This window comes from Janibacter sp. LM, from assembly GCF_039631275.1.
Classification (GTDB): domain Bacteria; phylum Actinomycetota; class Actinomycetes; order Actinomycetales; family Dermatophilaceae; genus Janibacter; species Janibacter terrae.
The window spans coordinates 1-56,887 of sequence record NZ_JBDIVG010000033.1 but is presented as its reverse complement, the minus strand read 5'-3'; the positions used below and the strand labels follow the sequence as shown (position 1 = coordinate 56,887).

General features: G+C 72.7%; 48 protein-coding genes (1 of these 48 cut by a window edge). 15 read left to right on the top strand and 33 right to left on the bottom strand.

Annotated elements, in window-relative coordinates:
* Positions 1–2,009 carry the 5' portion of an ATP-dependent DNA helicase UvrD2 gene (locus tag ABC138_RS15540; RefSeq protein ID WP_345914246.1) on the bottom strand. It extends 139 nt beyond the left edge of the window, so 2,009 of the gene's 2,148 nt are visible here — the first part of the coding sequence; it begins with the start codon at positions 2,007–2,009; its stop codon lies off the left edge, out of view.
* A 34-nt stretch (positions 2,010–2,043) separates the two neighbouring features.
* On the bottom strand, positions 2,044–2,967 hold the full coding sequence (gene nudC / locus ABC138_RS15535; RefSeq protein WP_068328990.1) for an NAD(+) diphosphatase: 924 nt from the start codon (positions 2,965–2,967) through the stop codon (positions 2,044–2,046).
* A gap of 86 nt (positions 2,968–3,053) precedes the next feature.
* On the opposite strand from nudC, the gene ABC138_RS15530 reads away from it, so the two are divergent.
* The gene (locus ABC138_RS15530; protein ID WP_345914245.1) at positions 3,054–4,343 is read left to right on the top strand and encodes a phosphotransferase; all 1,290 of its coding nucleotides are present in this window, start codon (positions 3,054–3,056) and stop codon (positions 4,341–4,343) included.
* A gap of 10 nt (positions 4,344–4,353) precedes the next feature.
* Here the strand turns inward: ABC138_RS15530 and ABC138_RS15525 are convergent, their stop codons facing one another.
* Both ABC138_RS15525 and ABC138_RS15520 read right to left on the bottom strand, forming a co-directional pair.
* Positions 4,354–7,596 carry an ATP-dependent DNA helicase gene (locus ABC138_RS15525; protein ID WP_068422816.1) on the bottom strand — a complete coding sequence of 1,081 codons (3,243 nt, stop codon included), beginning with the start codon at positions 7,594–7,596 and terminating at the stop codon, positions 4,354–4,356.
* Complete coding sequence (locus tag ABC138_RS15520) at positions 7,593–10,766, bottom strand: ATP-dependent DNA helicase (RefSeq protein ID WP_345914244.1); 3,174 nt, start codon at positions 10,764–10,766, stop codon at positions 7,593–7,595. Before ABC138_RS15520 ends, ABC138_RS15525 begins: the two co-directional genes overlap by 4 nt.
* Before the next feature lie 122 nt (positions 10,767–10,888).
* On the opposite strand from ABC138_RS15520, the gene ABC138_RS15515 reads away from it, so the two are divergent.
* From ABC138_RS15515 to ABC138_RS15505, 3 genes are all read left to right on the top strand, one after another.
* Entirely contained in the window at positions 10,889–11,542 is a 654-nt protein-coding gene (locus ABC138_RS15515; protein WP_068325630.1) for a TetR/AcrR family transcriptional regulator, read from the top strand.
* A gap of 40 nt (positions 11,543–11,582) precedes the next feature.
* Positions 11,583–11,801, top strand: a complete 219-nt coding sequence (locus ABC138_RS15510) for a DUF3107 domain-containing protein (protein ID WP_068325632.1) — start codon at positions 11,583–11,585, stop codon at positions 11,799–11,801.
* 154 nt (positions 11,802–11,955) lie between these two features.
* Positions 11,956–12,225: a GlsB/YeaQ/YmgE family stress response membrane protein gene (locus ABC138_RS15505; RefSeq protein ID WP_068325634.1), complete on the top strand. Its 270-nt coding sequence runs from the start codon at positions 11,956–11,958 to the stop codon at positions 12,223–12,225.
* Positions 12,226–12,330: 105 nt separating this feature from the next.
* Here the strand turns inward: ABC138_RS15505 and ABC138_RS15500 are convergent, their stop codons facing one another.
* On the bottom strand, positions 12,331–13,032 hold the full coding sequence (locus ABC138_RS15500; RefSeq protein ID WP_082817069.1) for a ferritin-like fold-containing protein: 702 nt from the start codon (positions 13,030–13,032) through the stop codon (positions 12,331–12,333).
* Between the two features lie 218 nt (positions 13,033–13,250).
* On the opposite strand from ABC138_RS15500, the gene ABC138_RS15495 reads away from it, so the two are divergent.
* Complete coding sequence (locus ABC138_RS15495) at positions 13,251–14,768, top strand: DEAD/DEAH box helicase (protein WP_068422824.1); 1,518 nt, start codon at positions 13,251–13,253, stop codon at positions 14,766–14,768.
* Positions 14,769–14,824: 56 nt separating this feature from the next.
* A complete protein-coding gene (locus tag ABC138_RS15490; RefSeq protein WP_345914243.1) occupies positions 14,825–16,498 on the top strand; it encodes a glycosyltransferase family 4 protein in 1,674 nt (557 codons plus the stop codon).
* 72 nt (positions 16,499–16,570) lie between these two features.
* On the opposite strand, the gene ABC138_RS15485 is transcribed toward ABC138_RS15490, so the two are convergent.
* From ABC138_RS15485 to ABC138_RS15465, 5 genes are all read right to left on the bottom strand, one after another.
* Positions 16,571–18,274: a hypothetical protein gene (locus tag ABC138_RS15485; RefSeq protein WP_345914242.1), complete on the bottom strand. Its 1,704-nt coding sequence runs from the start codon at positions 18,272–18,274 to the stop codon at positions 16,571–16,573.
* Positions 18,271–20,355, bottom strand: a complete 2,085-nt coding sequence (locus tag ABC138_RS15480) for a glycosyltransferase family A protein (RefSeq protein ID WP_345914241.1) — start codon at positions 20,353–20,355, stop codon at positions 18,271–18,273. The genes ABC138_RS15485 and ABC138_RS15480 overlap by 4 nt, the downstream gene beginning before the upstream one ends.
* A 7-nt stretch (positions 20,356–20,362) precedes the next feature.
* Entirely contained in the window at positions 20,363–21,136 is a 774-nt protein-coding gene (locus tag ABC138_RS15475) for a ParA family protein (protein ID WP_068325645.1), read from the bottom strand.
* Between the two features lie 88 nt (positions 21,137–21,224).
* Complete coding sequence (locus ABC138_RS15470) at positions 21,225–22,538, bottom strand: DUF2252 domain-containing protein (RefSeq protein WP_068325647.1); 1,314 nt, start codon at positions 22,536–22,538, stop codon at positions 21,225–21,227.
* Positions 22,539–22,576: 38 nt separating this feature from the next.
* Positions 22,577–23,422 (bottom strand): PHP domain-containing protein, encoded by an 846-nt coding sequence (locus ABC138_RS15465; protein ID WP_338538556.1) that lies wholly within the window; start codon positions 23,420–23,422, stop codon positions 22,577–22,579.
* A gap of 75 nt (positions 23,423–23,497) precedes the next feature.
* Here ABC138_RS15465 and ABC138_RS15460 point away from each other — a divergent pair, with 75 nt between their 5' ends.
* Positions 23,498–24,301 (top strand): GNAT family N-acetyltransferase, encoded by an 804-nt coding sequence (locus tag ABC138_RS15460; RefSeq protein ID WP_345914240.1) that lies wholly within the window; start codon positions 23,498–23,500, stop codon positions 24,299–24,301.
* Positions 24,302–24,319: 18 nt separating this feature from the next.
* On the opposite strand, the gene ABC138_RS15455 is transcribed toward ABC138_RS15460, so the two are convergent.
* From ABC138_RS15455 to ABC138_RS15390, 14 genes are all read right to left on the bottom strand, one after another.
* Positions 24,320–25,105 carry an enoyl-CoA hydratase-related protein gene (locus tag ABC138_RS15455; RefSeq protein WP_345914239.1) on the bottom strand — a complete coding sequence of 262 codons (786 nt, stop codon included), beginning with the start codon at positions 25,103–25,105 and terminating at the stop codon, positions 24,320–24,322.
* 19 nt (positions 25,106–25,124) lie between these two features.
* Positions 25,125–26,333: a 3-oxoadipyl-CoA thiolase gene (gene pcaF / locus ABC138_RS15450; protein ID WP_345914238.1), complete on the bottom strand. Its 1,209-nt coding sequence runs from the start codon at positions 26,331–26,333 to the stop codon at positions 25,125–25,127.
* Positions 26,330–26,866 carry a DUF6158 family protein gene (locus ABC138_RS15445; RefSeq protein ID WP_068422848.1) on the bottom strand — a complete coding sequence of 179 codons (537 nt, stop codon included), beginning with the start codon at positions 26,864–26,866 and terminating at the stop codon, positions 26,330–26,332. Before ABC138_RS15445 ends, pcaF begins: the two co-directional genes overlap by 4 nt.
* A gap of 37 nt (positions 26,867–26,903) precedes the next feature.
* Complete coding sequence (locus tag ABC138_RS15440) at positions 26,904–27,425, bottom strand: gamma carbonic anhydrase family protein (RefSeq protein ID WP_338538561.1); 522 nt, start codon at positions 27,423–27,425, stop codon at positions 26,904–26,906.
* A 1-nt stretch (position 27,426) separates the two neighbouring features.
* Positions 27,427–28,284 (bottom strand): amidohydrolase family protein, encoded by an 858-nt coding sequence (locus tag ABC138_RS15435; RefSeq protein ID WP_068422855.1) that lies wholly within the window; start codon positions 28,282–28,284, stop codon positions 27,427–27,429.
* An 8-nt stretch (positions 28,285–28,292) separates the two neighbouring features.
* Positions 28,293–28,622, bottom strand: coding sequence for a ferredoxin (gene fdxA, locus ABC138_RS15430; RefSeq protein WP_068325660.1), 330 nt, complete (start codon positions 28,620–28,622; stop codon positions 28,293–28,295).
* Positions 28,623–28,645: 23 nt separating this feature from the next.
* Positions 28,646–29,659, bottom strand: coding sequence for an NAD(P)/FAD-dependent oxidoreductase (locus tag ABC138_RS15425; protein WP_068325662.1), 1,014 nt, complete (start codon positions 29,657–29,659; stop codon positions 28,646–28,648).
* Entirely contained in the window at positions 29,656–31,239 is a 1,584-nt protein-coding gene (locus tag ABC138_RS15420) for a benzoate-CoA ligase family protein (RefSeq protein ID WP_338538562.1), read from the bottom strand. Before ABC138_RS15420 ends, ABC138_RS15425 begins: the two co-directional genes overlap by 4 nt.
* Before the next feature lie 5 nt (positions 31,240–31,244).
* Positions 31,245–32,972, bottom strand: coding sequence for a 2,3-epoxybenzoyl-CoA dihydrolase (boxC, locus tag ABC138_RS15415; RefSeq protein WP_082817071.1), 1,728 nt, complete (start codon positions 32,970–32,972; stop codon positions 31,245–31,247).
* Positions 32,973–33,086: 114 nt separating this feature from the next.
* A complete protein-coding gene (locus ABC138_RS15410) occupies positions 33,087–33,800 on the bottom strand; it encodes an ABC transporter ATP-binding protein (protein ID WP_068325665.1) in 714 nt (237 codons plus the stop codon).
* Positions 33,797–34,612 carry an ABC transporter ATP-binding protein gene (locus ABC138_RS15405; RefSeq protein WP_338538564.1) on the bottom strand — a complete coding sequence of 272 codons (816 nt, stop codon included), beginning with the start codon at positions 34,610–34,612 and terminating at the stop codon, positions 33,797–33,799. The genes ABC138_RS15410 and ABC138_RS15405 overlap by 4 nt, the downstream gene beginning before the upstream one ends.
* Positions 34,609–35,571, bottom strand: a complete 963-nt coding sequence (locus tag ABC138_RS15400; protein WP_068325670.1) for a branched-chain amino acid ABC transporter permease — start codon at positions 35,569–35,571, stop codon at positions 34,609–34,611. Before ABC138_RS15400 ends, ABC138_RS15405 begins: the two co-directional genes overlap by 4 nt.
* On the bottom strand, positions 35,568–36,473 hold the full coding sequence (locus ABC138_RS15395) for a branched-chain amino acid ABC transporter permease (protein WP_068325672.1): 906 nt from the start codon (positions 36,471–36,473) through the stop codon (positions 35,568–35,570). Before ABC138_RS15395 ends, ABC138_RS15400 begins: the two co-directional genes overlap by 4 nt.
* 33 nt (positions 36,474–36,506) lie before the next feature.
* The gene (locus ABC138_RS15390; protein WP_068325674.1) at positions 36,507–37,691 is read right to left on the bottom strand and encodes an ABC transporter substrate-binding protein; all 1,185 of its coding nucleotides are present in this window, start codon (positions 37,689–37,691) and stop codon (positions 36,507–36,509) included.
* Positions 37,692–37,861: 170 nt separating this feature from the next.
* Here ABC138_RS15390 and ABC138_RS15385 point away from each other — a divergent pair, with 170 nt between their 5' ends.
* The gene (locus ABC138_RS15385) at positions 37,862–38,719 is read left to right on the top strand and encodes a PaaX family transcriptional regulator C-terminal domain-containing protein (protein ID WP_211596776.1); all 858 of its coding nucleotides are present in this window, start codon (positions 37,862–37,864) and stop codon (positions 38,717–38,719) included.
* Positions 38,720–38,770: 51 nt separating this feature from the next.
* Here the strand turns inward: ABC138_RS15385 and ABC138_RS15380 are convergent, their stop codons facing one another.
* The gene (locus ABC138_RS15380; protein WP_345914237.1) at positions 38,771–40,114 is read right to left on the bottom strand and encodes an AMP-binding protein; all 1,344 of its coding nucleotides are present in this window, start codon (positions 40,112–40,114) and stop codon (positions 38,771–38,773) included.
* A 351-nt stretch (positions 40,115–40,465) separates the two neighbouring features.
* On the bottom strand, positions 40,466–42,832 hold the full coding sequence (locus ABC138_RS15375; RefSeq protein ID WP_345914236.1) for a bifunctional salicylyl-CoA 5-hydroxylase/oxidoreductase: 2,367 nt from the start codon (positions 42,830–42,832) through the stop codon (positions 40,466–40,468).
* A gap of 78 nt (positions 42,833–42,910) precedes the next feature.
* Here ABC138_RS15375 and ABC138_RS15370 point away from each other — a divergent pair, with 78 nt between their 5' ends.
* The 5 genes from ABC138_RS15370 to ABC138_RS15350 are packed head-to-tail and all read left to right on the top strand — an operon-like array spanning position 42,911 to position 47,001.
* Positions 42,911–44,101: an acyl-CoA dehydrogenase family protein gene (locus ABC138_RS15370; RefSeq protein WP_068325680.1), complete on the top strand. Its 1,191-nt coding sequence runs from the start codon at positions 42,911–42,913 to the stop codon at positions 44,099–44,101.
* Positions 44,102–44,111: 10 nt separating this feature from the next.
* Positions 44,112–44,939 carry an enoyl-CoA hydratase family protein gene (locus ABC138_RS15365; RefSeq protein ID WP_345914235.1) on the top strand — a complete coding sequence of 276 codons (828 nt, stop codon included), beginning with the start codon at positions 44,112–44,114 and terminating at the stop codon, positions 44,937–44,939.
* Entirely contained in the window at positions 44,939–45,730 is a 792-nt protein-coding gene (locus ABC138_RS15360) for an SDR family NAD(P)-dependent oxidoreductase (protein WP_345914234.1), read from the top strand. Before ABC138_RS15365 ends, ABC138_RS15360 begins: the two co-directional genes overlap by 1 nt.
* Complete coding sequence (locus tag ABC138_RS15355) at positions 45,727–46,140, top strand: RidA family protein (protein ID WP_068325684.1); 414 nt, start codon at positions 45,727–45,729, stop codon at positions 46,138–46,140. The genes ABC138_RS15360 and ABC138_RS15355 overlap by 4 nt, the downstream gene beginning before the upstream one ends.
* 12 nt (positions 46,141–46,152) lie before the next feature.
* Positions 46,153–47,001: a PaaX family transcriptional regulator C-terminal domain-containing protein gene (locus tag ABC138_RS15350; protein WP_338538569.1), complete on the top strand. Its 849-nt coding sequence runs from the start codon at positions 46,153–46,155 to the stop codon at positions 46,999–47,001.
* A gap of 28 nt (positions 47,002–47,029) precedes the next feature.
* On the opposite strand, the gene ABC138_RS15345 is transcribed toward ABC138_RS15350, so the two are convergent.
* The 5 genes from ABC138_RS15345 to ABC138_RS15325 form a co-directional block, all read right to left on the bottom strand.
* Positions 47,030–47,575, bottom strand: a complete 546-nt coding sequence (locus ABC138_RS15345) for a GNAT family N-acetyltransferase (RefSeq protein ID WP_068325688.1) — start codon at positions 47,573–47,575, stop codon at positions 47,030–47,032.
* The gene (gene boxB / locus ABC138_RS15340; RefSeq protein ID WP_345914233.1) at positions 47,572–49,068 is read right to left on the bottom strand and encodes a benzoyl-CoA 2,3-epoxidase subunit BoxB; all 1,497 of its coding nucleotides are present in this window, start codon (positions 49,066–49,068) and stop codon (positions 47,572–47,574) included. The genes ABC138_RS15345 and boxB overlap by 4 nt, the downstream gene beginning before the upstream one ends.
* Before the next feature lie 120 nt (positions 49,069–49,188).
* Positions 49,189–50,736 (bottom strand): phenylacetic acid degradation bifunctional protein PaaZ, encoded by a 1,548-nt coding sequence (gene paaZ, locus ABC138_RS15335; protein WP_345914232.1) that lies wholly within the window; start codon positions 50,734–50,736, stop codon positions 49,189–49,191.
* On the bottom strand, positions 50,733–51,611 hold the full coding sequence (locus ABC138_RS15330; RefSeq protein ID WP_068325694.1) for a 3-hydroxyacyl-CoA dehydrogenase family protein: 879 nt from the start codon (positions 51,609–51,611) through the stop codon (positions 50,733–50,735). The genes paaZ and ABC138_RS15330 overlap by 4 nt, the downstream gene beginning before the upstream one ends.
* Positions 51,608–52,318, bottom strand: coding sequence for an SDR family oxidoreductase (locus tag ABC138_RS15325; RefSeq protein ID WP_338538572.1), 711 nt, complete (start codon positions 52,316–52,318; stop codon positions 51,608–51,610). The genes ABC138_RS15330 and ABC138_RS15325 overlap by 4 nt, the downstream gene beginning before the upstream one ends.
* Positions 52,319–52,455: 137 nt before the next feature.
* Here ABC138_RS15325 and ABC138_RS15320 point away from each other — a divergent pair, with 137 nt between their 5' ends.
* Together ABC138_RS15320 and ABC138_RS15315 are read left to right on the top strand one after the other, a co-directional pair.
* Complete coding sequence (locus tag ABC138_RS15320; RefSeq protein ID WP_345914231.1) at positions 52,456–53,958, top strand: aminopeptidase P family protein; 1,503 nt, start codon at positions 52,456–52,458, stop codon at positions 53,956–53,958.
* A 58-nt stretch (positions 53,959–54,016) separates the two neighbouring features.
* Positions 54,017–55,114, top strand: a complete 1,098-nt coding sequence (locus tag ABC138_RS15315) for a MaoC family dehydratase (protein ID WP_345914230.1) — start codon at positions 54,017–54,019, stop codon at positions 55,112–55,114.
* 8 nt (positions 55,115–55,122) lie between these two features.
* On the opposite strand, the gene ABC138_RS15310 is transcribed toward ABC138_RS15315, so the two are convergent.
* Together ABC138_RS15310 and ABC138_RS15305 are read right to left on the bottom strand one after the other, a co-directional pair.
* The gene (locus tag ABC138_RS15310; RefSeq protein ID WP_345914229.1) at positions 55,123–56,181 is read right to left on the bottom strand and encodes a hypothetical protein; all 1,059 of its coding nucleotides are present in this window, start codon (positions 56,179–56,181) and stop codon (positions 55,123–55,125) included.
* A complete protein-coding gene (locus tag ABC138_RS15305; protein WP_345914228.1) occupies positions 56,178–56,693 on the bottom strand; it encodes a SigE family RNA polymerase sigma factor in 516 nt (171 codons plus the stop codon). Before ABC138_RS15305 ends, ABC138_RS15310 begins: the two co-directional genes overlap by 4 nt.
* Positions 56,694–56,887: the final 194 nt, after the last annotated feature.

Sequence of the window (56,887 nt, the reverse complement as noted above, 5' to 3'; positions counted from 1 at the left end):
GTCGGCGCCGCCTCGGCGATCGCCTCGAGCGTGGCATCGGTGAAGACGACGAAGGCTGGCACCGACGCCGCCCGCGAGACCGCGAGGCGCCACGACCGCAGCCGCTCGAAGGTCGCCTCGTCGTACGACGGCGGGCAGTCGGGGCAGCGGCCGGAGGCCCGCTCGGTCGCGGTGCCGAGCTCGGTGCCGCACACCTTGCACACCTTCGGGCACGCCGCCTTGAGCTTGCTCCCGCGGGGCGCCGACGACTTCTTCGGCGTCGACCGCGCGCCCTCGCCGAGGATGCCGGCCGTCTGGTCGAGGAAGCGGCTGACCCGCCGTGTCCCCCGGGCCCCTGGCGTCCGGGCGCGCGCCCACGACAGGTGCAGCACCTCGCGGGCGCGGGTGACGCCGACGTACATGAGGCGTCGCTCCTCCTCGATCTCGTCCGCGCCCTCCGCCATCATGATCGGCAGCAGCCCGTCGGAGCAGCCGACGAGGAAGACGACGTCCCACTCCAGGCCCTTGGCGGCGTGCAGCGACGCCAGCGTCACGCCCTCGACGTCCGGGGCGTGCTGCGCGGCGATCCGCTCGTCGAGGTCGCGGACGAGCTCGGGCAGCCGCGCCTGCGGGCTGGTGGCGGCCAGTCGCGCGGACAGGTCGACGAGCGCCTTGAGCGACTCCCACCGCGAGCGCACGGCCCCGGTGCTCGCGGGCGCGTCCTCGTGCCAGCCCATGCCGCCGAGCACGTCCCCGACGAGCGAAGGGAGTGGCTTGCTGCCGTCGTCGGTGCGGGCGGCCCCGCGCAGGAGCAGGATCGCCTCGCGGACCTCCTTGCGGGAGAAGAAGCGCTCCCCGCCCTTCACGAGGTAGGGGATCTCGGCGTCGGCGAGGGCGGACTCGAAGGCCTCGGACTGCCCGTTGGTCCGGAAGAGCACCGCGATCTCCCGCAGCGGCCGCCCGGCGGCGACGAGCTCCTTGACCCGGTCGGCGACCCACGCGGCCTCGGCCGGGTCGTCGTCGAGCGCGGTCAGGCGCGGTGGATCTCCCCCTTCGCGCTGGGCCACGAGCTCGACGGCCCCACCGCGACGCTGGCCGCTCGGGTCCGTCAGGAGCTTGTTGGCGAGCGCGAGGACCGGCGGCGTGGAGCGGTAGTTGCGCACGAGGCGCACGGTCGACGCCTGGGGGTGGGTGTCGGTGAAGCGCAGCAGGTGCTGCGGCGTGGCGCCGGTGAAGGAGTAGATCGTCTGCGCGGGGTCGCCGACGACGCAGATGTCGCCACGCCCGCCGAGCCACAGGTCGAGCAGCCGCTGCTGCAGGGCGTTGACGTCCTGGTACTCGTCGACGACGAAGTGCCGGTACTGGTCGCGAACCGTGCGCGCGATGTCCTCGCGCTCCTCGAGGATGCCGACGGTGAGGAGCAGCACGTCCTCGAAGTCGATGACGCCCCGCTCCCCCTTGACGTCCTCGTAGGTCGAGATGAGGCGGGCCATCGCGGTGAGGTCCATGCCCGGAGGCTCGCGGCGGGCCCGTCGGGCCGCTGCGGCGTAGGTCTCCGGGGTGAGGAGCGAGACCTTGGACCACTCCACCTCGGCGGCGACGTCCCGCAGCTCGCTGCGGTCGAGCCGCATGCCCATCCGCGACGCGGCCTCGGCGACCGCCGGCGCCTTGTGGGCCATGACCTCGGGCGCCGCCCCGCCGATCGCCTGCGGCCAGAAGTAGTGGAGCTGGCGCAGCGCCGCCGCGTGGAAGGTCCGCGCCTGCACACCGATCACACCCAGGTCGCGCAGCCGGGTGCGCATCTCGCCGGCCGCCCGGGCGGTGAAGGTCACCGCGAGCACCCGCTGCGGCTGGTACGCGCCGGCGCTCACGCCGTAGGCGATGCGGTGGGTGATCGCCCGCGTCTTGCCGGTCCCGGCACCCGCGAGCACGGCCATCGGGCCGCTCGGGTTGGCGGCGACCTCGCGCTGCTCGGGGTCGAGCGCGGCGAGGACGTCGTCGGCGGACTGCGGGCCGGTCACGTCGATCACCCCGGCACTCTCTCACCCGGGCCTGACGACCCGCTCAGCCGACCTCGTCGAGCCGCCCGCCGAGCCAGCCCTCGATGAGCCGCCCGGAGATCGACAGCCGCCCCGCCGCCCTGACGTACCCGGCGAGCAGCTCCTCGCGGAACTCCTCGCGGGTGAACCACCGCGCCTCGGCGATCTCGTCGGGCTGGCAGGTCAGCTCGCTCGTCGTGGCCCGCGCGGTGCAGCCGATCATCAGCGACGCCGGGAAGGGCCACGGCTGGTCACCGACGAACCGCACGTCGGTCACCGTCACCCCCACCTCCTCGCCGACCTCGCGGACGACCGCGCCGGCGATGGTCTCCCCCGGCTCGACGAACCCGGCGAGCACCGAGAACCTGCCCTCGGGCCAGCCGATGTTGCGCGCGAGGAGCAGGCGGTCGTCCGCGTCGGTCACGGCCATGATCACGGCCGGGTCGGTGCGCGGGTAGTGCTCGGATCCGTCGCGCGTGCAGCGGCGCACCCACCCGGCCTGCACGACCTCGGTCGGCTCGCCGCAGCGCGGGCAGCGCGGGTGGCGCACGTGCCAGTTGGCCAGGCCGAGCGCGGTGGCGAAGAGCGAGGCCTGCGCCGGGCTCAGGTCGACCGCGACCTCGCGCAGACCGGCGAAGGGGGCGGCGTCCAGCCGCTCCTCGCGCGGCACCGGGTTGCCGGGCGGGGTGGGCCGGCACGCGGCGAGGTGCGCGACGCCCTCGTGCCGGCCGAGGTAGAGCAGGAGGGTGTCGGCGTCCTCCGGGGCCGGCGGGCGCAGCGCCAACGAGCGGTCCGGGCGAAGGGGGACCCGGTCACCGACGAGCTCCACGACCCGGGTGGCCGGGTCCTCCAGGAGTCCGCGGAGGAGTCCCGGCTCGCTGCGCGCGGGCCCGTCGCGGTCGAGGATCGGATCCGTCATGGGCAGGTCGCGCATCGGGTCGTGGTCCACGTCGCCCACCCTAGGCCCGGGCCCGATTCGTGGTCCGGAGGGCGTCGCTCCCGGCATCCGGGCCGCCCGACTCGTACGGTGGGCGGGTGACCTCACGTGGACCGCTGCAACTCGCCGCCCTGGCCAGCGCCGCCGTGCCGGGCCTCGACCCCGACTCCGTCGAGGGGGTCGTCACCGACGCGTCGCACCCCTTCGAGGTCGCCTTCGTCCAGGACGACGAGCACCGGCGGTGGGTCATCCGCTCGCCGCGCACGCCCGCCGCGTCGGCGCAGCTCGAGCAGTCCGCGGCGCTCCTCGCGCTGCTGGCCCGTCGCCTGACGATGCCGGTCCCGGCCGTCAAGGGCTGGGTCGCGCTGCCCGAAGGGGGACGCGCCGCCGTCACGACGTACCTCACCGGGCGCATGGTCGACCTGGAGTCGATCGCCCCGGGCACCAAGCTCGCCGCCGGCCTCGGCCGGGCGCTCGCCCACCTGCACAGCCTCGACCGGCGCATCTACGAGGAGGCCGGCGTCCCCGTCTACGACGCGGACGCCTACCGCGCCCGCCAGCTCGCCGAGCTCGACCGCGCGGCAGCCACCGGTCGGGTGCCGACGGGCCTGCTCACCCGGTGGGAGCGCACCCTCGAGGACGTCTCGCTGTGGCGCTTCACGACGACCCCGACGCACGGCGCGATCGGGCCGAGCACGATCCTCGCGACCCCCGACGACGGCGAAGAGCCGGACGTCAAGGGCTTCCTCGGCTGGGAGCACGCCCAGGTCGCCGACCCCGCCGACGACCTGGCCGCCCTCGTCGGCGCGCTGCACCCCGAGACCCTCGACACCGTCCTGGAGGCCTACGCCCACGCCCGCGTCGAGCGCCCCGACCGCCACCTGCAGCGCCGCGCGCGGCTCGTCCACGAGATGCAGCTCGTGCGCTCGATGATGCACGCGGTCGCCGCGGGGGACGACGTCGCCGCCGAGGGCCACGCCTCCCGCCTGCGCCGGCTCGACGACGAGCTGGCCGCCGAGGAGGAGCGCGCTGCCGCCGCGGCACCGACCGTGCCGCCCCAGCCGGCCGAGACCCAGCCGACCGAGACCCAGCCGACCGAGACCCAGCCGACCGAGACCCAGCCGGCCGAGACCCAGCCGGCCGAGACCCAGCCGATCGAGATGCAGCCCACCGGGGCCCGACCTGAGCCGGAGGACGCCTCCGCCGACTCCGAGGAGGACGCGGTCGTCGTCGAGGGGGCCGGCGCCCCGACCCCGGTCACCCTGCCGGTGGCGGACGCCGAGCGACCCCCTTCGCCCGAGGACGGCGAGCACGAGACCGCGGAGATCACCCCGCTCGGCCACGACGACGAGGACGACGTCGTCTCCCCGGACACCCAGCGGTCCTGAGCCGCGCTCCTCAGGCAGAGGCGGTGAGCAGGGCCGCCACGCGGTCCTCGTCGAGCAGCTCGGGGCGCGTCGTCTCGCCGGTCGCGGCGTGGAAGAAGGCTCCGCGCACCCGCTCCGGGTCGATCCCGCGCCAGCGCGCGTAGGCGATCCGGTAGGCCGACAGCTGCACCGCACGCACGGCCATCTCCTCGCCCCGCGGCGGGCGACCGGTCTTCCAGTCCACGACCGTCACCCCGCCGTCGTCGTCGGCGAAGACCGCGTCGACGCGACCACGGATCGCGTGGTCCCCGATCACGGTCTCGAGCGACAGCTCGACGTCGAGGGGCACGCGCTCGGCCCACTCGCTGGCGAGGAAGTGCTCCTGCATGAGCGCGAGGTCCTCGTCGCCGAGTGACTCGTCCGCGCTGCCGGGCAGCTCGAGGATGTCGACCAGCCCGGCCCGCGAGTAGTGCTCCTCGACCCACGCGTGGAAGGCCGTCCCCCGCCGCCCCGCGACCTGCGGTGCCTGGGGCATCGGCCGGCGCAGGTCCAGCGCGAAGGCCTGCGCGTCCCGCGCCAGCCCGACCAGCTGCGAGGTCGACAGGTGCGCCGGCAGCTCGACCGCGACATCGGCCCCACGCGCCCGCCGCCGTCGCTCGCGCTCCTCGAGCAGGATGCGCAGCTCGTCGTCGAGGGGGTCGGCACCCAGGTCGGTGCCGGGGTCGCTCCCGTCGACCATCGCGACGGCAGCGGCGGCCAGTCCCGGCCGCTCGGGCGCGACGTCGTCCCCGGGCCACACGACCTGGCGGCCGACGGCGAGCGCGGGGTTGGGCTCGTCCTTGGTCTGCGGCATGGCCGCCCACTCGATCGTGCGGACCACGCCCGTCGCCCGGGCCTCCTCGATGAACCGCGAGGGCAGCCGCGGCGTCGCGCCCGTCGGCCCCCAGACCCAGGACCCGAGCAGCAGCTGGCTGCGCGCGCGGGTGCACGCGACGTACGCCAGCCGGCGCTCCTCGAGCAGCGCGTGCTCGCCGCCCTCGGCCCGGTAGCGCTTGAGCTCGTCCTGCAGCGCCTTGGCCTGACCGAGCGAGAGGTCGAGGACGGGCAGCCCGCCGCGGTCGCCGCGCAGCGGGTAGGGCACGCCGTCGAGGCCCGAGATCCACCCGGACTCGTTGACCTGGCCGAGGACCCAGTCCCCGTCCCGGTACGAGGCCCGCGACGCGTGCGCCGGGAAGCCGCCCTCGACGAGCCCGGGCACCGCGACGACGTCCCACTCCAGCCCCTTGGCCGCGTGGCACGTGAGGACCTGGACGGCGTCCTTGGTCGGCTCGACGACGGGCTTCTCCAGGCCGCGCTCCTCGGCGACGGCGGCCTCGATCCAGTCGATGAACCCGCCGAGCGTCGGCCGGTCCGCGCTCGAGGAGAACTGCGCCGCCACGTCGGCGAAGGCGTCGAGGTGGGCGCGCGCCGCACCCGGCGACCAGCCGGGCCGCGCGAGCACCTCGACGTCGACGCCCAGCTCGCGCTCGGCCTCGCCGACGAGGTCGGGCAGCGGCATGCCGGCGTGCCGCCGCAGCCGCGCCACCATCCCGGCAAGACGGTGCAGCCGGGCCAGCCCCTCCGCGGAGATGGACTGGCCGCCCTCGCCCGCCCACCCCGGCTCCGGCAGCTGGTCGAGCGCGTCGATGATCGTCACCGCGTCCTCGGGACCGGGCGTCGGCGCCCCGTCGGCGACCTCGGCCGCGGCCTGCCGACCGAGGTGGCGTGCCCACGCGCCGAGACCGTCGAGGTCGGCCGGGCCGAGCAGGCCAGGCGGTCCGGTGAGCAGACGCATCAGCCGGTCGCCGCGGGCGGGGTCCTGCACGACGGTGAGCAGCGCGATGACGTCGGCGACCTCGGCGGTGAGGAGCAGGCCGCCGAGACCGACGACCTCGTAGGGGATCCCGGCGAGCGCGAGGGCGTCGACGACGGCCGTGAACTGCGAGCGCTTGCGGCACAGGACCGCGGCGGTCCGCAGACCCCCTTCGTGCCGGGGCTTGATCCACGCGGCGATGGCCGCCGCCTCGTCGTGCGCGGTGAGCGAGCGCAACGCCTCCACCTGGCCGCGCCCCGCCCCCGGCCGAGGACGAAGGGGGGCGACCGGCACCGTGGTCGTCGCGGCCAGCTCACCGGCCACGGCGTTGGCGACCTCCAGGATGGTCTCGTCGTTGCGCCAGCTGATCGACAGGTGCTCGACGGGCGCAGGTCGCCCCTCGGTGGCGAAGTACTCGGGGAAGGTCGACAGGGTGGTCGAGCTCGCGCCGCGCCAGGCGTAGATCGACTGGTGCGGGTCGCCGACCGCCGTCACCGCAGCCGGGACCTGCCCGTCCGGTGCGAACAGCCGGCGCATGAGGACCATCTGTGCCTCGGAGGTGTCCTGGAACTCGTCGAGCAGGACGACACGGAACCGCTCCCGCTCCGCGCGACCGAGGTCGGGGAAGCGGGTCGCCAGCGCCGCCGCGAGCGCCATCTGGTCCGAGAAGTCCATGACCGAGCGCTCCCGCTTGACCTCGAGGTAGCGCTCGACGATCGGCAGGATGAGCCGCTGCTCGCTCATCGGCGTGATGACCTGCTTGCGGTAGTCCTTGGTCAGCGCCTTGTCGCTCGCCTCGACCGCCTCGAGGTGGGCGAGGGTCCGCGCGGTGAGCGACTCGATGTCGCCGGGGGTGCGCAGGTGCTCGGCGAGCTCACCGGCGAGCGACACGACGGCGCTGGTCACCGTCGACTCGACCTTGTCGAGGTCCTCCATCGGCCCGTCCCAGGCCATGACGACCTCGTGGGCGAGCTGCCAGGTGGCCGCTTCGGAGAGCATCCGCGAGTCCTTCTCGTAGCCCAGGCGCAGCGCGCCCTCGCGCACGAGCCGACCCGCGTACGCATGGTACGTCGAGACGGTGGGCGTGCCGCCGAGCCCGTCGGCGTCGGCGTCCTGCGCCGGGCTCCAGAGGCCGACCCGCTCGAGCGTCGCGAGCCGTCGCGCGACCCGCTCCGCGAGCTCCCCGGCTGCCTTGCGGGTGAAGGTCAGACCGAGCACCTGCTCGGGCGTCACGAGGTCGTTGGCGACGAGCCAGACCACGCGGGCGGTCATCGTCTCGGTCTTGCCGGACCCGGCGCCGGCGACGACGAGCAACGGGGCGAGCGGCGCCTCGATGATCCGGCGCTGCTCGTCGGTCGGCGGGTGCTCCTGACCGAGCGCACGGGCGAGGTCGACGGCGGAGATCTTCGGCGGTGGCGTCATCGCAGCCGCCCCCCTTCCTCGTGGGCCGGGCAGGAGGAGCGGACCGGGCAGATCCGGCACTGCTTCTCGCTCGGCGTCGCGACGAAGGTGGCCGCGGCCATTCCCTCCGCGGTGTCGGTGACGAGGTCGTGGAAGCGGCGCGGCTCCGCCGACCCCGTGATGGCGTCCTGCTGCTGCACGGCCTTGCCCGAGGAGTGCCCGCGACCGAGCTGGACGAGCGCAGCCCCGGCCACCTCGCTGCCGTGCTGCCCGAAGCCGCCCTCGGCCACGGCGACCTGGTAGGCCCCGAGCTGTGGGTGCTCGGCGACCTCCGCCGCCGTCGGCGCAGAGCTGCCGGTCTTGTAGTCGATGACGCGCAGGCGCCCGTCGGCATCGGCCTCGAGCCGGTCGACGCTGCCGCTCAGCACGGCCCGACCGAGCTCCACGCGGAAGCGCTCCTCCGTCGCCACCGGCCGCCACCCCTCGGCGGCGGAGCGCCGGTGGTACTCGGCCAACCAGTGGATCATCTGCTGCGCGCGCTCGTACTTCTGCTCGGTGACCCACCCCGGAGCCATGCCCAGCTGGGGCCACCGACGCTCGAGCTCCGCGCGGAAGGCCTCCTCGCCCGCGTCGCCGAGCTCGTGGGCGATGTCGTGGACGAGGGTGCCCACCTCCATCGAGGTGCTGCTCGGCCCTTGCCCACCGGCCGACTGCAGCAGCCACCGCAGGCCGCACTCGGAGAACTGGGCGACCTTGGACGGGCTCACGCCGACCGGCACGCCCTCCGCCCGCACGGGGCGGGCGTCGGTGAGGTCGCGCAGCGCCCACCACGAGGACGGGTCCGCGCCGGGGACACCCGCCGCCGCGAGGTAGGAGAGCCGGGCGACGGCACGGGCCACCTCCTCGGGCGAGCGCGGGTGGCCCTCGGTGCCCACGAGCTGCTGGCGCAGCCGGGCGACCAGACCGGTGAGGTCGAGCGGCGGGGGCACGTCGGTCGGCTCACGACGACGTCCGTCGTCGGGCAGGGGGTCGACGAGGTCGAGGTAGACCGAGGGCTGCTCGTCCTCGGCGGCCACGGCGGTGACGAGCACCCGTTCGCTCGCCCGCGTGAGGGCGACGTGGAAGAGCCGCGTCTCGTCGTGCCGCACCGCGGCGGCCGCCCCGGCTCCGGCGCGGTCGCGCCCGGTGACGACGTCGACGAGGCGCTCCGAGCCGAGCAGGGAGCCGCGCAGGCGCAGGTCGGGCCACACGCCCTCCTGGACGCCGGCGAGGACGACGGTGTGCCACTGGTTGCCGGCCGCCGTCTGCGGGGTGACGAGCGCGACCGCGTCCGGGTCGGGGCTGCGCGCGGCGAGCGAGTCCGCCGCGACCGACCGACCGGCCACGGCGTCGAGGAAGGCGTCCGGGCCGGAGGCCGGCAGGGCGTCCTGGTGCGCGGCTGCCGCGTCGAAGAGCGCCACGACCGCGTCGAGCGAGCGGTCGGCGCGCGCGCCCGCGGGTCCCCCGCCGAGCGCGGTGGCGCGCCAGGGCTCGGCGAGGCCGGTGGCCTGCCACAGCTGCCACAGGACGGACTCGGCGGTCACCCCCTTCGCCCACCCGCGGCCGTCATCGGAGGTCGGCGCCGCGGCCCGCCCGGCCGCGAGGACGGTGGCGAGCCGCAGGAGCGGAGCCGCATCCTCACCGAGGTGGGCCAACCGTTCGGGGTCGAGGACCAGCTCCCCGAGCAGCTCGTCGCTCGTGCGGGTGCCCTCGACAGCGAGCTCCTCCCGCCGCAGCACGCGACGCAGTCGACGGATGGCGACGGTGTCCGCGGCGACGAGCGGGCTGGCGAGCAGGTCGACGACGTCGGTCGCCGGGAGCGCGTCGAGGCGCCCCCGGGCGAGGTCGACGACGAGGGAGAGCAGGTGGAGCAGCGGGCGTGCCGCTGGCTCGTCGCGCACCGGCACCCGGTGCGCGTCGGCCAGGACCGGCACCCCGCGGGCGGCGAGCACCCGGCGCAGCGTCGCCTGGCGCGCGGAGCCGCGCACGACGACCGCCAGCTCGGACCACGGCACGCCGTGGAGCAGGTGGGCCCGGCGCAGCTCGTGGGCGATGAAGGCCGCCTCCTGCGCGCTGGAGTGGAGCACGTGGGCCTCGACGCTGCCGCCGGGCCGGGCAGCGGCCGCTGCGCGCTGCCGGCCTCCGCCGAGCGCCGCGATCTTGGGCGTGACGCGGGCCGCGGCCGCGTGCACCGCCTCGGGCATCCGGTACCCCCGGCGCAGGACGAGGTCGATGACCGTCCGCCCGCCCCAATCGCCGACGAGGTGGTGCGGGTCGGCGCCGCGGAAGCCCTGCACGGTCGCGTCCGGGTCACCGACGAGGACGAGGTCGACGCCGTCCCCGGTGAGCACCCGCAGCAGTCGAGCCGCAGGCGCGGTGAGCTCGTGGGCGTCGTCGACGACGACGAGCCGCAGGCCCGAGCGCACCCGTTCGCGCGCCTCCGGGTCGTCCTCGAGGAGCTCGGCAGACGCGGTGAGCACCCAGGCCGGGTCGAAGGCGCCCGGCCTGGACAGCGCCGTGACCTCGTCGTACTCCCGGGCGACCTGCGCGGCGGCGACCCACTCGGGGCGGTCGTGCTCGACGCCGAGCCGCGCGAGGTCGTGCGGGGAGACGCCGTGCTCGATCGCGCGCATGAGCAGGTCGCGCAGCTCCTCGCGGAACCCGCGCGTCGTAAGTGCCTCGGCGAGGTCCTCCGGCCACCGTGGACCGGCGCCGGACTCGCGGTGCCCGTCGAGCAGCTCGCCGAGCACGAGGTCCTGGTCCGCGCCGGAGAGGAGCCGCGGCGTCGGGGCACCGGCGAGGACCGCGTGCTGGCGCAGCACCGCGAAGCCGAGCGACTGCATCGTGCGCGCCATCGGCTCGGTCGTCGCCCCGGAGAGGCCCGCCGTCACGGCGTCACGGGCCTCGGCCGCGGCCAGCCGGGTCGCGGCGACGAGGAGGACCTCGTCGGGGGCGCAATCCCCCTGCGCGACCCGGTCGAGCACGGCGGCGACGGCGACGCTCGTCTTGCCCGTCCCGGGCGCACCGAGGACCCGCACGACGTCACCGCGCGCGCCGACCGCGGACGTCTGGTCGGCGTCGAGCGACGGGGCGACGGCACCGCCCTTCGTCGTCGGCGGTCGCAGGTGCACGGTGGGGAGCTGCTCGGTCACGCCCCCATCCCACCACCCCGGGCCGACAACGACCGGTGGCGCATCCGGGGCCGGGGTCGGCACTACCCGCAGGTAGGCTGGTGAGCCCCGCCACGTGGCGGTCATCGACACCCGGAGGACCCATGAGCTCCCACGCGCCCGGCACGCGAGTGCAGCGCATGCCCCGAGCGCAGCGCCGTGCCCAGCTGCTCGAGGCCGCGCTCACCGTCTTCGTCTCGCGGGGCTACCACGCGGCTGCGATGGAGGACATCGCCGACCAGGCGGGCGTCTCCAAGCCGGTGCTCTACCAGCACTTCCCCGGCAAGCTCGAGCTCTACCTGGCCCTCCTCGACGTCCAGTGCGACACGCTCGAGGCGCTGGTGCTCGAGGCCCTGGGCTCCAGCACCGACCACGAGGAGCGCGTCTACGCGACCGTCGCCGCCTTCTTCAGCTTCGTCGCCGACCAGGGCGGCGCCTTCCGCCTCATCTACGAGTCGGACCTGACCAACGAGCCCCAGGTGCGGCACCGCATCGACGCCCTCGAGGCCCAGCTCGGCGAGGCGATCGCCGAGCGCATCACCGAGGACACCCCGCTGCCGCAGGAGCTCGCCGAGATGCTCGGTCTGGCGATGGCCGGTGCCGCGCAGGTCATGGCCCGCACGTGGCTGGCGCACGGCAGCCAGTTCCCGAGGGAGGTCGCCCAGCAGGCCGCGGGCCACCTCGCGTGGCGCGGCATGGGGTCCTTCCCGATCAACCGCATGGGCGACCCCGACAGGGCCGCTGACACCCCCGGGTGACACGATGTCACCGTCATCCCCCGACACCGAAGGAGTGACCGTGGAGGTCAAGATCGGCATCCAGAACGTGGCCCGTGAGGTCGTCATCGAGGCCGAGGGCTCCGAGACCGAGATCGAGACCGCCGTGCGCGCCGCGCTCGACGGCGGACCGCTCGTGCTCACCGACGACAAGGGCCGTCGCGTCATGGTCCCCGCCGGTGCCCTCGGGTACGTCGACGTCGGTGAGCCCACCCGTGGCCGGGTCGGTTTCGGGGCCTGATTGTCACGCGGTGAGCATCCACCGCAGCGAGATCGTCACTTCCTGACAGTCGCCCCAGCAGCCTCAGGAGTCTATGTTGGTCACGGAGAGCCCACACAGGGCTACCTGAGCGCGCCCGCTCACCCCTGTCGGGCGCAAGAAGGAGCTGATCAGCATGTTGTGGACCATCATCGTCACGATCATCGTCGGTGCCATCATCGGCGCCTTGGCCCGTCTCGTCCTGCCGGGCCGGCAGAACATCTCCACCCTCGTCACCGTGATCCTCGGCATCGTGGGTGCCCTGATCGGCTCGTGGGCCTACACCGCGCTGTCGGGCAACGACAACACGAGTGGCATCGACTGGATCGCGTTCATCCTCGGCATCATCGCCGCCGCGATCCTGATCGTCATCTACGGCATGCTCGTCGGCCGCAAGCAGGTCTGACGCGCCGTCCTGAGGAGGTTGCTCGGCAACCGTCTCGAAGGACGCCGGCACCGAAGGGGCCCCGCCATCTAGGCGGGGCCCCTTCGCGTGCTCCGGGCGCGCGCCTCAGGACGCGAGGCCGAGCCGCCCCATGCGCAGCTGGTGGCGGTCGGTGAGCCGCTGCATCAGGCGCCCGACCTCCTCGAGGGAGGCGCCCGGGCGATCGGGGCCCAGACCGAGCACGAGGTCGCTGAGCGACTCGTGCTGGGCGGCGACGACCTGCCCCTGGGTGAGTGCCTCGCCGACGAGACGGCGCCCCCACAGCGCGAGCGGCCCGCCCCGCCTCGGGTCCTGCGCGATGCCGCGGCGCACGGCCGAGACGATGACGTCGACGTCCCGGTGGCTGCCGCCCGCCTGCTCGACGATCGCGCGCGACGTCGGGTCGACGTAGCGGGCCACCTCGAGGAAGAAGTCCGAGGCGATCCCGTCACCGATGTAGGCCTTGACCAGGCCCTCGAGCAGGTCCCGCGGGCGGGTGCGCTCGTGGTAGGCGTCGAAGGCCTCGCGGAAGGGCTCCATCGCCGCGATCGGGTCGCCGCCGAGCGCGACGATGTGGTCGCTGAGCAGCTCGTGGTTGCGGAACTCCTTGACCGCGATGCCGGCCAGCGCACGCTTGAGGGCGAGGTCGTCGGCCATCTCGGAGTCGGCGGCGATGCGGGTGAAACCGGAGATCGCGCCGTAGGCGATCACGCCGAGGAGGTCGATCGTCCCCGCCCCCTCACGGTGCGACGGCGCGGCGGAGGAGGAAGGGAGGACCGGCTCGCTCATCCGGCCAGCCTAGTGCGCGGCCGGGTGCTTTTCGGCTCCGCGGCCCACCGGCGGGTAGCATGATCGGGACCAGCGGTGCCCGGTCGGCATCCACCTCTTGCCCGGACGAGACGTCCGGCGCGGTCGCCCCCTTCGTGGCGGATCGCACTGAAGACCTCCGATCGGCCCGTGCCACCTGAGCGGCGCATCTCGCCGTCCCACGCTGATCGAGAGACCCCATGTCCGAGACCACCACGCCCGAGGACGTCCAGGCGACGCCCGACATCGAGGGCACGGCCCCCGAGGCCGCGCAGCAGACCTTCGGCGACTTCGACGTCCACCCCGACATCGTCGCCTCGCTGGCCGACGCGGGGATCATCCACCCCTTCCCGATCCAGGCGATGACCCTCCCGGTCGCGCTCGGCGGGCACGACATCATCGGTCAGGCCAAGACGGGTACCGGCAAGACGCTCGGCTTCGGCGTCCCGATGCTCGACCGCGTCGACACCGAGACCGACGACCCCCGCCCGCAGGCCCTGGCGGTCGCGCCGACCCGTGAGCTCGCCAGCCAGGTCGCCGCCGACCTCGAGCGCGCCGGCAAGCGCCGCGGCATCAAGGTCCTCACCGTCTACGGCGGCCGCGCGTACGAGCCGCAGATCGAGGCGCTCAAGAAGGGTGTCCACGTCGTCGTCGGCACCCCCGGTCGCCTCATCGACCTGGCCCAGCAGAAGCACCTCGACCTGTCCAACACCAAGACGGTCGTGCTCGACGAGGCCGACGAGATGCTCGACCTCGGCTTCCTGCCCGACGTCGAGAAGATCATGGCGATGACCTCGCCGGCCCGGCACACGATGCTCTTCTCCGCGACGATGCCCGGCGCGATCGTCGCGCTCGCCCGCCGCTACATGACCCAGCCGACGCACATCCGCGCGATGAGCGAGGACGGCGAGGCCGACAGCCACACCGTCAAGGCGACCGAGCAGTTCGTCTACCGCGCGCACGCGATGGACAAGGTCGAGATGATCGCCCGCATCCTGCAGGCGAGGGACCGCGGCCTGACGATCATCTTCTCCCGCACCAAGCGCACCGCCGCCAAGGTCGCCGACGAGCTCACCGACCGCGGTTTCGCGGCCGCCTCGATCCACGGTGACCTCGGGCAGGGTGCCCGCGAGCAGGCGCTGCGCGCCTTCCGCAACGGCAAGGTCGACGTCCTCGTCGCCACCGACGTCGCCGCCCGCGGCATCGACGTCACCGACGTCACCCACGTCATCAACTACCAGTGCCCCGACGACGAGAAGACCTACGTCCACCGCATCGGCCGCACCGGCCGCGCCGGCAACACCGGCATCGCAGTGACCTTCGTCGACTGGGACGACGAGACCAAGTGGGCGGTCATCAACCGCCAGCTCGACCTCGGCATCCCCGAGGCCGTCGAGACCTACTCCTCGAGCCCGCACCTCTTCAGCGACCTCGACATCCCCGAGGGCACCAAGGGCCGCCTGCCGCGCGCCCAGCGCACCCGAGAGGGCCTGGACGCGGAGCGCATCGAGGACCTCGGCGAGACCGGCAAGTCCGGCGGGCGCCGCTCCGGTGGCGGTCGCGGTGGCTCTGGCGGTGGCCGCAGCGGCTCCCGTGACGGCTCCCGTGACGGCGGCCGCAGCGAGGCCAAGGCCGACGGCGAGGGCGGTCCGCGCCGTCGCCGCAACCGTCGTCGCACGCACGGCGGCCAGTCGGGCCAGGCCCAGGACGCAGGCTGATGGCGAAGGGGGACGGCCTCCCGTCCCCCTTCGCCCCGGCGAACTAGGCTGCCCGGGTGCGTGACCCCAAGACACTCGCCCGAGGCGCCGCCCGCCGTGCCTACTCGACCCTGCAGCGCCTGCGGCCCCGGCCGACGGCGTCCGACGGGTCGAGCGCCGCTGACGTCACGGCGCGCGTCGCGACGCTGACCGAGGCCCGCGACCACGCGGCGGCCGTCGAGCTCGTCCGCAGCGAGCTGCCGGCACTCGGCACGGACCCCGCCTTCCTCGACCAGGCCCGCCGCAGTGCCTCGCGCGCCGGCGAGCCGAGCCTGCAGCAGACGATCACGCGGCAGCAGCTCGCGGTGACCCCGCGCTTCGCGGGGCCGGCGCGCACCCGGCTCGAGGCCGCCCTGGCCCAGGTGACCGGTCGCCTCCGGGAGACCGACCCCGACTGGTCACCGCACCTCGACCCCACCGCCGTGCGCGCCGCGCGCACCGTGCAGGAGCGCGAAGGGAGGGAACCCTCCCTCCGCGTCGCCCACCTGCTGAAGATCGCTCTGCCCCACCGGCAGTCGGGGTACTCCGTGCGTACCCGGTACAACCTCGCCGCGCAGGTCGCGTCCGGGGTCGAGCCGGTGGCGATCACCGCGCTCGACTTCCCCGGCGACGCCGGCACGCCCGCGGCCGAGGAGGTCCACGGGATCCGGCACCGCCACCTGCTGCGGGCCGACGTCCCGGGCGCGGAGACCGTCGACGCCCACCTCGAGGCCTACGCGGCACACCTGCTGCCGGTCGTCGCCGAGGAGGCCCCCGACCTGCTGCACGTGCACTCCGGCTCGCGCGGCTACGACGCGGCCCTCGTCGGCGGGGCCGTCGCCGACGCGCTCGACATCCCCTGGGTCTACGAGGTGCGCGGGTTCTTCGAGGCGATCTGGAGCCAAGATCTCGACCGGGCGGAGTCGGCCGAGACCTACCGTCGCCGGCGCGACACCGACACCCGCTGCATGGCAGCGGCCGACGCGGTCATCACGCTCAGCGAGTCGATGCGCTCGGACATCGTCGGCCGCGGGATCCCCGCCGAGCGGGTGCACGTCGTGCCCAACGGCGTCGACGCGAGCGCCTTCGCCCCCCGGCCGCGTCGTGACGACCTCGTCGAGCAGTACGGCCTCGCAGGGCGGTTCGTCTTCGGCTACGTCTCCAACCTCGACCACTACCGAGAGGGGCAGGAGCTGCTCGTCGACGCCGCCGTCGCGCTGCGCGAGCGGGGCGTCGACGCGGTCGCGCTCATCGTCGGCGACGGCACCCGCCGGGCCGAGATCGAGGCGCACGCCGCGGCGGTCGGCGCGGGCGACGCGGTCGTCCTCACCGGCCGCGTCCCCCACGAGGAGGTCCTCGACCACTACGCCCTCGTCGACGTCTTCGTCGTCCCCCGCGTGGACGAGCGGGCGGCGCGGCTGGTCACGCCGCTCAAGCCCTTCGAGGCCATGGCCGCCGGCCTGCCGGTGCTCGTGTCCGACCTGCCGGCCCTGACCGAGATCACCGGTGACGGCGAGCGCGGCGAGTCCTTCGCCGTCGGGGACGCCGAGGCGCTCACCGAGGCCCTCGTGCGCCTGGCCGGGGACCCGGCGCGCCGGGCCGAGCTGGCCGCGGCCGGGCGGGCCTGGGTCGAGACCGAGCGCTCCTGGGAGGCCAACGGCGCCCGCTACCGCGAGATCTACGAGCAGGTGCTGGGCTCCCACCGGGGCTGAGCCCGCCGAGACTCGGGCGATGGCGCCTATCGAGCCCCTGTTGGAGCCATCACCCGAGTGTCGCGGGCGGGCTCAGACGTCGACGTGCTCGCGCGGGTCGCCGTAGAAGACGACTGTGCTCGACTTGTTCATGAAGGACGCGTCCTCGACCGTCCACGTGTGCGCGTGCCGATCGGTGCCGCGAATGCTGACATAGCCGAAGCGGTCCGAGGAGTAGGTCCGCACGCCGGCGGCCTGTGCCCGGTCGAGCAGGTCGGTGTCGACCGCCCGTGGCAGGTCCGAGAAGCGCAGGTCGCGGGCCACGTCGCCGCGCATGAGGATCGACCCGCCCTGGACCAGCCGCTCGAAGCGGTGCTCGCTCGCCGGGAACCGCAGGATCACCGCACCCGTGCTGCGCAGCCACGTGTAGTGCGCCCACTTGCCCGCGATCCCCGCGCCGGAGTACTCGAGCGCGTCGACGAGGTCGACCAGGTAGTGCCGGCCGTAGAAGTTGTCGTCGTCGATCTTGGCGACGTGGGCACCGTCGGAGGCGTCGATGCCGAGGTTGAGGCAGGCGCCGAGGGTGAGCGAGGCATCCGCGGCCACGACCGTCATCTCGTCGATCCCCTTGTCGCGGAAGCGTGCGCGCACCTCGGCCTCGTCGACGTCGAGCCCGTGCAGGACGAGGACGACCTGGACCTCGCCGGAGTGCAGGAGCGACTGGCGGGCCATGTTGTCGGCGACGGTGCCGAGTTCGTGGGCGCGGTTGGTCGAGATCACGGCGCTCACGCTGCGGTCGAAGGGGGTCCCCCGCACCCCGCGCAGGGGGCGAGGCCGCCCGAGCAGGGCCTCCAGGTCGGCAGCGCGGTGGACGAAGCCGTGCGCGGCCCGCACCTCGCGACCGGCCCGCAGGCCGGCCCGGTCGACGAGCTCGTCCTGCCACAGGTGGGCGCGGGCGTGCAGGGCCAGCTGGGTGTCGTCCTCGACGCGGGCGGTCTCGGCCGCCACGGCGTCCGGCAACCGGTCGAGCACCGCGGGGGTCGCGATGGGGGCGGTGCCCGCGGCTGCGGCCTCGAGCACCTGCCACGGCGTCGCGGGACGGTCGGCGACGAAGGCCGCCGCCCGGTACCGGCCGAGCACCGGACGGTCCCCGGGGATCTCGGTGGCGGCGTCGTCCCCGCCGAGCAGGTCGAGCCGCTGCGGCTGCACCGGGGCCAGCCGCCCCCGGTCGTAGCCGGCGTCGCCGACCAGCGCGACGACCTGCTCGCGACGTCGGGTCGCGCCGACGGCTGCCGGCGAGTGGATGCGCGTGGCGGCGGCGGGCGGCAGGAGGTGGACCTCGCGACCGAGCCGGGCCGCCCAGTCCGGGAGGCTCCCTTCGTCGTCCACGCAGACGTGCACGGGGACGGTGGCACCGGCGACGAGCCGCTCGACCGCGTCGGCCGCGACCCGCGCGCTCCCGGTGACCCACACGAGCACCGGGACGGTGGCCGCGAGGACGGCGGCGCGCTGCCCGGCGAAGGGGGCCTCGAGGGTCACCGCCGACCGCGCGTCCACCTCGACGAGCACGGCGTCGGGGTCGACGGCGGTGAGGGTCCACTCGTCCGCGAGGCCCGCACGCACCCGCTCGGAGGCGTGCACGTCGACGCGCAGGGTGGCCCGGCTCGGTGCCGTCCCGGCAGCAGGGGCGTTGACCCGGGACAGGCGCCGGACCGCCTCGCGACGGGCCCGCGGCCCGGCCGTGGCGTCCCGGACGGCGGCGCGCACAGCCTTGGCGGAGCCGCCGAGCGCGCTCATCGCCGCTCCCGCAGCAGGTGGTGCACCCGGGCCTCGCCCGCGTGCTCGGGCAGCCACGTCGCCGCGCCCTCCGGCACACCCCACGTCGCGAGCTCGGTCTCGACGGCCACCCGGGTCCACGCCGGGTCCACGCGGTGCGTCCGCGTGCCGACGGGCTCGGTGACGACCACGTCACCGGTCACGACGTCGGGCGCCGGGCGCCCCACGGACAGCGACTCGGCGCGGCGCACCCAGGTCACCGCCGCCTCGACGCGCTCCTCGGGGTGCACCTGCAGCACGTCGTCGCACGTGTCGAGCAGCCGGCGGACCGGGGCGAGCAGCGGCTTGCGGTACAGGCGCAGGCGCGCCGGGTTCTCGCGGTGCAGCAGGGCGATCCGCACGTCGAGCTCGCGCAGGCGCTCGATCGCGCCCACGAGGTCGCCGGCGTCGGCCATCGGGTCCGCCGCGTCGTCGACGACGAGGACGTCGAAGGGGGCGTGGGGCCTCGTCGACACCCACACGTGGGGCGCCGCGAAGGGACGCCCCTCGGCGCGCTCCCGCGCCGGGTCGGACTCGCCGTGCCGGGTCGCCCAGTCGAGGTCGGTGAGGGGCCTGCCGCGCTCGCGCTCCACCGCGAGGCGGCGGTGCCAGACCTTGTAGGCCGAGCGGTAGGCCATGCGTGCGCCGACCCCCCACCCGACGCCGAAGTCGCTGCGGGACAAGGACCCTGCACGCAGCCTGGTCAGCTGCAGCGGGGGCTCGACGAGGAGCGGCTCGATACCGGTCACGGCGGCGATGCGCGCGTCGTACTCGCTGTCGGCGCTCTTGCGCACGTCGTCGAAGGAGCCGACCCGGTCGATCGTCGCACGCGGCAGGACGAGCCCCGAGGCGTTGAGCCGCGTCGACGGGTAGCCGAGCCACACGAGCGTCAGGTCGTCGCTCGGCCGGATGGTCATGCCGTGCGTCGCGGGCAGGTCCGGGTCGGCGAGCAGCGGCGTCACCTGGCGCTCGATGCGCTCGGGGTGGCTCCAGTCGTCGGCGTCGAGGAAGGCGAGGTACTCCCCCTTCGCCTCCCGGATGCCGAGGTTGCGGGCACGGTAGGCGCCACCGTTGCGCTCGCGGGTGATGATGCGCGACGTCGGGTGCAGGCCGGCGATGCGGGCGATCTCGGCCGTGTGCTCGGGGCCGGAGGCGTCGTCGACGACGACGACGTCGAGGTGCGGCCAGGTCTGGTCGCGCAGGGCGCGGATCGCGGTCGCGAGCCACGGGCCCGGCCGGTGCGCCGTGACGATGACGCTGACGGTCGGCAGCTCGTCCTCGGTGACCGTGCGGCCCACCGCTGCCGAGACCCGCTGTGCGACACCGGCCCTCAGCGTCGCGAGCTCGTCCGGGTCGGCCCCGACACGGTCGTAGGCAGGAGCGCCGCCGGGGAACTGCGCGGCCGTCTCCTCGCCGATGACCGCAGCGAGCTCGGCCTGGCCCAGCAGGCGCGGCACGAGCGCACCGGCGTCCCGCCAGCGGCGGGTGAGCAGGCGCCACCACGCGGCCTCGTCGCCGGTGATCGACGGGTGCGCGAGGTCGGTCTCGAGGTCCAGCCGCTCGTCCTCGGAGAGCTGGGTGAGCAGCGGCAGGTGGGCGCGCAGCACGTCGGCCCCCTCACCGGCAGCGTTCTGGCGCAGCAGGAGGGTGTGGGCGTGCAGGAGCGCCTGGCGGGTCGTGAGGCTCGCAGCGTGCCCCTGCTCGATCAGCTCGCGGAGGATCGCCGAGCCCTCCCGCACGAGCTCCTCGTCCCCGCTCGTCGTCAGCAGCTCCGCGTAGCCTGCACGCCAGGTCGGCGCTCCGGTCCGCTCCGCGAGGGTCCGTGCGACCTCACGCAGCAGGGTCGAGCGGGTGCGCAGCCCGGTGGCGACGAGGTCGTCGACGCCGATCTGCTCGGCGCCGCGGGCGTAGCCGGCGACGAGCGGGTCGAGCCCGCGCAGCGGGGTCGGTCGGACGCGTGCGCGAAGGGGGTCGATCACCCGCCGGCGGGCGGCGGGGTCCCCGGTGAGGACGGCGCGGAGGCCACCGACGGCGAGGCTACGGGCGCGTTGCAGGGTGGGCACGGGCGGCTCAGATCGCGGCGAGGATCGCTTCGGTGACCTCGCGGTAGGCGGCGGCGCCCTTGCTGCTGCGCGCAGTGTCGAGGATGGACCGACCGGCGGCGGGGGCTTCGGCGAAACGGACGGTGCGCGGGATCGGCGGCGACAGGACCGGCAGCTTGTACCGCGTCCCGAGGTCGTCGAGGACCTCGCGGGCGTGGTTGGAGCGCCCGTCGTACATCGTCGGCAGGATCCCGATGGTCTTGAGCTTCTTGTTGAGCAGCTTCTTGACGTCCTTGACGGTATCGAGCAGCTGGCCGACGCCGCGGTGGCTGAGCATCTCGGCCTGCATGGGGATGATCAGGCCGGTCGCGGCGGTCAGCGCCGAGAGGGTGAGGACACCCAGGCTCGGGCTGCAGTCGAGCAGGATGACGTCGTAGTCCCCGCGCACGTCCTCGAGCACGGACTGGAGGACGAACTCGCGCCCGGGGCGGGTCAGCAGCTGGGCCTCGGAGCCGGCGAGCTCGATCGTCGAGGGCAGCAGGTCGATGCCCTCCCCCGCCTCGAGGATCGCGTCGCCGATCTCGGCCTGGCCGAGGACGACCTCGTTGACGGACAGCTCCACGGCGTCCGGATCGACCCCGAGGCTGAAGGTCAGGCTCGCCTGCGGGTCGAGGTCGACGAGCAGGACCCGCTGACCGAGCTCGGCCATCGCGGCACCGATGGACGCGACCGACGTCGTCTTGGCGACGCCGCCCTTCTGGTTCGCGACAGCGATGATGGCTGCCTTCTTCGCCCGTGCCACGTGTGACGCCTTTCGATGGGAGTCGATGCCGCGCTCATCCTCTCACCCGGGCTCCGCCGCGGCGCCACCGCGACGCGCCAATGGGGCCTCAGACGGCCTGCACCGAGCCGATCCGTCCCTCCCGGAAGGCCTCGACGAAGAGGGCGTGGTCGGAGCGCACCCGCGCCGCGTAGTCGATGCCGAAGTCCACGAGGTCCCGGACCAGATCCTCCTCGCGGCCCTCGATGACCCGGGCTATCGCCTCCTCCGTCTGGAAGTCGACGACGGTGTGGTCGCTGTCGGCGTCCGAGACGCAGTGGATCTTGGCCGTGGCCCGGCCGAGGTCGGCGACGACCATCGCGATGTCGTCGGGCTCGTGCAGGTCGGACCAGGACAGGTCGAGCTCGTAGGGCGAGACCTCGTCGACGACGTAGCCCACACCCCGCACGCTCGTGAACCCCAGGAGCGGGTCGGCGTGGACCTGCAGCGCCCGCTGGCTGACCACGGTGCGTTCACCCTCGTGGGCGAAGAGGTCACGCATGCGCGGCTCGTCGACCACGTCGGCCAGCGCCGGGTGGTTGGCCTGCTTCATCGACAGGACGATGTCGTTCTCGTGGGCCTCGTTGAACCCCTCGATCAGCACGCTGTAGGCGGGCAGACCCGCGCTGCCGATGCCGAACCCGGAGCGGCCCACGACGTCCTTGACGGCGTAGAAGTTCTCCCGCTCCATCCTCTTGGCCTCGGGGATGGTGCCGAGGTAGCCCGCGAAGGCCTCGAGGACCAGCTCGCGCTCGTCCTCCTCGAGGCGGCGCACGCCGGGCCCGTCGAGGAACCGCCGGCCGGCGTCGTGCACCTCGGTCATCGAGTCGAGCATCCCGACGCGGCTGCTGCGGCGGGCCAGCTGCAGGGTGGCGTGGATCGCGCCCTGCGTGTTGCCCAGCCGCAGGGCGAACTCGGAGTCGTCGCTCTTGCCGACGAACTGGTGGACGCGCTCGATGTAGCTGGTGAGGTAGGTGGTGGCCAGGTCACGCACCGCCTGCTCGGGCAGCGCCTTGCGCCACCCCATGACGGCCAGCCCGGCGACGAAGCGGCGCAGGTCCCAGGTGAAGGGGCCGATGTAGGCCTCGTCGAAGTCGTTGACGTCGAAGACCAGCTCGCCGTGAGAGTTGATGTACGTCCCGAAGTTCTCGACGTGCAGGTCACCGTGGATCCACACCCGTCCGGTCCGCTCGTCGGCCCAGGGCTCCTCCGTGCCGGCGAGGTCGCGGTGGAAGAGGCAGGCGGTCCCCCGGTAGAAGGCGAAGGGGTGGTCGGCCATCTTGCGGAACTTCACCCGGAACGCGGCGGGAGAGGCCTCCATGAGGTCGGCGAAGGCCGCCTCGAGGGTGTCGATGACGAGCTGCTGACGCTGCTGATCGGTCATGCCGCGACGCTATGCCCTCCTGCTGGGGATCTGCTGCCTCAGGCGAGGACGGGGACGGTGCCGGAGGACGCCGCCACGATGCGCTCGAGGGACTCGGGCGCGGTGGTGTTCTCCCCCAGGCGGTTGTCCTTGCCGTCACCGTGGAAGTCGCTGCTCCCCGTGACGACGAGCTCGTGGCGCCGGGCGAGCTCGTGCGCGAGCGCCCGACCGGCGTCGTCGTGGTCGCGGTGGTCGGCCTCGATGCCCACGAGCCCGGCCGCGGCCAGCCCGGCGACGTCGTCGGCGTCGAGCGAGCGCTGCCGCTTGGTGGCGAAGGGGTGCGCCACCACGGGCACCCCACCGGCGGCCAGGACCAGCCGCACGGCCTCGGCGGTCTCGACGGCGTAGTGCGGCTCGTAGTAGACCGAGCCGTTGTGCAGCCAACGGGTGAAGACCTCGTTGCGGTCGGCCGCGACCCCGTTGGCGACGAGCGCGTCGGCCAGGTGCGGTCGCCCGAGCGCCGCGCCCGGCTCGACCTGCTCGAGGACGTCCTCCCAGGTGACGCCGAAGCCGTCGTCGGCCATGTGCTCGACGATCCGCCGCAGCCGCGGCACGCGGTCCTCGCGCATCCGGCGCATCTCCTCGGACAAGGGCTCGTCGGCCGGGTCGAAGAGGTACGCGAGCAGGTGCACGGACTTGCCCCGGTGCCGGGTCGAGAGCTCGGCCCCGCGCACCAGCGCGACCCCGTGGCGAGCGGCGGCAGCAGCCGCCTCGTCCCACCCGGCGGTGGTGTCGTGGTCGGTGATGGCGAGGGTCGTCAGACCCGCCTCTGCAGCCTGCGCGAGCAGGTCGGCGGGCGCGTCGGTGCCGTCGCTGCGGGAGGAGTGCGTGTGGAGGTCGATCACGCCGTCAGCCTATGCCCGGGCACCGACACCCGGTTCGGCTGCGGCGCCGGTCGTAGACTGCTCGCAGGAGGAGCCATGGCGCAGGACGAGCTCGTGATCCGGTCGGCCACACCCCGGGACGAAGGGGGCATCGCGCGTCTCCTCGCGGGGCTCTCGCCCACGTCTGCCCGGCTGCGTTTCTCCCACGCCGTCGCACCCGACGAGATCGCCGACCTCGCGGTGCTGCGCCCGGGCACCACCTCCGTCGTCGCGCTGCGCGCGGGGGTCGTCGTCGCCGAGGCCCGGTACGAGCGGACGAGCGAGGACGAGCCGCCGGAGCTCGCGATGGCCGTGGCCGACGGCCAGCAGGGCCGCGGTCTGGGCACCCGGATGCTCGGCGCGCTGCGGGAGCGGGCGGCCGCCGACGGCCTCCTCACGCTCCGGGCCGTCGTGCGCACGGACAACCGCGGGATGCTGCGCCTGCTGCGGACGACGAGCGCGGCGATCGCCGCGCCGGTGGAGCAGGGCGAGGTCGTCTTCGACCTCGCGACCGACGACCTCATGCCCCCGTGGCCCACCGGGCGCGCCGCGCGCAAGGTGCTCATCGAGACCCGCACCCTGCTCGACACCCCCGAGGTCGAGGCGCTGTGGGAGGCGGGCGTGGAGGTGCGCAAGTGCCAGGGCCCGGTCAACGACGCCGGACGCACCTGCCCGGCCCTCGAGCACGGCGAGTGCCGGCTGGCCGACACGGCCGACGCCGTGGTCAGCCTGCTGCCGCAGGACGACCCGACCTGCCGGCTCATCGCCGACGACCACGCGACCCACCGGGGCGAGGCGCTCGTGGCGCGCACCCACGCCCAGTGGCGCGAGGCCGCCCCGGGGCTCACCGAGCAGGACTGAGCGGACCGACCCCTGCGGTCAGCCGAGGCCGGGCCAGCGCGGCCTGCGCTTCTCGGCGAAGGCGCGCACTCCCTCGGCCCGGTCGGCGCTGAAGGCGGTGTCGTGCCAGCGGGCGTCCTCGAGGTCGAGGCCCTCGTCGAGGGTGAGGTCGAGCCCGCCGCGCATCGCCGCCTTCGCGTTGCGCACGCCCACCGGCGAGTGCTCGGCGATCGTGGCGGCCAGGGCGAGCGCCTCAGCGCGCGCGTCGTCGACGCACCGGTCCGCCAGGCCCAGGCGCAGCGCCTCGTGGCCGTCGACCCGGCGTGCGGTGAAGATCAGGTCCGCGGCGCGCGACCAGCCGATGCGACGGGTCAGCAGCTGCGTCCCGCCGCCACCCGGGATGACCCCGACGCCCACCTCGGGCAACGCGAAGCTCGCCCGCGGACCGGCGACGACGAGGTCGCACGCGAGCGCGATCTCGCAGCCGCCGCCGAGGGCGTGACCATCGACGGCTGCGATCGTCGGCACCGGCAGGTCGAGCAGGGCACGGTAGGCCAGGCGGTTGCCGGGGCGCTGGGCCCGCAGGTCGTCGTCGCTGAACCCGTTGCGCTCCTTCAGGTCCGCGCCGACGCAGAAGGCCTTGGGGTGGCTCGACGTCACGACGACCGCGCGCACCGAGGTGTCGTCGCGCAGCACGGCGCCGGTCGTCGTCAGCGCACCGGCCATCGCGGTGGAGACGGCGTTCATCGCCTCCGGACGGTCGAGGACGACCTCGACGACGCCGGCGTCGTGGCGGACGGTGGTGATGAGCGGTGAGTCGGTCATGGGGTCATCCAATCAGGGGTCACGGGCGGGAGATGAGCGCCGCGATCCCCTGGCCCACCCCGATGCACATCGTCGCGATCGCGTGGTCGAGGTCGTCGTCGGCCAGCGAGATCGCCGCCGAGAGCGCGATCCGCGCGCCGCTCATGCCGAGCGGGTGGCCGAGGGCGATCGCGCCGCCGTGCGGGTTGACCCGCGGGTCGTCATCGGCGATCCCGAGCTCGCGCAGGACCGCCAGGCCCTGCGACGCGAAGGCCTCGTTGAGCTCGATGACACCCACGTCCTCGAGCGCGACACCGGTGCGCGCCAGCAGGCGCTGCACGGCCGGGGCCGGACCGATGCCCATGACCCTCGGCTCGACGCCGATCGCCGTCACCGCGTCGACGCGGGCGAGCGGCGTGAGCCCGTGCTCCTCGACGGCGGCCTCCGAGGCGACGAGGAGGGCGGCGGCGCCGTCGTTGACCCCCGACGAGTTGCCGGCGGTGACGGTGCCGCCCTCGAAGAGGGGGCGCAACCCGCCGAGGGCCTCCAGCGACGTGGAGCGCGGGTGCTCGTCGGTGTCGACGAGGACCGGGTCGGCCTTGCGCCGCGGGACGCTCACCGGCGCGATCTCGCGCGCCAGCCGGCCCGAGGCGATCGCGGCCGCGGCCCGCTCCTGCGAGCGCAGCGCGAAGGCGTCCTGGTCCTCGCGGGAGATCTTGTGGTCGACCGCGACGTTCTCCGCCGTCCGCGGCATCGGGTCGGTGCCGTACATCCGCTCCATGTGCGGGTTGACGAAGCGCCAGCCGATCGTCGTGTCCTCCACCGTCATGCCGCGGGCGAAGGGGGTCTCGGCCTTGGGCAGGACGAAGGGGGCCCGGCTCATGCTCTCGACACCGCCGGCGACGACGAGGTCGGCGTCACCGGCGACGACGGCCCGGGCGGCGTAGCCCACGGCGTCGAGGCCCGAGCCGCACAACCGGTTGATCGTCGTCCCCGGCACGCTGACGGGCAGACCGGCGAGCAGCGCGGCCATGCGCGCGATGTTGCGGTTGTCCTCGCCCGCCTGGTTGGCGTTGCCGAGGACCACGTCGTCGATACGGGCGGGGTCGAGGCCCACGTGCCGGTCCAGCAGCTCGGCCACGACGTGCGCCGCGAGGTCGTCGGGGCGCACGCCCGACAGCGCGCCGCCGTAGCGTCCGATCGGCGTGCGGACCCCGTCGACGAGGTAGGCGTGCCGGGTCCGGCTCATGCCTCCCCCGCCAGCCGGGCACGGCCGGCGTCGGTGAGGACGCGGTCGGTGCCCTCGGTGGCGACGAGCTGGGGGTCGGCCTTGTAGAGGTCGGCGCGCACGGCGGGGTCGAGCCCGACCTCGCGGGCGGCCTGGTGCGCCTCGAGCTTGTTGAGCCGACCGCCGTTGTCGGCGAGCCGCTGCAGGAAGGCCCGGACCGGGTCGCCGTCGCCGGACCCCGCGGGGGTCTGCGGGTCGGGCAGCTCGACGAGCGCCTCGAGCTGGGCGATGACGCCGCGCACCGTCTCGCGCCACGACGCGGCGGTCTGGGCGAGGTCGGTCGGCGCGCCGCCGCTGCCCTGCCAGGTGCGCTTGGGGAAACGGCGCACGTACTCGCGCTCGAGCTCGAGCATGCGGGCCGTGTGATGGGCGAACTGCTCGGCGCTGCCGTGCAGGAAGACCCAGTTGCGGGTCTCGTGGGCTCGGGTGCCCTGGGCCTCGAGCTCCTCGTCGCTCAGCTCGGCGGCAGGGACACCCTGGGTTGCGTCGTTCATGATCGATCCCTTCGTGGTGTGTCGGTCGGGCGGTGCGTCAGTCGAGCCGGCGCAGCTGGTCGCGGTAGCGGGCGGAGTTGGTCAGGTACTCGCCGACCCCGAAGCGGACCCACTCGGTGGCCTCGGCGGGGACGGGTCGGGTCCGGGCCGGGACGCCGACGGCCATCGACCCGGCCGGGACGACCGTGTGCTGGGTGACGACGGCACCGGCCCCGATGACCGACCCGTCGCCGACGCTCGCGTGGTTGAGCACCACGGACCCGGAGCCGACGAGGCACCGGTCGCCGACGGTGCAGCCCTCGAGGTGGACGTTGTGCCCGACGACGCAGTCGGCGCCGATGGAGGTGGCCTGCTCCTCGATGCAGTGCACGACGGTGCCGTCCTGCACCGAGGTCCGGTCGCCGACGACGATCCGGCCGAAGTCGGCCCGCAGCACCGCGGTCGGCCACACGGAGGCCTGCTCGCCGAGCGTCACCGCGCCGATGACGACGGCGTCCGGGTGGATGAAGGCGGAGTCGGGGATGTGCGGGGTGAGCTCACCGAGCGCGTAGACCGCCACCTCACTGCACCTCCAGCCCACGGTAGAGACGAAGGGCGTTGCCCCCGAGGACCGCAGCGACGTCTGCCTCGGGCACCAGGTCCGCGACGGCGCGGGCGTTGACGTCGGCGCCGGGCACGCCGGGCCAGTCGGTCGCGAAGATCATCTTCTTGGCGAGCCGCTCCAGTCCCGCCGCGGCGTAGTACTGCGGCAGCCGCTTGGGCGGCAGCCCGGACAGCTCGATCCACACGCGGGGGTTGCTCATCGCCATGAAGGCGGCCTGCTCGTACCACCAGCCTCGACCGCCGTGGGCGAGCACGATGTCCAGCTCCGGGAAGTCCCGGGTCACGGCGAGCAGATGGCTCGGGTCCGCGTACTGGTTGGACGACCCGGCGAAGGTCGAGGTGCCGCAGTGGACGACGAGCGGCGCCCCCTCCTCGACGAGGACCTGGTAGGCGGGGTAGAGCATCGGGTCGTCGCAGGTGAAGCCGCCGTGCACGGGGTGCAGCTTCAGGCCCGCCGCACCGTGGCCGAGCTGGCGCCGCACCTCGTCGCCGATCGGGTGGTGCAGGTGCGGGTTGACATTGGCCATCGGCCGGAAGCGCGCCGGGTTGTGCTCGACGACCGGCAGCAGGTCGTCGAAGAGCTGCATCCCGGTGGCCTTGGGGCTGTACTCGCAGAAGAGGATCGCGATGTCGACCCCCTGCTCGGCGAAGAGCTCGTCGACGGCGGCGGGACGGGGTATCCCTTCGCCGTCCCAGGCCCGCTCGAGCACCCCGTCGGGGCCGAACTGGCGGGCCCAGTCGATCCACGACGACGACAGCGTCGAGAGCACGGGCAGGTGGACGTGGGCGTCCACGAGGACGTGACCGTCGAGCACGGCGCGCTCTACAGGTCGGCGACCATCGGGGTGTCGACCCCGATGGCACCGGTCTTGTGCGAGCCACCGGGGGCGCCGAGCGGCTCGTCACGGCCCGGCAGGACCTCGGTGAAGAAGCGTCGGTTGTCCTCGATGTGCTCGGCCATGTCCTCGGGCACCCGACGGTCCTGGCTGATCGCCTCGACCGGGCACACGGGCTCGCAGGCGCCGCAGTCGATGCACTCCTTGGGGTTGATGTAGAGCTTGCGCTCCCCTTCGTAGATGCAGTCGACGGGGCACTCCTCGGTGCACGAGGTGTCCATGACGTCGAGGCAGTGGCCGGCGATGACGTACGGCATGTCGATGTCCTCTCTGCGGTGTGTCAGGCGGGCTGCGGGACCGCGGGCTGGTTGTCGGTCGAGTGACCGGGGAAGAGCTGCGCGTCGGGGTCGATGTGCACGGCCGCGTTGTTGACCGCCGTGGCCACCTCGCCGAAGCCGACGGCGATGAGCCGCACCTTGCCGTCGTAGTCGGTGATGTCACCGGCGGCGAAGACGCCCGCGACGTTGGTGCGCATGGCCGGGTCGACGACGAGGTGCCGGTTGTCGTGCAGCTCGACTCCCCACTCGCGCAGCGGGCCGAGGTTCGCGGTGAACCCGAGGGCCGCGACGAGGCGGGTGCACGGGAGGGACCGGGGCTCCTCCCCCTTCGGCGTGATCGTCACCGACTGGAGCGTCCCGTCGCCGACGGTCTCGGTGACCTGGGCGTTGAGCACGACCTCGACCGGCGCGGCCTGCATCTGCTCGACCGACGCGTGGTGGGCACGGAACTGGTCCCGGCGGTGCACGAGGGTCACGCTACGCGCGATCGGGTGCAGCATGTTGGCCCAGTCGACCGCGGAGTCGCCGCCGCCGACGATGACGACGTCCTGGCCGGCGTACTCCGCCGAGCTCGGCACGAAGTACTCGAGGCCACGGCCGAGGAAGTCCTCGCCCGCGGGCAGCGTGCGCGGCGTGAAGGTGCCGATGCCGCCGGTGACGACGACCGCACCCGCGTCGATGCGGTCCCCGGTGCTCGTCGTGACGACGAGACGCTCGCGGCCGTCCTCGCCCGGCACGTGCTCGAGCTGCTGGGCCTCCTGCCCCAGCAGGTACGTCGGGGCGTACGGCGCGGCCTGCTCGACGAGGTTGGTGATGAGCTGGCGTCCGGACACGGCCGGGAAGCCGGCGATGTCGAAGATCTGCTTCTCCGGGTACATCGCGCTCACCTGCCCACCGACCTGGCTCAGGCTGTCGATGACGGCGGTGCTCAGGCCGCGGACGCCCGCGTAGTAGGCCCCGAAGAGCCCGACGGGTCCCGCGCCCACGATGAGCAGGTCGACGGTCGTGGTGGTCATGAGACGGCCTCCTTGGCCTGCAGCTCCTTGACGAGGGCACGCACCTTGAACCGCTGCATCTTGCCGGTCGCGGTCTTGGGCAGCTCGTCGACGAAGTAGACGTGACGGGGCCGCTTGAAGGGCGCCAGCCCCTCGCGGCACCAGGCGTCGAGGTCCTCCGCGCTCACCGCGGAGCGCGTGACGACCGCGGCGACCGGCTTGACGAGACCGTCGGCGTCCTCCTGGCCGACGACGGCGCACTCGAGCACGGCGTCGTGGGCGAGCAGTCGGTCCTCGACCTCGGTCGGGCTGACCCAGATGCCACCGGCCTTGAGCAGGTCGGTGGCCCGGCCCATGCACGTGTAGTAGCCGTCGGCGTCGCGCACGTAGGTGTCACCCGTGTTGACCCACTCGCCCTGGAAGACGGTGCGCGTGGCCTCCGCCCGGCGCCAGTACCCCAGCGCCGAGGAGGCGCCGCGCACGAAGAGCGTGCCCGGCTCGCCGTCCTCGACGAGCGTGCCGTCGAGGTCACGGATCTCGAGGTCGTAGCCCGGCACGGCCCGGCCGGTCGTGCCCATGCGGATCTCTCCCGGGCGGTTGGACAGGAAGATGTGCAGGCACTCGGTCGAGCCGATCCCGTCGAGGATCTCGAGACCGAAGCGCGCGAGCATCCGCTCCTGCACCCCGGGCGGCAGCGGCTCGCCCGCCGAGGCCCCGAGGCGGACACCGGCGAAGGTGTCGTCGGGGATGTCGCTGGCCAGCAGCCCGGCGTAGAAGGTCGGCACCCCGAAGAAGAGCGTCGCCCGGCCCTGCACGACCCGCTCGGCCATGCCGGTCGGGGTGGGGCGCTCGGGGTTGAGGACGGCGGTCGCCCCCACCGAGAGCGGGAAGAACATCGAGTTGCCGATGCCGTAGGCGAAGAACAGCTTGGCCACGGACAGGCAGCGGTCGTCCTCGGTGATGCCCAGGACCTGGGTCCCGTAGGTCTGCGTGACGATGCGGATGTTGTCGTGCCGGTGCATCGCGCCCTTGGGCTTGCCCGTCGTGCCGGATGTGTAGAGCCACAGGGCCCAGGCGTCCGGTCCGGCGGGCACGGGCTCGCGCCCGGCCGCGTCGGCGGCCGCCCCGCGCTCGAGCAGCTGATCGAACGAGAGCTGCTCGACGCCCTGGGCCGCAGCGGCGGCCTCGCCGGGGTCGCCGTCCCAGATGACCTGGCGCAGCTCCGGGCACGCGGCCGCGGCCCGGGCCGCCGGCTCGGCGAAGGTGTCGCTCGCGACGAGGGCGACGGCGCCCGAGTCGCCGATGATCTCGGCCAGCTCGGCGGGGCCGTACATCGTCGAGACCGGGACCGCGACGAATCCGCCGCGGATGGCCCCGAGGATGCCCGTGAAGAGGGCGATGTCGTCGTTGGCGACGAAGACGACCCGGTCGTCCCGGCGCAAGCCGAGGGACCGCAGTCCCGCGGCCACGCGGCCGGTGAGCTCGACGAGCTCGGTGTACGTCACCGTCTGCGAGGGCGTCTCGACGGCCGGGTGGTCACCGCGTTCCACGGCGACCCGGTCGACGAGCCAGGCTGCAGCGTTGAAGCCGGCGTCCGACATGTGCCTCAGACCCTCTCCAGGTTGTACTCGCCCTTTTGGCCGGACCCGTAGCGCCGCAGGGCGCCTTCCGGGCCGGAGGCGTTGGGGCGGATGAAGATCCAGTTCTGCCAGGCGGTGAGCCGACCGAAGATCTTGGTCTCCATCGTCTCGGGGCCGACGAAGCGGTGGTTGGCCTCCATGCCGGTCAGGGCGTCGGGGCTGAGGGCGGCCCGCTCCTCGAGGACGATGCGCAGCTCGTCCTCGAAGTCGATGTCGTCGAGGGCGGTGGTGACGAGCCCGGCGGCGTCGGCGGCGGCGGCGTCGAGGTCGGTGCCCTTGGCGGCGCGCGCGGTCTCGAGGTCCTGCTCGCGACCGAAGAAGCGCGACTCGAGGCGGGTGAGCCCGTTGCCCATCGGGTAGCGGCCGTCGTTGACGTCGGTCAGGCGGATGGTCGCCGGGGTCGCGTCGGGGTCGACGTCCTCGTAGACACCCTCGAGCATGTACTGGCGGTCCGCGGCGAGCGCGAGCTCCAGGAGCGTGCCGACGAAGGCCGAGCCGGGCTCGATGACCGCGATGAGGCTGCGCGAGGTGACGTCGAGACGCTTCAGCGTGCGCTTGAGGTAGTGCACCACCTCGTTGACGAACCAGTGCTCGGACCACTCGTCGAGCTTGGCGTCGTGGGCGAGGACGAGCTCCTGGTCACCGCTCGTGCGCAGGACCCAGGTGCCCAGCTGCAGCTCGTTGGTGCGCAGGTGCAGGATGAGGTCGTCGAGCTCGCGGGCCAGGGCGAGCGGGTAGTAGTCGACCCCCTGCGCCCGGGCGGCCTCGGCGTCCGCCGGCGGCGCCTCGGTCGGTGCGGAGACGGTGATGTCGACCCGTCGGCCGGCGCGGTCCAGGGTCGCGGCGACGTGGCTGTAGGAGATGACGTCGCCGTCGATCGTGCGCTCCAGCTCGGGGAGCTCGACACCCTCGCCCGCCTGCCCACCACGGGTGGACTCGGCGGCCGCGGCGTGGGCCCGCTTGCTGATCTCCTCGTCCCAGGCACCGCGCGGGATCGTCGCGTCGATGAGGCCCCACTCGACGGCGGTGCTGCCGCGGTAGCCCTCGGACTTCGTCGCGAAGAGGTCGGCGCGGTCCTTGCGCACGTGCCGCTTGTCCACGACCCGGGTCAAGCCGCCGGTGCCGGGGAGGACGCCCAGGAGCGGGACCTCGGGCAGGGAGACCGTCGAGCTGTTGTCGTCGACGAGGACGATGTCGTCGCAGGCCAGGGCGAGCTCGTAGCCGCCACCGGCCGCGGTGCCGTTGAGGGCCGCGATCCACTTCTGGCCGGAGCTGGCGGTCGCGTCCTCGATGCCGTTGCGGGTCTCGTTGGTGAACTTGCAGAAGTTCACCTTCCAGCTGTGCGGCGAGGCCGCGAGCATCCGGATGTTGGCGCCGGCGCAGAACATCCGCTCCAGGCCACCGGTCATGACGACCGCCTTGACCTCCGGGTGCTCGAAGCGCATCCGCTGGACGACGTCGTAGAGCTCGATGTCGACGCCCAGGTCGTAGCTGTTCATCTTCAGCTCGTAGCCGGGGACGAGGCCGCCCTGCTCGTCGACGGCCAGCTTCACCGTGGCGACGTCGCCGTCGTACTCCACGGTGAAGTGGCGGTAGCGCTCCGGGGAGGTGCGGAACTCGACGACCGGCGGGGCGGACGCGGGCTCCGCGCTCGTCCCGGGGGCCGCGGCCTGGTCGATGGTGGTCTCGCTCACGGTCAAACCTTCCGTCGGTGCCGATCGGACGTCGCGGAAGGAACCACGACGTCGGGGTACGTCCCTATCTTCTACATCGCACCCACGCTACGTCAAGAGCGTGTAGCACTTTTTTCACCCGACGCCGAGCAGCCGCCGCGCCCGCGCCGCGTCCCCGCGGAACTCGTGGGTGGTGCTGTCGTGGACGATGCGGCCCTTCTCCATGACGACGACGCGGTCGGCGACGGAGAAGGCCGCACGCAGGTCCTGCTCGACGACGAGGACCGTGATGCCCTCCTGGGCGAGCTCGGAGACGATGCCCATGACCTGCTGCACGATGGCCGGCGCGAGCCCGTCGGAGGGCTCGTCGAGCAGGAGCACGCGTGGGCCGAGCAGCAGCGCCCGCCCGATCGCGAGCATCTGCTGCTCGCCGCCGGAGAGCTGGTCGCCCCGGTTGCCGCGTCGCTCGCGCAGCCGCGGCATGAGCTCGTAGACGCGCTCGAGCGTCCACTCCCCCGAGTGCTTGCCCTCGGCGATGCGCAGGTTGTTGTGCACCGTGAGCGGCGCGAAGACCCGCCGCCCCTGGGGCACGATCGCCAGCCCGACACCCGCCCTGCGGTGCGTCGGCATCCGGGTGATGTCCTCGTCGCCGACGTGGATGCTGCCGGCGAGGGTCGGGACGAACCCCATGATCGTCGACATGAGGGTCGTCTTGCCCACGCCGTTGCGCCCGAGCAGCGCCACGGTCTCGCCGGCCGCCACGTGCAGGTCGACCCCGGTGAGGACGGTGCTGCCCCCGTAGCCGGACTCGACGCCCGCGATCCTCAGGTCTGCTCCGGTGCCGCTCATCGGGCCGCCTCCTCGGTGGTCGGTGCCTCGTGGAAGAGCTCCTCGAGGGAGTCCTCCCCCAGGTAGGCCTGCTGGACGGTGGGGTCCTCGCGCACCTCGTCCGCGGGGCCGTCGGCGATGAGTGCGCCGAGGTGCAGCACGCTCACCCGGTCGGCGAGCCGGAAGACGAGCTCGAGGTCGTGCTCGATGATGACGACCGTCAGGTCTTCGGGCAGCGAGTGGACCAGCTCGGCGAAGCGCTGGCTCTCCGCGGGCGACATGCCGGCGGCCGGCTCGTCGAGCAGGAGCAGCTGCGGCCGCGTGGCCAGGGCCACCGCGACCTCGAGCTGGCGTCGCTCGCCGTGGCTGAGGTTGCCGGTCATGATGTGCGACCGGTCGGCGAGCCCGACGTCGGCGACGCACTGCTCGGCGAGATCGTCGATCTCGCTGTTGCGTCGGTGGGACGAGGTCAGCCACGACATCCCCTTGCCGGCGACCCGCTGGGCCGCGAGGGCGACGTTGTCGAGCGGGTTCATCGACAGGAAGAGCGAGCTGTGCTGGAAGGTCTTGCCCAGCCCGCGGCGCGCCCGCCAGGCCGCGGAGCGGCGGGTGACGTCCTCCCCGGCGAGGAGGACCTGGCCGGAGGTGACGGGCAGCCCGCCGGCCACGAGGTTGAAGAGGGTCGACTTGCCGGCTCCGTTGGGGCCGATGAGGGCGTGGCGTCCCCCCTTCGCCACGTCGAGGCTCACGTCGTCGACGGCGACGAGCGCGCCGTACTTCTTCGTGACGCCGCGCAGGGAGAGGGCCGGGACATCGGTGGTCGGCACGGTCATGCCTTCTTCTCCTGGAATCGTCGGACGAGCAGCCGGCGCCAGCTGGTGCCGGCGAAACCGTGCGGCAGGAGGTAGACGACGGCGATGAAGACGAGACCGAGCAGCAGCGGTCCGCGACCCCCGAGGGAGGCGCCGATGTCGTCGCGCACGATCGTCACCAGGGCCGCGCCGAGCACGGCGCCCCAGAGGCGGCCGCGGCCGCCGACGACGACCGCGAGCAGCGCCATGGCCGAGACCTCGAAGGCGAGGTCCTCCGGGGAGACGAAGCGGTTCTGCGCGACCCACAGGGACCCGGCCGCGCCCGCGACCGCCCCGGCGATGCCGTAGACGACGAGCTTGAGCCGGAAGGTGGAGTAGCCGAGCGAGCCCATCCGCTCCTCGTTGTCCCGCAGGCCGCGAAGGGAGCGACCCAGGGTCGAGCGCGACGTCCACCAGACGACGGCGAAGCCGACGAGGAAGACGAGCAGCACCCACCAGTACCGGACGCCGGCGAGCGTCACCGGCTCACCGCCGGGGGCGAGGGTGATCGACGGGATCCCGTAGAGCCCGTTGGTCCCGCCGGTCAGGCCGCTCCAGCGCTGCGCGAGGACGTGCACGAGCTCGGCGATCGCGAGGGTGAGCATGAGGAAGTAGGTGCCCTTGGTGCGGACCATGAGCACCCCGGTGACGAGGGCGAAGACGCCTCCGGTCACCACGGCCGCGAGCAGCGCCACGGGGGCGAAGGCATCGATGTCACGGGCCACGAGCGCGGCCGTGTAGGCACCGACGCCGAAGGGGGCCGCGTGCCCGAGCGAGGGCATGCCGGAGACCCCGACGAGCAGGTCCAGGCTCACGGCAAGAAGAGCCAGCGCGAGCACCCTGCTCAGCGTGTTGGCCGTGTCGGCCGGGAAGATCAGCGGGACGGCCGCGAGGAGCAGGACGACGATGACCGCGAGGAGCGCGGGGAGCTTGTCCCTCATGCCGCCGCCTCCTTGGTGCCGAGCAGGCCCTGGGGTCGCAGGAGCAGGACCAGGCCCATAGCGCCGAAGACGAGGAAGGACGCGTGGTCCGGCAGGAGCGAGACGCCGAGGGTCTCGATCTGGCCGATGACGAGGGCCCCGACGAGGGCCCCGCTCACGGAGCCGAGGCCACCGATGACGACGACCACGAGACCGAGCAGCAGGATCCGGTTGTCCAGGCCCGGGTAGGCCGAGAGGATCGGCCCGCCGATGACGCCGCCGGCCGCGGCCAGTGCCGCACCGACGGCGAAGACGCCGGTCACGAGGCGCTTGGTGTCAACCCCCAGGGCGGAGACCATCTGGGGGTCGACGACCGAGGCCCGCACGAGCGAGCCGACGCGGGTGCGCTCGATGACGTAGAGCGCCGCCACTGCCAGGAGGGCGCCGACGACGATGACGACCAACCGGTAGAGCGGGTAGGACTGCCCGAAGATCGTCACGCTCCCGTCCAGGCCCTGCGGCGCCGGGATGGAGCGCACGTCGTTGCCGAACCGCATCGAGACGAGGTCGGAGACGACGAGCGCGATGCCCAGCGTGAGCAGGGCCTGGTCCAGGTGGCCGCGGTGGGCCACCGGTCGGACCATCGCCGACAGCCCCCACCCGCCGATGCCGCCGATGAGTGCCGCGAGCAGCACGGCGCCGCCGAAGGCGACCAGCGTCATGGTCGATCCCCCGCCGATCAGCGCGACGGCGACGTAGGCGCCGACGAGGTAGATCGCTCCGTGGGCGAGGTTGAGCACGTCCATGACGCCGAAGACGAGCGAGAGCCCGAGGGCGATGACGAAGAGCAGGACGCCGGTGGCGAGCCCGTCGATCATCGTCACCCCGTTGTCGGTGATGAAGTTGGCCGTCAGTGCGGTCACGTGGATCTCCCAGCAGTGGGTGGGGCGGACGGGTCAGGAAGAGGGCTTGGTGAGCTCGCTCTCGATGACATTGGTCCAGGCGTCACCCTTCTTCTCGACCTTGCGCAGGTAGTAGGTCTGGTCCGGGCCCTGCGTGTCGGAGAAGGACCACGGGCCGCGGGGGCTGTCGACCTCACCGGTCGCCTTCAGGCCCTCGACGATCTGGTCGCCGCTGGTGCCCTTGTCGAGCGCCTTGTCCAGGACGGCGCCGGCGTCGTACGTCTGCATCGCGTAGACCGTCGGCGGCACCTTGTTGGCGGCGGTGTAGGCCTTGACGAAGGTCTTGTTCTTCGGGTTGTCCAGCTCCGAGGAGTAGTGCAGCGAGGTGAAGATGCCCTCCGCGGACTTGCCCTGCGCCGTGAGGGCGCCGCCCTCGGTGAGGAAGCCGGTGGCGTAGAAGGGGATGTCCTTGTGCAGACCGAGCTGGTCGTACTGCTTGACGAAGGTGACCGCCTCGGCGCCGGCGTAGAACGCGAAGACCGCCTTGGGCTTGGCGTTGCGGACCTTCTGCAGGTACGGCTGGAAGTTCGTCGTCTTGCCGAAGGGGGTCATCTGGGTCCCGGCGACCTTGCCGCCCGCGCCCTCGAAGGACTTCTTGAAGCTGGCGAGGAACTCCTGGCCCGCCGCGTAGTCGGGACCGACGAGGTAGACCTTGCCGTCACCGACCTCCTTGGCGACGTGGGCACCGATGGCCTCGCTGACCTCACCGTTGGAGAAGCTGGTCCGCCACACGTACGGGGAGGAGGACTTGCCGGTGATGTCGTTGGCGCCGGCGTTGGTGATGATGAGCGGCTTCTTCGCCTCGGTGAAGGAGTCGGTCAGGCCGAGCGCCACGGCGGAGTTGACGATGCCGACCACGGCGTCGACGGACTCGTCCTGGGCCAGCTTGGTGCCGGCGGGGACGCCGTCCTCGGGACCGGACCCCTCGTCGACGACGGTCAGCTCGACCTCCTTGCCGCCGAGCTTGTTGTCGTTCTCGTCGAGATAGAGGCGGAAGCCGGCCTCCATGTCCTTGCCGAGGGGCGCGTAGACGCCGGACTGCGGCACGAGGAGGGCGATCTTGACCTTGTCGTCGTCGCCGCCTTCGTCACCCCCTCCGCCGGAGAGGGCCGACCCACCGCAGGCGGTGAGGGCGAAGGTCATGGTGAGGGCCAGCGGGAGGGTACGGGTGGCGCGCATCGGGACTCCAGGGGTGCGGTCTCGTCATTGAGGGCACGACGGGTCGGTGGGATCCGACCCCGTCGTCGGTGACACCGAGAATGGTGGGGAATTGTTCTACAGTCAATAGGCGCCTCGAAACAATTTCGTAGCAAATTGGGTTAAGGTCTGCTTCACCCCGAGGAGGACGAGTGACGACCAATCTGCAGGCCCCCACCGAGGTGGGCGATCGATCGACCCCGGCAAGCGCTCGCTCGCTCCTGCTGACGATCCTCGGCGAGTTCGTCCACCCCCGCGACGGGGCGGCGTGGACGGGCACGCTCGTGTCCGCGCTCGGCGCCCTGGGCGTCGAGGAGAAGTCCGCGCGGCAGACGATCGCCCGCACGGCGAGCCAGGGGATCATCGAGTCGGAACGGCACGGCCGCCGGGTGCGGTGGCAGCTGACCGAGCACGGACGCGCCCTGCTCGCCGAGGGCACCGACCGGATCTACGGCTTCCTGCGTCGCCCGCGCGCCTGGGACGGCCAGTGGCTCGTGGTCGCCGCCGCCGTCCCCGAGTCGCAACGCAGCACGCGGCACCGGTTGCGCACCCGGATGACCTGGCTGGGCCTGGGCTGCCCGACCCCGGGCCTGTGGATCATCCCCGACGCCGACAAGGAGACCGAGGTCCAGCACACCCTCGCCGACCTCGACCTCGGCGACCGGGCCTTCGCGTGGGTCGGCCGCCGGGCCGCCGGCACCGACCCGACCGCGCTCATCGACGCGGCCTGGGACCTCGACGAGGTGCGCGCCCGCTACCGGGACTTCGCCGACGACTTCGGCGAGCGGGAGGTCGCCGGCGACGACGCGGCCTTCGTCGCGCAGGTGGAGCTCATCCAGGCCTGGCGCGCCTTCCCCTTCGTCGACCCGGACCTCCCGGCCGAGCTGCTCCCGCCGGACTGGCCCGGACCGCAGGCCGCGACCCTCTTCCACACCCGTCGGGACCGCTGGCACCGGCTCGCCCAGCGCGAGTGGGAGCGCATGGAGACCGCGGCCGGCGAACGCACCTGACCCGCCGCGGGTGGAGGTGGTCCCGAACCCCGCCACGACGAGGGCGACACGTCATGCGGTCTGGTCGCGCAACCTGTACCGCTGCACCTTGCCGGTGGCCGTGCGGGGCAGCGCGTCGATGAACTCCACCCGGCGCGGGTACTTGTAGGGAGCGATTCGGCTCTTGACGTGGTCCTGGATGGCGGCAGCCAGCTCCGGGCCGGCCTGCGCCCCGTCCCGGAGCACGACGTAGGCGACGACCAGCTGGCCCCGGCTCGGGTCGGCCTGCCCGACCACGGCGCAGTCGGAGACGTCCGGGTGCGAGAGCACCGCCTCCTCCACCTCGGGTCCGGCGATGTTGTACCCGGAGGAGATGATCATGTCGTCGTTGCGGGCCCGGTACCAGAAGTACCCCTCGTCGTCGCGGACAAAGGTGTCGCCGGTGATGTTCCAGCCGTTCTCCACGTACACCTGCTGGCGGGGATCGGCCAGGTAGCGGCACCCGGTCGGGCCCTTGACGGCGAGCCGGCCGGGGGTGCCGTCGGGGACCGTCCGGCCGTCCTCGTCGACGACCCTGGCGGTGTACCCCGGCACCTCGACACCGGTCGAGCCCGGATGGATGTCGTCGTCGGCCGCCGCGATGAAGACGTGCAGCATCTCGGTGGACCCGATGCCGTCGATGATGCGGATCCCCGTGCCTTCGTGGAAGGTCCGCCACGTCGCCTCGTCCAGGTGCTCGCCCGCGGACACGGCCCGGCGCAGCGAACCGAGCGAACCGGTGTGCCCTCCGGAGACCATCGCCCGGTAGGCCGTCGGTGCCGTGAAGCAGATCGTGACGCCGTGGGTCTCGATGTGGCCCGCCAGCTCCGCCGGGGTCGCCTTCTCCACCAGCAGCGTGCTCGCGCCGACTCTCAGGGGGAAGACCACTGCCCCACCGAGGCCGAAGGTGAAGGCGATCGGGGGTGTCCCGGTGAACCGGTCCTCGGGGGTGGGCTGCAGCACGTGGCGCGAGAAGGTGTCGGCGATCGCCAGCACGTCGCGGTGGAAGTGCATCGTGGCCTTCGGCCGGCCGGTTGTCCCGGAGGTGAAGGCCAGCAGGGCGACGTCGTCGGCAGCGGTGACCACGTCGTCGTGCTCGGTGGATGCCTCGGCGATCCTCTGGCACAGGTCGTCGGCCGACGACCCGCCGTAGGCGACGACGGGCGCCGAAGTCCCCGCCGCCTGCAGCTCGTCGAGGAACCGGTGGTCGCACAGTGACAGGTCGATCCGAGCGATCTCGTCCACGGCGGCGAGCTCTCCCGCGCGCAGCAACGGCATCGTGGCGACGACGACACCGCCGGCCTTGAGGACGCCGAACCAGCAGGCCACCGTCCACGGGTTGTTCGGGCCGCGCAGCAGCACCCGGTTGCCGGGCACGAGACCGAGATCCTCGACCAGCAGGTTCGCGATCCGGTTTGGCCGTGGTGCGCAGCTCCTCGTAGGACCACTCCTCACCATCGGGGCTGAGCAGGCACGGACGGTCCCCACCGTGCTCTCGGATGACGTCGTCCAGCAGGGCGGTGGCGCAGTTCAACCGATCGGGGTAGCTGGTGTCGGGTCCGAGCACGATCTCGGGCCAGTCGGCAGGATCGGGCAGGTTGTCGCGGCAGAAGGTGTCGGTGTGGGCCGACGGGGACAGCGTCTCCGGGGACGGGGTCGTTGACGTGGGCACGGGGTCTCCTCACTCGCAGGGACGTGGCGAGATGCGTGTGGCTGCGCGACGGGAGGTCACGGTCGCCACCTGCGGTGGGCGGTCGCCGGACCGCCCTGCCTGACGAGCTCCAGACGGGGCTTCGGTCCGTCGGAGCGTCCGGTCTGCGGCTTGCGGCGGCCGGCCCGCCACGGGTCCGGCCAGCTCGCCCCCGGGCCGTCGTAGTCCTGCTCGACGGCCGCATGCAGGGTCCAGCTGGGGTCGTAGAGGTGCGCTCGGCCGATGGCGCACAGGTCGGTCCGCCCGGCCAGCACGAGCGAGTTGACGTCGTCCCACGACGAGATCACCCCGACGGCGATGGTGGGGATGTCCACTCGGTTGCGGATCGCGTCGGCGTAGGGGGTCTGGTACGAGCGGCCGAAGGCCGGCTTCTCAGCGGAGGTGACCTGGCCGGTGGAGACATCGATGGCTGCGGCGCCGGCGGCGGAGAAGGCCTCGGCAACGGCGATCGTGTCCTCGGTCGAGATCCCACCCTCGACCCAGTCGGTCGCCGAGATCCGCACCGTCATCGGCCGGTCCTCGGGCCATGTCTCGCGCATGGCGGTGAAGACCTCGAGGGGGAAGCGCAGCCGGCCGTGGACCTCGCCGCCGTACTCGTCGGTGCGCCGGTTGGTGTACGGCGACAGGAAACCGGAGAGCAGGTAGCCGTGCGCACAGTGCAGCTCCAGCAGATCGAAGCCGGCCTCGGCCCCGCGCCGGGCCGCCGAGACGAACTGCTGGCGGATCTCGTCCATACCCGCTCGGTCGAGCTCGCGCGGGACCTGGTTGCGGTCCGGGTCGTAGGCGAGCGGGGAGGCCGCGACGACGTCCCAGTTGCCGACGTCCAGCGGCTCGTCGATCCCTTCCCACATCAGCTTCGTCGACCCCTTGGCCCCCGAGTGCCCGAGCTGCAGGCCCACCTTCGTCGGCGTCTCTGCGTGGACGAAGTCGGTGATCCGGCGCCACCGGGCAGCCTGCGCGTCAGTCCACAAGCCGGTGCAGCCGGGGGTGATCCGCCCCTCCGGGGACACGCAGACCATCTCGGTCATGACCAGTCCCGCACCACCGAGCGCCTTGCCGGTGAGGTGCGCGAAGTGGAAGTCCGTCGGCATCCCGTCGACGGCCTTGTACATGTCCATCGGTGAGACGACGACGCGGTTGGGCAGCTCGAGCTCGCCCTTGCCCGGCCCGCCGAGCACGAAGGGCTGGAACATCGGCGGCCGGTGGTCCCCGCAGCCGTGGCCGCGCCGCTGCTCGTGCTCGGCGAACCACTCGTCCAGCCGCTGGACGAACTCCGGGTCACGCACCCGAAGGTTGTCGTGGGTGACCCGGCGGCTGCGGGTGAGGATGTTGAACGCGAACTGCAGCGGCTCCTGGTGGGTGTACTGCCCGAGGTTCTCGAACCACTCCAGGCTCGCCTGCGCTGCTCGTTGGGTCGACTGCACCACCGGCTTGCGCTCCGCCTCGTACGCCGTCAGGGCCGCGTCGAGGTCGGTCTGCTCGTGCAGGCAGGCCGCGAGGGCGAGCGCGTCCTCCATCGCCAGCTTGGTGCCGGACCCGATGGAGAAGTGAGCGGTGTGGGCGGCATCGCCGAGCAGGACGATGTTGCGATGGCGCCACTGCTCGTTGCGGATCGTGGTGAAGGTGATCCACTTGGAGTTGTTGGACATGACCTGATGACCCTCGAGCTCCTCGGCGAAGAGCTCGCGCACCCGTTCGATCGAGGCCAGGTCGGACTCGCCCGGCCCGAAGTCGCCGTGGCTGAACCCCGCCCGCTCCCACACCCGCGAGTTCATCTCCACGATGAACGTGCTGCCGGTGGCGTCGAAGGGGTAGCCGTGGATCTGCATCACCCCGTGGGGTGTCTGGCGGATGTAGAACTTGAAGGCGTCGAAGACCTTGTCGGTCGCCAACCACATGTACTTGCAGTCCCGCACGTCCCGTGACGGGCCGAACGTGTCCGAGTAACGTTCCCGGATCGGCGAGTTGAGTCCGTCGGCGGCCACCACGAGGTCGTGGGTGCGCGACAGCTCCTCGACGTCGGGGGCCGCGGTCTCGAAGTGGACGGCGACACCGACCGCGGCTGCGCGCGCCTGCATGATCTGCAGCAGCCGCTTGCGGGAGAGCGCCGCGAAGCCGTGCCCACCACTGGTGATGACCTCGTCGCGGTAGTGGACGTCGATGTCGTCCCAGAGCGCGAACTCGGCCTTCATCGCCTCGTGGATCGCCGGGTCGGCGTGCTCGATGCCACCCAGCGTCTCGTCGGAGAAGACCACGCCGAACCCGAAGGTGTCATCGGCGGCATTGCGCTCCCAGACGGTGATCTCGTGGTCCGGCCCCAGCTGCTTGGCCAGCAGGGCGAAGTAGAGCCCACCCGGCCCGCCACCGACGACAGCGATGCGCATGCGATGTCCCTTCGTGTGATCGGACTCAGTGTATTGGAACGTTGACGGTCGTTGTCAATGCGTTATAGCGTCGCCGTCATGACGTCTTTCGGTCTGACTGCTGATCAGCACGAGTACGCCGACCGCGTTCGCGACCTCGCGCGCACCCACTTCTCCGGCCGCGACCTCCGGCAGAGCCACGAGCCGGGCGAGCAGGGACATGTGGACCGACGACTGCTCCGCCGGCTCGGTGACCTCGGCCTCCTCCGCGGTCTCTTCGGAGGCGAGCCGGAGGAAGCCCCGCACGATGCGGCAGCGATGCAGCTGTGCGTCTTGCGCGAGACCCTCGCCGGCGTGGACACCGCGGCCGAGACCGCCCTCGCCCTGCAGGGGCTCGGCAGCTACCCGATCCTCCAGTCCGGCGCCCGCGAGACGGCCGAGCGTTGGCTCCCCGGTGTCATCACCGGCGAGGTGGTGGCCGGATTCGCCCTCTCCGAGCCGGGCGCAGGGTCCGATGCCGCGGCCCTTGCGCTGCGCGCCCAGCCGGATGGCGACGGCTGGCGGCTGTTCGGGGAGAAGACCTGGATCTCCAACGCGCCAGAGGCCGACGTCTACACCGTCTTCGCCCGGACCACCTCCGATGCAGGCGCCAGGGGGGTCACCGCCTTCGCGGTGTCGGGCGACGCCGAAGGTCTCGGGGGCGAGCACCTCGACCTGCTGACACCCCACGCGATCGGTCGGCTCACCTTCGACGGTGTCCGGGTGGAGCGTGCGGACGTGCTGGGCGAGGTCGACGCGGGCTTCCGGGTAGCCATGCGCACCCTCGACCTCTTCCGCCCGAGCGTCGGCGCCTTCGCCGTCGGCATGGCCCAGGCAGCGCTGGAGAGCGCAGTCCGCTGGTCGATCGAGCGTGAGGTCCACGGCGGCCCGCTGCACGAGCAGCAGGCGGTGTCCCACGCACTCGCTGAGATGGCCACGCAGGTCCAGGCCTCGCGACTGCTGGTCCGCGCGGCGGCCTCCGCCTACGACTCAGGGGCCCCCGCCGCGGATGTCACCAAGGCGGCCGCCATGGCCAAGCTGTACGCCACCGAATCCGCTCAGCGGGTCGTCGACCAGGCAGTGCAGCTGCACGGTGCCCGCGCCCTTCAGCGAGGCCATCTGCTGGAGCACCTCTACCGCGAGGTCCGCGCGCCCCGGATCTACGAAGGCGCCTCGGAGGTCCAACGCACCATCATCGGCCGAGCTCTCGTCCGAGAGGCTCGGACCACCCACACCGACGAGCGCCCATGAGGAGCACGCGATGACCCGATTCCGCGCATCAGCCGAGTTCACCCAGGAGTGGCGACACTTCCGCTTCGAGGTCGCCGACGGCGTCGCCACCGTGACCCTCGACCGTCCGGAGAAGATGAATGCGCTGACCTTCGAGAGCTACGCCGACCTGCGCGACCTGCTCCACGAGCTGCCCACCCGTGAGGACGTTTCGGTACTCGTCATCCGTGGCGAAGGGAGGGGCTTCTGCGGCGGCGGGGACGTCAACGAGATCATCGGCGAGCTCATCCAGATGGACGCCCGTGACCTGATCGGGTTCACGCGGATGACCGGCGACGTCATCAGGGCCATGCGAGAGTGCCCGATCCCGATCGTCGTCGGCGTCCAGGGCATCGCCGCCGGAGCGGGTGCGGTGCTGGCACTGGCCGCCGACTTCCGAGTCGTGGCCCGGTCGGGCAAGTTCGCCTTCCTGTTCACCAAGGTCGGACTCTCCGGAGGAGACATGGGCGCCGCCTACCTGCTCCCCCGGACCGTGGGCGCGGGCCGCGCCACCGAGCTGCTCATGCTGGGCGAGACCATCGATGCCGAGACCGCAGACCGGTACGGACTGGTCAGCCGGCTGGTCGAGGACCCCGAGCTCGACGACGCGGTCCAGGACCTGTCCCGACGCCTGGCCGACGGTCCGACGTTGGCCTACGCCGAGACCAAGTCGCTGATCACCCGGGAGCTCGACATGAGCCTCGCTGCGGCCGTCGAGCTCGATGCCTCGACGCAGGCACTGCTGATGACCACCCAGGACCACACCGAGTTCCACGCCGCCTTCAACGCACGTCGCCCCCCGCAGTGGACGGGACGCTGATGAGCGACGGCGCAGTCGAGACCACCACCAGGCCGCTCAGCGGCCGGGTCGCCCTGGTCACCGGGGCCAGCACGGGGATCGGCCTCGCGGCTGCCCAGCGGCTCTCTCGCGACGGGATGCGGGTCGCGCTGCTCGCCCGGAACGAAGCAGCCCTGACCCACGCCGCGGCCACCCTGCCCGGGGAATCGCTGGTCCTGCCCACCGACGTCACCGACAGCGAGCAGCTGGACGCGGCCTACCGGACCGTCGAGCAGACCTGGGGGCCGGTGGAGGTACTGGTGCTCAGCGCCGGCAACGGCATCGGCGCCCCCTTGGCCGAGACCACCGACGAGGACTGGCAGCGCATGCTCGACCTGAACCTCACCGCACCCTTCCGGTGCCTGCGGCGAGCGCTGCCCGGCATGCTCGAGCGCGGGTGGGGCCGGGTCGTCGTGGTCGCCTCGATCGCAGCCAAGGTCGGCGACAAGCAGGTCGCGGCCTACACCGCCAGCAAGCACGGTGTCCTCGGCCTCGTCCGGTCGGCCGCGGCCGAGCTCGCCAGCACCGGGGTGACGGTCAATGCGGTGTGCCCCGGCTACGTCGACACCCCGATGACCGACCAGTCGGTGGCCGACATCGCCGAGCGGAGCGCCCGGTCCCAGGAGGAGGTCCGGCGGCTGCTGGAGCGCAAGCAGCCGATCAGGCGGCTGGTGACGGCCCAGGAAGTCGCCGACGTCGTGGCGCTCTGCGTGGCCAACGGCGCGATCAACGCCCAAGGCATCAACGTCGACGGAGGAGCAGTCCAGTCATGAGTCCCGAGCGGATCAACCCATCCCACCTCGCGCCGGCCGCGGGGTTCTCCCACGCGGTCCGCGTGACCGGTGGGGCCACGGTCCACCTCGCCGGCCAGACCGCGCTCGACGCGGACGGGATGATCGTCGGCGACGACGTCGTGGAGCAGTTCGAGCGGGCCCTGACCAACCTCCTCGCCGCCCTGGAGGCCGCTGGCGGGACACCTGAGCACCTCGTGTCGATGACCGTCTACATCGTCGACATGGACGACTACAAGGCACGATCCCGTGACATCGGTCGGGTGTGGAAGCGTCTCGTGGGAGCCCACTACCCCGCGATGGCTGGCATCGGTGTGGCCCGACTCTGGGATGTCGAGGCGCTCGTGGAGGTGCAGGGCGTGGCCCAGCTGCCCGACCGATCCGGTGAGTAGGGGCTGGTGCAGGTGACGCGCACCCTCGGGACGAGTCCCCCACGCGCCCTGATCTTCACCCTCTACGGTCTCTACGCCCGAGAGACCGGCGGCTGGCTGAGCGTCCGGTCGTTGATCCAGCTGCTCGGTGAGGTGGGCGTCGACGGCCAGGCAGTCCGCTCGGCAGTCTCACGGCTGAAGCAGCGCGGCCTCCTGGTCCCCGAGAAGTGGGACGGTCTCGCGGGCTACACACTCTCCGAGCGGGCCCGCGACGTGTTGCTCGAAGGGGACCGGCGCATCTTCGCTCGGCCGCGAGCCGAGGGCGACCACCAGTGGCTCCTCGCAGTCTTCAGCGTGCCCGAGTCCGAGCGCGACCAGCGACACAAGCTGCGCAGCCTGCTGACCCAGCTGGGGTTCGGCACCGTCTCGGCAGGCGCGTGGATCGCGCCGGCTCACGTCGAGGGTCTCACCCGCGAGACCCTCGACGAGGCCGGCATGGCGGAGTACCTCGACCTCTTCCGGTCCGAGCACCTGGGCTTCCGCCCGTTGCCCGAGCAGGTGGCTCGCTGGTGGGACCTGGAGACCTTGAACCTGATGCACTCGGAGATCGTGGGGACGTACCGATCGACCCTGGATGCGTGGAGGGATTCGACCCAGGACGACGCCACGGCCTTCGTCGACTACGTCGGGCTGCTCACCAGCTGGCGCAGACTCCCGTACCTCGATCCGGGACTTCCGAGAGACCTGCTACCCGATGACTGGCGTGGGGTCGAAGCCGCCGACATCTTCTTCGAGCTGCGCGACCGGATAGCGCTGCCCGCTCGCCGACATGCCGCGACGAAGGCTCCCGAGGTGACCTTCGACCCGCAGGTGCGCGGGTGATCGACACCTGCGCTCGTACTGCGCCGTCTCAGTAGCGGTGCTTCTCCACGTCGACGTAGTCGCCGCTCTCCTCCTCACCCTGCGAACGCGAGTCGGCCGGCGGCGCCGTCGTGGCCGGCACGGACCGTGGCGCGGCCGTGGCCTCCTCCTCCACGGCACCGACCCGCTTGCGCAGCGACGCGTCGCCCTCGTTGCCGCGGTAGCCGCGGACGAGGAGCCAGTCGTGCACGTCGTCGCGCTGCGGGTGGGCGTCGGGGACGGTGTTGTAGACGTAGTTGATCCCGCGCGAGCGGGCCTCCTGCTCGAGGTGCTCCATGACCCAGGAGCCGACGCCCTGCCCCTGGCGTGCGGCGTCGACGGCCAGGGTGATCTCGGCGTCACCGCCCCACGTGGTGTCCAGGACGCCCAGGCCGACGACCTCGGCGCCGTCCCGGGCGACGAACCAGTCGCCCGGGAGCTCGGCCCCGTCCGCGAAGTCGAGGACGAGGGCACCGTCCGGGGCGGAGGCGGCGATGCGCGCCTTGTCCGCGTCCCAGACGGGTCGGGCCTCGTGCTCCCAGGTCAGAGAGGTCACGACAGGCCTTCCTCGCGCAGTCCCTGCTCGTAGAGGTGGACGTAGTCGTACTCGACCGGCTGGCCGTTGATGCCCGTCGGGGGCTCGGCGATCCAGCTGGCGAACTTGCCGAGCTCGTACTCCGGGACCATGAGGCCGGCGACCTTGGCGCGGTCCTCCTCGCTCGGGATCCACTCGTCCTTGCGGGCCTCCCACGTCGCGTCGTCCAGCACCTCGCCGTCGGGGCTCACGTGGTGACCGGCGTAGACGCCGACCTGGCGGTGGAAGCCCTCGTGCGGCAGATACAGGCGCTCGTCCAGACCGGCGTCCTCGAGCGCCTGGTTCCACCGGTTGACGCCGTTGGCGCAGTCGGCGACGTACTCGTCGCGCAGGTCGAGGTTGAGCGCCGAGATCATCGGGACCGTCTTGGTGCGGATCTCGCCGTCCTCGACGTAGGACATCTCCCGCTCGCCGTCGAGCAGCGTGTGGTCGTCCTTGCGGCGGGTCTCCTGCCAGCGGCCCTTGAGGCCGGAGGTGTAGTAGTTGCCCGCGTTGGTCGACTGCTCCGACCCGAAGAGGTCCATGGAGACGGAGAACTGGAAGTTCAGGTACTTCTGGATGACGCTCAGCGGGATGACGCCGTGCTCCCACACGTCGTCGGTGCCGTGCTTGGCCATCTCCTCGGCGGTGCGCTCCACCGTGCGCTGCACGCCGGTGGTGCCGACGAACATGTGGTGGGCCTCCTCCTTGAGCATGAACTCGCAGGTGCGGGCCAGCGGGTCGAAGCCGCTCTCCTTGAGGGTGCCGAGCTGGTACTTGCCGTCCCGGTCGGTGAAGTACGTGAACATGAAGAACTGCAGCCAGTCGGTGGTCTCCTCGTTGAAGGCACCGAGGATGCGCGGGTTGTCGTAGTCACCCGAGTTGCGCTTGAGGAGCTGCTCGGCCTCCTCGCGTCCCTCACGACCGAAGTACGCGTGGAGCAGGTAGACCATCGCCCAGAGGTGACGGCCCTCCTCGACGTTGACCTGGAAGAGGTTGCGCATGTCGTAGATCGAGGGCGCCGTGTTGGCGAGGACCCGCTGCTGCTCGACGGAGGCCGGCTCGGTGTCGCCCTGGATGACGATGAGGCGCATCAGGTCGGCCCGGTACTCACCGGGGACCTCCTGCCAGGCCTTCTCCCCCTTGTGCTTGCCGAAGTTGACCGTGCGGTCCGGGTCGCCCTCGGCGAGGAAGATGCCCCACCGGTACTCCTCCATCGGCACGTGCTCGAAGTGCGCCCAGCCGTCGCGGCCGACCGCGACCGCGGTGCGCAGGTAGACGTCCTTGGTCGGCAGCTCGGGGCCGAGGTTGCGCCACCAGTCGAGGAACTTCGGCTGCCAGCCCTCGAGCGCGCGCTGCAGGCGACGGTTGTCGTTGAGGTTGACGTTGTTGGGGATCCGCTGGCTGTAGTCGATCGGGCTCGTCGGCCCCGAGGGGTCGGGAGCGGAGCCGATGCGGTCGTCGGTGGTCGTCATGCCATCTCCTTGGGTCGCGTCACTGCGAGGTCACTTATGTTCTACAGGCTATCTGTCGGTACGACAAGAGTTTGTCGAACGTTTTTCGCCGAGCGGGGGACGAAGGGGGTCCCCCGCGCCTCAGCCGAGCCGGCCCAGGACGGCCGGGCTGCCCTGCACGGCGGTGCGCTGCAGGTGGGCGTGGACGGCGCGCAGGCCGCCCTCCTCCTGGCCGCCGCCGGCGCGGCCGGGACCGCCGTGGACGAGCTGCGGCATGGGCGTGCCGTGGCCGGTGGACTCCGGGGCGCTGTCGCGGTCGAGCACCAGGACGCGGCCGTGGAAGGGGGCCGCACCGGTGACCACCTGGGTCACGAAGTCGGCGTCGGCCGACACGACGGAGCCGGCGAGGCTCCCTTCGCCCCGGGCGAGCAGCGCGACGGCGTGCTCGGGGTCGCGGTAACCCATGAGCGCGCTGACCGGGCCGAAGGCCTCGACCTCGTGCGGCTCGCTGCGGTCGGCGTCGTCCACCCGCACGAGGACGGGCGACATGAAGGCCCCCCGCTCGGCGTCGGCGCCGATGACGTCGACGCGGTCGACGTCGCCGAAGACGACGGTGCCGGCCCCGGCGATGCGACGGGCGGCATCGCGCACGTCGTCACGCTGGGCGGTGCCGACGAGCGCGCCCATCCGGACGCCCTCTGCACCGGGCGCACCGATGCCGATGCCGCCCAGCCGCTGCGCGACGGCCTCCGCGACGGCGTCGACCCGCTCGGCGGGGACGAGGGCGCGGCGGATGGCCGTGCACTTCTGCCCCGCCTTGACCGTCATCTCGGTGACGAGCGCCTTGACGAAGAGGTCGAACTCCGGCTCGCCCGGCGCCGCGTCGGGGCCGAGGACGGAGGCGTTGAGGCTGTCGGCCTCGGCGTTGAAGTGCGCGGAGCGACGCGTCACCGCGGCATCCGCGCGCAGGCTCGCGGCCGTGTCGGCGGAGCCGGTGAAGCCGATGTGGTCCTGGCCGCCGAGCTCGTCGAAGAGCCCGGGGATCGAGCCGGCGACGACCTGCAGCGCCCCCTCGGGCAGCGCCCCGGACTCGACCATCATCCGCACCGCCTCGACGGCGATGTAGGCCGTCGGCGTCGCGGGCTTGACGATCGTCGGCACGCCGGCGAGGAGTGCGGGCGCCAGCTTCTCGAGCATGCCCCACACCGGGAAGTTGAAGGCGTTGATCTGCAGCGAGATCCCGTGCGGGCTCGTCAGCACGTGCCGCCCGCCGAAGACGCCCTCCTTGCCGAGCTGGATGAAGTCGTCCTCGACGATGACGGTGCCCTCCGGCAGCCCCTTGCGGCCCAGCGAGGAGTAGACCATCGCGGTACCGATGCCGCCGTCGACGTCGACGGCCGCGTCGCGGGTCGTGCAGCCGGCGCGGGCGGACAGCTCGTAGAGCCGGTCCTTGCCCTCCTGCACCGCGGCCGCGGCGGCCTTGAGCGCGGCGGCCCGCTCGTGGAAGGTCATCGCACGCAGGGCGGGCCCCCCCTTCGTCCTGGCGTGGGCCACGGCGGCGCCGAGGTCGATGCCCTCGCTCGTCACCCGGGTGACGGTCTCGCCGGTCACGGCGTCACGGACCTCGCGGCCCTCACCGCTGCCGGCGACCCATCGGCCGGCGACATGGCTCTGCAGGGTCTCGCTCATGCTGTCTGCTCCTTGGGGTCGTTCCAGTCGTAGAAGCCGCGTCCGGTCTTGCGGCCGTGGTGGCCCTGCTCGACGAGGTCGATGAGCAGCTGCGGCGGGGCGAATCGGGGACCGAGCTCGCGCTCGAGGTAGCGGGCGATGCCCAGACGCACGTCGAGGCCGACGAGGTCGGTGAGGCGAAGGGGGCCCATCGGGTGGCCGTAGCCGAGCGACATGGCCGCGTCGATGTCCTCCGCCGACGCGACGCCGGCCTCGAGCATGCGGATCGCCTCGAGGCCGATCGCGACACCGAGACGGCTGCTGGCGAAACCCGGCGAGTCCGCGACGACGACCGGCGTCTTGCCCAGGCCCTCGCGCACCCACTCGACCGCCCGCTCGCGCCAGACCTCGTCGGTCGCCGTCGCGATGACGATCTCGACGAGACGGCTCGCGGGCACGGGGTTGAAGAAGTGCAGCCCGAGGAGTCGCTCGGGGTGGCGCAGGGAGGTCGCCAGCGCGTCGAGCGAGATGCTCGAGGTGTTGGTGGCCAGCGCCGCGTCGTCGGCGATGACCGCCTCGACGCGCTGGAGGGTGTCGCGCTTGAGCTGCTCGTCCTCGGGGACGGCCTCGATGACGAGGCCGCATCCGGCGAGGTCGGCGGCATCGGTCGTCGTCGTGAGGCGCCCCATGGGCTCGGCCGCGTCGGCGATCTTGCCCCGCTCGACGCTCTTGTCGCAGGAGCGCTGGACCCGCGCCACCGCCCCCTGCGCCGCCGCGTCGTCGCGCTCGAGCAGGACGACCTCGCTGCCGGCGAGCAGCAGCCCGTGGACGATGCCGGCGCCCATCTGGCCACCGCCCACCACCCCGGTCCGGTCGGGGATGTGTCCGTCGGTCATGCCAGGCCTCCCGTGGCGTCGATGATGTCGCCGGTGATCCACCCGGCGTCCGGGGAGAGCAGGAGCGCGATCGCCCCCGCGATGTCCTCGGGGGTGCCGAGACGGCGCATCGCGTTGCTCGCGGCCATCGCGTCGATGGCCTTGTCACTCGTGATCGAGCGCAGGTACTCGGTGTCGGTGGCGCCGGGGCGCACGACGTTGACCGTCACCCCGCGCCTGGCGACCTCCTTCGCGGCGACCCGGCTCGCGGCCTCGAGCCCCGCCTTGGCCGCGGCGTAGGTGCTCTGCCGTGCCGGGGCGACCCGGGCGGCGGCGCTGGAGACCATGACGATGCGTCCGCCGTCGGCCACCCGGGCGGTCGCCTCGCGCAGGACGAGGAGGGCGGAGACGAGGTTGAGGGAGAGCGAGGCGTCGATCTGCTCGCGGGTCAGCTCGGTGATCCGCGGGTAGTCCCAGCCGCCGACGCAGTCGACGACGACGGTGAGCTCACCACGCTCCTGCGCCGCGTCGAAGGCGGCGACCACACCCTCCTCGGTCGTCGCATCGGCTGCGATCGAGCGCACCCGCTCCCCCAGCTCCGCGACGAGCGCGTCCGCGCGCTCGGGGTGGCCGTGGTGGGTGATCGTCACGTCGTGGTCGGCCGCGAGGCGGCGGGTCACGGCGGCGCCGATCCCGCCGGCTCCGCCCAGCACCAGGGCAGTGGTCATCGTCGACTCCCTTCGTCGTCGACCAACATGCCACACATCGATGTCGTGACGCTAGTAGTCATGTAGAACTTCTGCGGGCGAAGGGGGCGCGCCCCGTCCCCTTCGTCCTGCGTGGCGCGTGGTGAGACGATGTCCCGATGAGCGAGGAGCAGCAGCAGGCAGAGAACCGCAAGCGGCCGACGACGGACGAGTTCCGGGCCTTCGTCGCCGAGGACTGGGCGCCGCGCTCGCAGGACCGGGCCGGGCTGACCGAGGCCGCTGCCCGCGCGGCCGTGCGTCGCGAGGCCGTCTCCGCCGCCCACCGCGGCGAGCGCCTCGTCATCCCCGCGGGCGGGCTCAAGGTCCGCAGCAACGACAGCGACTACGTCTTCCGGCCGCACTCCGCCTTCGCCCACCTCACCGGGCTGGGTGCCGACCGCGAGCCCGACGCCGTCCTGGTCATGGAGCCCCTCGGGGGGCCCGACGACGACGCCGGCCACGAGTCGGTCCTCTACTTCCGTCCGCTCGCGCCCCGCGACTCCGACGAGTTCTTCGCCGACAGCCGCTACGGCGAGTTCTGGGTCGGCGCGCGCCCCTCGATCGAGGACGTCGAGGACGAGCTCGGCCTCACCGGTCGCCACGTCGACCAGCTCGAGGACGCCGTCGGCAAGGACGCCGGGCAGGTCACCGTCCGCCTCGTCCGCGACGCCGATCGCGACCTGACCGCCCGCCTCGACACCGTGCGCACCCAGGGCGGTGCGGAGCAGGAGACGCTCGCCGAGGGCGACGCCGCCCTCGCCCACGCGCTGTCGCACCTGCGCATGGTCAAGGACGACTGGGAGATCGAGCAGATGCAGGCCGCGGTCGACGCGACCCGCGTCGGCTTCGAGGCCGTGATCCGTGAGCTGCCGACGCTCGCCGAGCGGGGGCGCGGGGAGCGGTGGGTCGAGGGGATGTTCGGCCTGCACGCCCGCCACCAGGGTAACGGGGTCGGCTACGACTCGATCTGCGCCGCCGGTGACCACGCCAACACGCTCCACTGGATCAAGAACGACGGCGACGTCCGGGACGGCGACCTCCTGCTCCTCGATGCCGGCGTCGAGATGGACTCGCTCTTCACCGCCGACATCACCCGCACGCTGCCGGTGAGCGGCACCTTCACCGACGCCCAGCGCGAGATCCACGAGGCCGTCGTCGTGGCCCAGGCGGCCGGCATCGCGGCGGTCCGGCCCGGCGCGAAGTTCTCCGACATCCACGCCGCGTCCATCCGCGTCATCGCCGAGCACCTGCACGCGTGGGGCCTGCTCCCCGAGGGTGTCTCCGTCGAGGACACCCTCGACACCGAGCACGGCCAGTACCACCGCCGGTGGATGGTCCACGGCACGAGCCACCACCTCGGCATCGACGTCCACGACTGCGCGCTCGCCACCCGCGAGGAGTACTCGGACGCCGAGCTGCTGCCCGGCATGGTCCTGACCGTCGAGCCCGGCCTCTACTTCAAGGCCGACGACCTCAAGGTCCCCGAGCGCTTCCGGGGCATCGGCGTGCGCCTCGAGGACGATGTCGTCGTCACGCCGGACGGCCACCTGAACCTCTCCGGTGGCTGGCCGCACGCCGCCGACGAGATCGAGGCCTGGATCAAGGACGTCCAGGCCCGCTGAGTGGTGTGGCCGGGCCAACAGCCGGACCGGCCGTCGCGGCCCGGGACGAAGGGGGAGGATGACCGCAGCATCCCCCTTCGTCGACCGAAAGGCCCCGATCATGTCCACCAAGACGGTCCCCGGCAACTACTTCGAGGACTTCTCGATCGGTCAGCAGATCCGGCACGCCACGCCGCGGACGGTGACCGACGGCGACATCGCGCTGTACACAGGTCTCTACGGCTCGCGCTTCGCGGCGACGAGCGCGTCGACCTTCGCGAAGTCGATGGGCTTCGAGCGGATGCCCGTGGACAGCCTGCTCGCCTTCCACCTCGTCTTCGGCAAGTCTGTCCCCGACATCTCGCTCAACGCCGTGGCCAACCTCGGCTACGCGGGCGGGCGCTTCGGGGCGCCGCTGCACGTCGGTGACACGGTGACGACGACCTCGACGGTCATCGGGCTCAAGGAGAACTCGAACGGCAGGACGGGCGTCGTCTACGTCAACTCCGTCGGCGTCAATCAGCACGACGAGATGGTCGTCGACTACGTCCGCTGGGTCATGGTCCACAAGCAGGACCCGTCCTCCCCCGCCCCCGAGGCCGTCGTCCCCGACCTGCCGGGTGCGGTCGCGGCGGAGGACCTGCTCGTCCCCTTCGACCTCACCGGGCGCGACTACGACGTCGAGCTGGCGGGCTCCCCCTTCGTCTGGGACGACTACGAGGTCGGCGAGCGGATCGACCACATCGACGGCATGACCATCGAGGAGTCGGACCACATGCTCGCGACGCGGCTGTACCAGAACACCGCGAAGGTCCACTTCAACCAGCACGCCCAGTCCGCGTCCAGGATCGGGCGCCGGCTCGTCTACGGCGGCCACATCATCAGCCTCGCCCGCGGCCTGTCCTTCAACGGCCTGGCCAACGGGCAGATGATCGCCGCGATCAACGCCGGCGCGCACGCCAACCCGACCTTCGCCGGCGACACGGTCTACGCCTGGTCCGAGGTCCTCGAGCGCATCGAGATCCCCGGCCGCACCGACGTCGGCGCGCTGCGCCTGCGCACCGTCGCGACCAAGGACACCCCGTGCGCGGACTTCCCGTACAAGGGCGAGGACGGCAAATACTTGCCCGAGGTCGTGCTCGACCTCGACTACACGGTGCTCATGCCGCGTCGCTGAGCCCGGTCTCAGTCGATGTCGATGCCGAGGATCGTCGCCAGCTCTGGAGTCAGCTGCGCCCCGATGCCTTGGGTGTACAGGCTGGTGTGGCACCCCGGATCGACCATGATCTGGAGATCCGGCCCGGCTGTGTACCGGAGGATGACCCGCTGCTCGTCCCCGGAGAACCCGCAAACAGCGCTGCCAGGTGGCACCGGCCTTGCCCCGGCGTCGGTGACCGCGCTGATCGGCGCCGCGCGCAGCGCGGTCACGAGTGCAGGTAGGTCCTGCACAGCTCGAGGGGTGCCGCCCCCCGGCCACGGGCAGATCACCGCGCCGACGGGGTCGCCCGGGACGAGCTCGTCGGCCGCGCCCCGCCTCATCGGCAACCGCCCATCGCACCCGGTGACCGTCATGCCCGGCCACGTGGAGTCGTCGTAGGCCTTCATGATCTCTGGATTCACGGGGTCGAAGCTCTCGACGCCGATCTTCCCCAGCCGTGCGGTGTCCCAACACCGGCCGTCCTTGGTCACCAGCCAGGCAGATCCCCCCTCGTAGTCGACCCTGACGAGGTGCGACCCGGAGGAGCCTCGGGTGAGACAACCCGTCGGGGCCGCACCCAGCCTCGGAGAAACCTCACGCAGGTCGGCGACCATCGCCTCCAGATCGCCGCCCAGCGCGCGCTGCCCCGCCAAGGCCTCGCCCCGGTATGGGCTGTCATATCGGCACACCGTCACCGCGACGACGTCCCCCTCCGGCACGAGCCGGCCCGTCCCCGCTTTGACCGTCGACGGCAGCATCCGCGCCACCTGCTCCGCGTCCGCGCCCTGCGGAAGCTTCTGCGGGCACGCCGGCCGGTCGAGCTCCGTCGCAGGAGCGGTCGACGCCCCTCCGGTGCCGGCGATGGCCGCCCAGCCCAGGGGCACCGCGACGGTGACAGCAGCCGCGGCGGCCACGCCCACCAGGCGCTGTCGCCGACGGCGCTGCACGCGCGCCCGCACCCCGGCGAAGGCGACCGGCTCGTCGCGGTGGGAGGGCCCCCCTTCGCCCCATCGGCGCAGCCGCTCCTCCAGCTCGTGCTCGCTCATCGCGCGACCTCCTCGTCGTCGTGGGCCGGTCGTCCCTCGTCGTCGAGGAGCACGCGCAGCGCGGCCAGGCCCTTGGCCGACTGGCTCTTGACGGTGCCGGGCGCGATCCCGCACAGGGCCGCGACCTCGTCGACGGAGCGGTCCTCGACGTAGCGCAGCACGACGACCTGGCGCTGCCCGACCGGCAGGTGCTGCAGCGCGCGACCCAGCAGGTCCCGGTCGGCGACGGCTTCCTCGCCACCGGGCGAACCGGCGTCCGGGAGGACCTCGGTCGGCACCTCGCCGCGCCATCGGCGCTGCCACCACGACGCCTGCAGCCGCACCATCGTCGTGCGCACGTAGGCCTCGGGCGAGCGGTCGCGGATCTGCTCCCACTTCGGCCAGCACCGCGCCAACGCCGCCTGGACGAGGTCGTGGGCCAGGTGCTCGTCGCCGGTGAGACGACGCGCCGTGCGCAGCAGCGAGGGCGAGCTCGCCTCGACGAACTCGCGCAGACCCTCTGGCTCGCGCACGTCGGTCACCTCCTCCACGAGGTATACCGGTTGGGCCGACGGTTCGGTTGCCGCGGCCGCACCACCACATGCGTGGCGCGGCCCAGGTCAGGTCCACAGACCCCGCGATCGCAGGTTGTTGTCCACACGGCGTGTCAGTCTCGTGTGACGCACGTCATCGAACGTATGATCGAATCATGACAGCGACGCCGCTG

Excerpts from the sequence above, each read along its gene's own strand:
- ABC138_RS15525 (WP_068422816.1), bottom strand. The coding sequence starts at position 7,596 with ATGACGCCACCGCCGAAGATCTCCGCCGTCGACCTCGCCCGTGCGCTC.
- ABC138_RS15515 (WP_068325630.1), top strand. The coding sequence starts at position 10,889 with ATGAGCTCCCACGCGCCCGGCACGCGAGTGCAGCGCATGCCCCGAGCG.
- ABC138_RS15505 (WP_068325634.1), top strand. The coding sequence starts at position 11,956 with ATGTTGTGGACCATCATCGTCACGATCATCGTCGGTGCCATCATCGGC.
- ABC138_RS15500 (WP_082817069.1), bottom strand. The coding sequence starts at position 13,032 with ATGAGCGAGCCGGTCCTCCCTTCCTCCTCCGCCGCGCCGTCGCACCGT.
- ABC138_RS15495 (WP_068422824.1), top strand. The coding sequence starts at position 13,251 with ATGTCCGAGACCACCACGCCCGAGGACGTCCAGGCGACGCCCGACATC.
- ABC138_RS15485 (WP_345914242.1), bottom strand. The coding sequence starts at position 18,274 with ATGAGCGCGCTCGGCGGCTCCGCCAAGGCTGTGCGCGCCGCCGTCCGG.
- ABC138_RS15470 (WP_068325647.1), bottom strand. The coding sequence starts at position 22,538 with ATGACCGATCAGCAGCGTCAGCAGCTCGTCATCGACACCCTCGAGGCG.
- ABC138_RS15460 (WP_345914240.1), top strand. The coding sequence starts at position 23,498 with ATGGCGCAGGACGAGCTCGTGATCCGGTCGGCCACACCCCGGGACGAA.
- ABC138_RS15455 (WP_345914239.1), bottom strand. The coding sequence starts at position 25,105 with ATGACCGACTCACCGCTCATCACCACCGTCCGCCACGACGCCGGCGTC.
- pcaF (WP_345914238.1), bottom strand. The coding sequence starts at position 26,333 with ATGAGCCGGACCCGGCACGCCTACCTCGTCGACGGGGTCCGCACGCCG.
- ABC138_RS15445 (WP_068422848.1), bottom strand. The coding sequence starts at position 26,866 with ATGAACGACGCAACCCAGGGTGTCCCTGCCGCCGAGCTGAGCGACGAG.
- fdxA (WP_068325660.1), bottom strand. The coding sequence starts at position 28,622 with ATGCCGTACGTCATCGCCGGCCACTGCCTCGACGTCATGGACACCTCG.
- ABC138_RS15425 (WP_068325662.1), bottom strand. The coding sequence starts at position 29,659 with ATGACCACCACGACCGTCGACCTGCTCATCGTGGGCGCGGGACCCGTC.
- ABC138_RS15420 (WP_338538562.1), bottom strand. The coding sequence starts at position 31,239 with ATGTCGGACGCCGGCTTCAACGCTGCAGCCTGGCTCGTCGACCGGGTC.
- ABC138_RS15410 (WP_068325665.1), bottom strand. The coding sequence starts at position 33,800 with ATGAGCGGCACCGGAGCAGACCTGAGGATCGCGGGCGTCGAGTCCGGC.
- ABC138_RS15405 (WP_338538564.1), bottom strand. The coding sequence starts at position 34,612 with ATGACCGTGCCGACCACCGATGTCCCGGCCCTCTCCCTGCGCGGCGTC.
- ABC138_RS15400 (WP_068325670.1), bottom strand. The coding sequence starts at position 35,571 with ATGAGGGACAAGCTCCCCGCGCTCCTCGCGGTCATCGTCGTCCTGCTC.
- ABC138_RS15390 (WP_068325674.1), bottom strand. The coding sequence starts at position 37,691 with ATGCGCGCCACCCGTACCCTCCCGCTGGCCCTCACCATGACCTTCGCC.
- ABC138_RS15375 (WP_345914236.1), bottom strand. The coding sequence starts at position 42,832 with ATGCGCATCGCTGTCGTCGGTGGCGGGCCGGGTGGGCTCTACTTCGCC.
- ABC138_RS15370 (WP_068325680.1), top strand. The coding sequence starts at position 42,911 with ATGACGTCTTTCGGTCTGACTGCTGATCAGCACGAGTACGCCGACCGC.
- ABC138_RS15365 (WP_345914235.1), top strand. The coding sequence starts at position 44,112 with ATGACCCGATTCCGCGCATCAGCCGAGTTCACCCAGGAGTGGCGACAC.
- ABC138_RS15360 (WP_345914234.1), top strand. The coding sequence starts at position 44,939 with ATGAGCGACGGCGCAGTCGAGACCACCACCAGGCCGCTCAGCGGCCGG.
- ABC138_RS15355 (WP_068325684.1), top strand. The coding sequence starts at position 45,727 with ATGAGTCCCGAGCGGATCAACCCATCCCACCTCGCGCCGGCCGCGGGG.
- boxB (WP_345914233.1), bottom strand. The coding sequence starts at position 49,068 with ATGACGACCACCGACGACCGCATCGGCTCCGCTCCCGACCCCTCGGGG.
- paaZ (WP_345914232.1), bottom strand. The coding sequence starts at position 50,736 with ATGAGCGAGACCCTGCAGAGCCATGTCGCCGGCCGATGGGTCGCCGGC.
- ABC138_RS15330 (WP_068325694.1), bottom strand. The coding sequence starts at position 51,611 with ATGACCGACGGACACATCCCCGACCGGACCGGGGTGGTGGGCGGTGGC.
- ABC138_RS15325 (WP_338538572.1), bottom strand. The coding sequence starts at position 52,318 with ATGACCACTGCCCTGGTGCTGGGCGGAGCCGGCGGGATCGGCGCCGCC.
- ABC138_RS15320 (WP_345914231.1), top strand. The coding sequence starts at position 52,456 with ATGAGCGAGGAGCAGCAGCAGGCAGAGAACCGCAAGCGGCCGACGACG.
- ABC138_RS15315 (WP_345914230.1), top strand. The coding sequence starts at position 54,017 with ATGACCGCAGCATCCCCCTTCGTCGACCGAAAGGCCCCGATCATGTCC.
- ABC138_RS15310 (WP_345914229.1), bottom strand. The coding sequence starts at position 56,181 with ATGAGCGAGCACGAGCTGGAGGAGCGGCTGCGCCGATGGGGCGAAGGG.